Origin of the sequence: Herbidospora mongoliensis, assembly GCF_001570545.1 — a bacterium.
GTDB classification, from domain to species: Bacteria; Actinomycetota; Actinomycetes; order Streptosporangiales; family Streptosporangiaceae; genus Herbidospora; species Herbidospora mongoliensis.
Map to the genome: position 1 here is coordinate 230,687 of NZ_BBXD01000014.1, position 57,671 is coordinate 288,357.

Genomic DNA, 57,671 nt, shown 5'->3' on the forward strand with positions numbered 1-57,671 from the left:
CTACTACGAGGACCCGCGTCTGAAGTTCCGCCGGGTGCTGGCCACCTTCGCGGGGGCGGCCCCGACCGCCTTCCCGTTCTTCCGCGACGCCTTCCCCTCCTGGCTGGCGAGGAACGGGAAGCGGCACACCGACAGGACCGTACGCCGGGAGCTCCAGAAGCTCGGGCGGGGGCGGGTTCCCGTCGTCTCGGTCCGCCGTCACCACGAGTCGCACGCCGCCTCGGCGTTCTTCCCCAGCCCGTACGAGTCGGCCGCCGTGCTCTGCGTCGACGGGGTGGGGGAGTGGGCGACCACCACCCTGTGGCACGGTCGCGGCACCGAGCTGACGCCCCTGGCGGAGCTCCGGTTCCCGCACTCGCTGGGCATGTTGTACTCCGCGTTCACCTACTTCTGCGGGTTCAAGGTCGACTCGGGCGAGTACAAGCTGATGGGCCTGGCCCCGTACGGGAGGCCGCGCTACGCCGACCTCATCCGCGACGCGCTCATCGACATCAAGCCCGACGGCACCTTCCGCCTCGACCTGCGCCGCTTCGAGTATCTGCGCGGCCAGACCATGACCGGGAGCGCCTTCGAGAAGCTCTTCGACGGTCCCCGGCGCGACCCCGAGGGCGACCTGACCGAGCGGGAGTTCGACCTCGCGGCCTCCGTGCAGCAGGTCACCGAGGAGGTGATGCTCAGGCTGGCCCGCACGGCGCGCGACCGCACCGGGGAGTCCACGCTCTGCCTCGCCGGCGGGGTGGCGCTCAACTGCGTGGCCAACGGCAAGATCATCGACGCGGGGATCTTCGACGAGGTCTGGGTCCAGCCCGCCGCGGGCGACGCGGGCGGCGCGCTGGGAGCCGCGCAGGCCGTCGCCATGGAACGCGGCGCCTCGCGCGACCACCTCGGGACCGGCCGGGACGCGATGTCCGGGTCACTGCTGGGCCCCGCCTACGACGACGACGAGATCGGCGCGTACCTGACGGCCAACGGCATCCCGCACCGGCGGCTGGACAACGGGCAGCTGGCCGAACAGGTGGCGGAGCGGCTGGCCGACGGCAAGATCGTCGGCTGGTTCCAGGGGCGCATGGAGTTCGGGCCGCGCGCGCTCGGCGCCCGCTCCATCCTCGGCGATCCCCGTGACCCCCGGATGCAGTCGGCGATGAACCTGAAGATCAAATTCCGGGAGTCGTTCCGTCCCTTCGCGCCGGCCGTGCTGGCCGAGGACGCCAAGGACTACTTCGACCTCCGCCAGGAGAGCCCGTACATGCTGGTGGTGGCGCGGGTGGCGGCGGCGCAGCAGCTGGAGATCCCCGAGTCCGGCGCCACGGGGCTGGACCTGCTCCGGGTGCGGCGTTCGACCATCCCCGCGGTCACCCACGTCGACCAGTCGGCGCGGGTCCAGACCGTCGACGGGAGGAGCAACCCCCCGTATCACCGCCTGCTCGCCGCCTTCAAGGCGCGGACGGGCTGCCCGGTCCTGGTCAACACCTCCTTCAACGTCCGCGGCGAACCGATCGTGCGGTCACCCGAGGAGGCCTACGTCTGCTTCATGCGGACCGATATCGACGTGCTCGCGATCGGCGGTTTCCTGCTGGAGAAGAGCGAGCAACCGGCCTGGTCGGAGCAGTCCGACTGGCGTACGGAAATCCCCCTGGACTGAACGGAACGCCATGCGCACCTTCCTGCTCTTCCTCCTGTACCACCTGGTGGTCACACCCGCCGGACTGCTCGCCCGGCTGGTGCGCGACCCCCTGTCGCGCCGCGCGGACGCGAACGCGACGACCTACTGGATCCCATCGGACCGGAGGCATCGATGACCAATTTCCGGCGAATCCTCAGCTACCAGATCGAAGACGGAGTCCGGGACATCCTGGGCAAGGAGATCACCGAGCGGGTCTCCAAGAGCTCCCTCGACGTCGACATCGACGACACCATCCTGGCGGGCATCGGCGCCCACGCCCTGCGCCGCTACCTGCCCGGTGAGGTCCTGCACGGGATCGACCTGTTCACCGACTCGGGCAGCCACGCGCTGGTGGTGGCCAACCTGCCCACGCAGGAGAACCTGCCCGCGACCCCGGTGAGCGGGTTCGGCGACGAACCCGGACTCGCCGTGATCAACGCCCTGCACCTGGGGCTGATCAGGCTGCTGCGCACCACGCCGTTCGCGGTCAGCTTCGAGAACGACGGGCGCCTCATCCGCAACGTGGTGCCCAACCCGGCCGCGGCGGGGCTGACCAGTTCCTGGGGCGCCGACTCGGAGTTCTTCTGGCACTCCGACAACCCGCACCAGCCGTTCGGCATCCCCGGCTCGGACCCGCGCCCCTTCATACCGCAGTACCTGACCTTCATGGCGCTGCGCAACGAGGAGCGGGTGCCGACCGAGCTCACCGCGGTCGAGGACGTGGTCATCCGGCTCGACCCGGAGACCATCGACCGGCTGACGGCGCCCGAGTTCGAGATCAGGGCCCCCGCCTCCAACGACGGCGACCGGACCGAGCCGCTCAAGAACGCCCCCGTGCTGAGCTTCGACCCCGGTGGCCGGTATCGGGTGCGCTACGACCGGGGCTCGACCACCGGCCTCACCGCGGCCGCCGTCGAGGCGCTCGACCGCTGGCACACGGTGCTCCAGACGGTGCCGGCCGAGGAGCTGGTGCTGGAGTCGGGGGTGTTCATGGCGTTCGACAACTACCGGGTGCTGCACCGCAGGCGCAAGTTCGTGCCGGGACCCGCCTCGGCGGCGCGCTGGCTGCGCCGCTGCTACGTCGCCTGAGACCCACCGACCAAAGACTGACCGAAGGAGAGAGAAGATGCCGGGAACGTACCGGGTGGCAGTGATCGGCGGAAGGCCGGCTCCCGTGGCGGGCGCCAAGGAGCTGGGCATCGACGTGGTGCTCTTCCACGAGAAGGGCGCGTACGAGGAGTCGGTCCTCCAGCACTGCGAGCAGGTGGTGCACGTCTCCATCACCGACGGCCAGGCCATCCTCGACGTGCTGAAGCCGATGCACGAGGAGCGCCCCTTCGACCGGGTGCTCACCACGACCGAGCCCGCGGGCGAATCCACCGGATTCGTGGTGGACGCGCTGGGGCTCCCCGGCGTCAGCGAGGCGACGGCCCGCGCGCTCAAGAACAAGGTGCTCACCAGGGAGCTCCTGGACCGTCACGACCTGAGCCCGGTGCGGTACCTGCACGTCACCGGCGTGGAGGAGGTCGTGCGGTTCCAGGCCGAGATCGGCGACCGCGTCATCGTCAAGCCGGCCGACGGCGTGGCCAGCCTGCACATCCACCCGGTGGCCGGCCCGGAGGACGCCGAACGGGCCTGGCAGGCGCTGAAGGACGCGGGGGTCACCGTGGTGATCGCCGAAGAGTACCTGGAGGGCCCCGTCGTCAGCGTGGACTCCTTCTCCTACGGCGGGCGGCACCTGCCGATCGGCTACTCCGAGTACCGGATGAACGACCGGTACGTCGAATGGGAGGTGAGCACCCCGAGCCGGGTCGCCGCCCCGCACCGGGAGGAGCTGTTCGAGCTGACCCGCAGGCTGCTGGACGCGGTCGGGCTGACCGAGGGCCCCTCGCACAGCGAGTTCGTGCTGACCGAGAAGGGGCCGAGGGTGCTGGAGTCGCACGCCCGGCTGGCCGGCAGCGGCGCGCCCGAACTGGTCCGCCGCGCCTTCGGGCTCGACCTGAACCGGATGTTCCTCACCGTCCCGCTCGGGATCGAGCCGCTCCCGGAGACCTCGCCGGAACCGCTCGGCGGCGCCGCCGTCCGCTTCTTCACCCCGGAGCCCGGCACGATCACCGCCGTCGAGGTGGAGCACGACGCGGCGGACGCGATCAGGACGGTGCCGCGCGGCGAGGTGCCGCTGGTCTTCCTGCCCTACCTGGACGAGTTCACCGACGTCGAGGTGGCCGCGGTGATCGGCAAGAACGCCGGCGACACCGTGCCGCCGCTGCTGACCGTGGCCGACTGCGTCTCCGGCTACGTGATCGCCTCCGGCGCCGACGCCGTGGACGCCGTGGCCCGGTGCGACCGGGCCAACGACAAGATCCACTTCCGGACGAGCTGATCCCGCTCCTCATGAAAGGGAACCGCCCGTGACCATGATCAGTTCCGCCGAGATGGCCGACTCCGTCACCCAGCTGCGGGCCGCCCGCCGGCTCGTCGCCGAACGTTCGACCGCGGACCAGCCGCTCACCCAGGCGGCCCTGCACCTGATCGACTGCGCCGCCGACGTGGTCAGCCGGTTGCCGGCCGGGGACCTGGAGTCGGCCCGCGAGGCACTCGGATCGGCACGGGCGGCCGTGGTCTCCGCCACCTATGCCGTACGGCGCATCCACGACCTGTCCAGGACGGAGGACGCATGAACGAGCACATCCTGATCATCCACCGCTGGCGCGACCGGCAGGCGCTCTACCAGGACTACATCGACCACGGGACCCACCGGGTCAGCTACGTGACCACGGAGCTGGGGGTGGCCTCCGTGCCGCGCGGCGCGGCCGCGGTCCAGGTCGTCCCGGCCACCGACCGCGTCCCCGACGTGCTGGGCGCGGTCGGCGAACTGACCGCCCTGTACGGCCCGCCGAACCGGATCGTCGCCCTCAACGAGGGCGATCTGGACATCGCGGCACTGCTCAGGGAACGGCTCGGGTGCGGCGGGCAGGACACCCGGCGGCTGGCCCGCTTCCGCGACAAACTGGTGATGGCCGACGTGATCGCCGCAGCCGGCGTCCCGGCGCCCGCGTACGCCGACGCGCCCGACGAGGCCGCCGTCCTGGCCTTCGCCGGGGAACACGGCTGGCCGCTGATCGTCAAGCCGAGGAAGGGGACGGCCAGCAGGGACGTCGTCCGGCTCGGCTCGGCGGCCGACCTGCCAGCGCTGCGGCGCCTGCCCGCCGAACCCCGGCTGGTCCAGGAGTTCTGCGACGACGCCGTCTACCACGTCGACGGGCTGTGGACCGGCGACCGGCTGGGGCCCTGGCGGGCCTCCCGTTACGTCAACACCTGTGTCGGCTTCACCAAGGGCGACGCGCTGGGTTCCGTCGAGGTCGACGACGCCGGCCTCCTGCCGGCGCTGGGCGAGTTCACCGCCGCCGTGGCGGGCGCGCTCAGCGACGAGCCCTGGGTCTTCCACCACGAGGTGTTCGTCGGCACCGCCCCCGGCGGCGGTCCCCGGCTGACCTTCCTGGAGTCCGGCTACCGGGTCGGCGGCGCGGAGATCCCGTTCCTGTGGCGCGAGGTCCACGGCATCGACCTGATGCGCGCCGCCGTGGACATCCAGCTCGGACGGCGGCCCGACCTGCCGGTGCCCGCCGAGTGGCGGACCGGCGGATGGCTGCTGGTGCCGACGCCGGTGCCCGCTCCGTGCCGGGTCCTCGACTGGCATCTGCCCGAACCGCCCACGCCGGGCGAGGGACCGTACGCGCAGGTGATCGCGCCGGTGGGCGACGTGATTCCGCAGGTCGGCGGCTACGAGCACGTCGGGGCCCGTTTCCGGTTCCGGGGCGACTCCAGCGGCGACGTCGAGCGGGCCGTGGTCCGGACGGCCGAACGGTTCCGCCTGGAGTGCGCGCCGCTGACCACGGCCGCCGTCCGCTACCAGGCGTGTGTACGGTGAAGGCGGCCGTGCTCGTGCTGGAGGACGGCCGCGTGTTCCGGGGCCGCGCCTTCGGAGCCGTGGGGGAGACCTTCGGCGAGGCGGTGTTCTCGACGGGCATGACCGGATACCAGGAGGTCCTGACCGACCCCTCCTACCATCGCCAGGTCGTGGTGATGACGGCGCCGCACGTCGGCAACACCGGGATGAACGACGAGGACGCCGAGTCGGGCCGGATCTGGGTCGCCGGGTACGTCGTGCGCGACCCGGCCCGCGTCCCGTCCAACTGGCGTTCCCGGCGGAGCCTGGAGGACGACCTGACGGCCCAGGGCGTCGTGGGCATCAGCGGCGTCGACACCCGGGCGCTCACCCGGCACCTCCGCGAGCGCGGCGCGATGCGGGCAGGCGTCTTCTCCGGCACGGCGATCGCCGATGACACGGCGATGCTCGGCCGGGTCCGCGCCACCCCGGAGATGCTCGGCGCCGACCTGGCGAGGGAGGTCTCGACCGCCGGACCGTATGTGGTCCCGGCGCTGGGCACCACGCGGTTCCGGGTGGCCGCCGTCGACCTGGGCGTCAAGTCGATGACCCCCCACCGGCTCGCCCAGCGCGGCGTCGAGGTGCACGTGCTGCCGTCGGCCGCGACGGTCGAGGACGTCTACGCGTTGGAACCGGACGGCGTCTTCCTGTCCAACGGTCCCGGGGACCCCGACACCGCCGACCTGGGCGTGGTCCACGCGGCGCTGCGGCGGGGCACGCCCCTGTTCGGCATCTGCTTCGGTCACGAACTGCTCGGCCGCGCGCTCGGCTTCGCCACCTACAAGCTCAAATATGGCCATCGCGGAATCAACCAGCCCGTCCAGGACCGGATCACCCGCAAAGTCGAGATCACCGCGCACAACCACGGCTTCGCCGTGGACGCGCCGCTCGACGGCGCGACGACCACGCCGTACGGGCGGGTCGAGGTCTCCCACGTCTGCCTCAACGACGGCGTCGTGGAGGGACTCGTGCTGCTCGACCGGCCGGCCCTGAGCGTCCAGTACCACCCCGAGGCGGCGGCGGGCCCGCACGACGCGGGTCACCTGTTCGACCACTTCGTCGCGATGATGGGGAGACACCGTGCCGAGGCGCACTGACATCCGGTCGGTCCTGGTCGTCGGCTCGGGGCCGATCGTCATCGGGCAGGCCGCGGAGTTCGACTACTCGGGCACCCAGGCGTGCCGGGTCCTCAAGGCCGAGGGGCTGAGGGTGATCCTGGTCAACTCCAACCCGGCCACGATCATGACCGATCCCGAGATGGCCGACGCCACCTACGTCGAGCCGGTGACCCCCGAGTTCGTCGAGAAGATCATCGCGAGGGAGCGTCCGGACGCGCTGCTCCCCACCATGGGCGGCCAGACCGGGCTGAACACGGCCATCACCCTGCACGAGAGGGGAGTGCTGGAGAAGTACGGCGTCGAGCTGATCGGCGCCGACGCCGACGCCATCCGCAAGGGCGAGAACCGGGAGCAGTTCAAGGCGGTCGTCGAGGCCGTCCGCGCGAAGATCGGCCACGGTGAGTCCGCCCGCTCGGTGATCTGCCGCTCCATGGGGGAGGTGACGGCGGGCGCGGCCCGGCTGGGCGGCTACCCGGTCGTGGTCCGTCCGTCGTTCACCATGGGCGGGGCCGGCTCCGGCATCGCCTACGACGAGGCGGAACTGCGGCGCATCGCCGACGTCGCGCTGTCGCTGTCTCCCACCACCGAGGTGCTGCTGGAGGAGTCGGTCCTCGGCTGGAAGGAGTACGAGCTGGAGCTGATGCGCGACCGGAACGACAACGTGGTCGTCGTCTGCTCGATCGAGAACCTCGACCCGATGGGCGTGCACACCGGCGACTCCATCACCGTGGCGCCGGCGATGACGCTGACCGACCGCGAATACCAGCTCCTGCGCGACATCGGGATCGCCGTCATCCGCGAGGTCGGGGTGGACACCGGCGGCTGCAACATCCAGTTCGCGGTCGACCCGGCGACCGGCCGGATCATCGTCATCGAGATGAACCCGCGCGTCTCCCGGTCGAGCGCGCTGGCCTCCAAGGCCACCGGCTTCCCGATCGCCAAGATCGCGGCCCGGCTCGCGATCGGCTACACCCTCGACGAGATTCCCAACGACATCACCGGGCAGACCCCCGCGTCGTTCGAGCCGGCCCTCGACTACGTGGTGGTGAAGGTGCCCCGGTTCGCCTTCGAGAAGTTCCCGCAGGCCGACCCGGTCCTCACCACCACGATGAAGTCGGTCGGGGAGGTCATGGCGATCGGGCGCAACTTCCCGGAGGCGCTGCAGAAGGCGCTGCGGTCGCTGGAGAAGAAGGGCAGCCAGTTCACCTTCGCCGACGAGACCGACAACGGACTTCTCGACACCGTGCGGCGGCCCACCGAGGCCCGGCTCACCACCGTCATGCGGGCCATCCGCGCGGGCGCGGACCGGGAGGAGATCGCCGGGGCGACCCGGATCGACCCCTGGTTCGTCGACCAGCTGTTCCTGATCAACGAGATCGCCGACGACCTGGCGGCCGCGCCCGGCCTCGATCCCGGACTGCTCCGCCACGCCAAACGGCACGGGTTCTCCGACGCCCAGATCGCCGCCGTCCGGGGGCTGGGCGAGCACGACGTGCGGCGGATCCGCCACGACCTCGGCGTCCGTCCCGTCTACAAGACCGTCGACACCTGCGCGGCCGAGTTCGCGGCCAGGACGCCGTACTTCTACTCCTCCTACGACGAGGAGAGCGAGGTCGTGCCGCGCGACCGGCCCGCGGTGATCATCCTCGGCTCGGGTCCCAACCGCATCGGCCAGGGCGTCGAGTTCGACTACTCCTGCGTGCACGCCTCCTTCGCGCTGCACGACGCCGGCTACGACACCGTGATGATCAACTGCAATCCGGAGACGGTGTCCACGGACTACGACACCTCCGACCGGCTCTACTTCGAGCCGCTCACGCTGGAGGACGTGCTCGAAGTCGTCCACGCGGAGGAGCGGGCCGGGCCGATCGCGGGCGTCCTGGTGCAGCTGGGCGGGCAGACCCCGCTGGGCCTCGCGCAGGCGCTGAAGGACAACGGCGTCCCGGTGGCCGGCACCCCGCCGGAGGCGATCCATCTCGCCGAGGACCGCGGCGCGTTCGGCCGGGTCCTGGCCCGCGCCGGGCTGCCCGGCACCGAGCACGGCACCGCCACCTCCTTCCCGGAGGCCAAGGCGATCGCCGACGAGGTCGGCTACCCGATCCTGGTCCGCCCGTCCTACGTCCTCGGCGGGCGCGGCATGGAGATCGTGTACGACGAGGTCAGGCTCGCCGCCTACATCGCCGAGTCCACCGAGATCGGCCCGGACCGCCCGGTGCTGCTCGACCGTTTCCTGGACGACGCGATCGAGGTCGACGTGGACGCCCTGTACGACGGCGCGGAACTCTACCTCGGTGGCGTCATGGAACACATCGAGGAGGCCGGGATCCACTCCGGCGACTCGGCCTGCGTCCTGCCGCCGATGACCATCGGCGGCGAGGTCGAGCGGCTCCGGGCGTCGACGGAGGCCATCGCCCGCGAGATCGGCGTCCGCGGACTGATCAACATCCAGTTCGCCCTGGCCGGTTCCGTCCTGTACGTCCTGGAGGCCAACCCCCGCGCCTCGCGCACGGTGCCGTTCGTCTCCAAGGCGACCGCCGTGCCCCTGGCCAAGGCCGCCGCCCGTATCTCGCTCGGCGCGACCATCGCCGAACTGCGCGAGGAGGGTCTGCTGCGCCCCCGGGGCGACGGCGGCACCCTGCCGTCGGACGCGCCGATCTCGGTCAAGGAGGCCGTGCTGCCCTGGACCCGGTTCCGCGACACCTCGGGACGGGGAACCGACACGGCGCTCGGCCCCGAGATGCGCTCCACCGGCGAGGTCATGGGCATCGACTCGATCTTCGGCATCGCCTACGCCAAATCGCAGAACGCCGCCTACGGCGCGCTGCCCACCAAGGGAAGCGTCTTCATCTCGGTCGCCGACCGCTACAAGCGGGCCATGGTCTTCCTGGCCGGGGCGCTCGCCGACCACGGCTTCACGCTGCTCGCCACCGAGGGCACGGCCGGGGTGCTGCGCGCCAACGGCGTCGAGGCGACCGTCGTGCGCAAGCACCGCGACGGCGCCGGTCCGCACGGCGAGCCGACGATCGTGCAGCTGATCCATGAGGGCGAGGTCGACCTGGTGGTGAACACCCCGTACGGCGCGGGGGGCCGCATGGACGGCTACGAGATCCGCACCGCCGCCGTCACCAGGGGCGTGCCCTGCCTGACCACCGTCCAGGCCCTGGCGGCGGCCATTCAGGGAATCGACGCGCTGACCTGCGGAGAGGTGGGGGTGCGCTCGTTGCAGGAGCACGCCCGCCTGCTCACGTCGCTCGGCTCACTCGGCGAGGAGATCCTCGGGCGAGGAGAGGGCGAGCCCGGCGAGGGTGGTCAGGGCGCGCTCCAGGGTTTCGGCCGGGGGTGAGGCGAGGCCGAGGCGGACGGCGTTGGGGGCCTTGTAGGTGCCGACGGCGAAGGCCGCCGCCGGGGTGACGGCGATGCCGTAGCGCGCGGCGGCGGCCACGAATGTGTCGGCCCGCCAGGGGGGCGGGAGTTCCCACCAGCAGTAATACGACCGAGGGTCGCTGTGGAGGGTGAACCCGCCCAGACAGCGGGTGACGATCTCCTGCCTGGCCACGGCCTCCCGCTGCTTGGCACGGGTCACCGACCGCACGACGCCGTCGGTCATCCACTTGGTCGCCGCCTCCAGCGCGAACCGCATCGGTGTCCAGCCGCCGGAGTGCAGCGCGGCGGTCACGCCGGCGACGGCGGCCTCGGGGACGACGGCGAAGCCGACGGTCAGGCCGGGAGCGAGCCGCTTGGAGAGACTGTCGATGACGATCACGTGGTCGGGCGCCAGCGCGGCCAGCGGCGGCAGGTCGTCGTTGAGGAAGGCCCAGATGGTGTCCTCGATCGCGCGGACACCCAGCCGCACGAGCAGTTCCGCGAGCTCGGCCCGGCGCTCGGCGGGCATGCTGACCGACAGCGGGTTGTGCAGCGTCGGCTGGAGATAGATCGCCTTCAGCGGGGCCTTGCGGGCGGCGGCCGCCACGGCGCCGGGGACCAGTCCGTCGCGGTCGACGGCCAGCGGGACGAGGGTGACCCCGAGCCGGGCGGCGATCGTCTTGACGACGGGATAGGTGAGCTCCTCGACCCCCAGCCGCCCGCCCGGCGGCACCAGCGCGGCGATGGCGGCCGCGACCGCCTGCCTGCCGTTGCCGGCGAAGAGCACGCGCGCCGGATCGGGACGCCAGTCCTGGTGGGCCAGCAACTCCGCGACGGCGTCCCGGGCCTGCGGCGTCCCGGCCGCGCCCACCGGCCGCATGGACGAGAGCAGGACGTCCGGGCGCAGCAGCGACCTGATGCCGTCGGCGAGCAGGCGGGACTGCTCGGGGACGACGGGATAGTTGAGTTCGAGGTCGACCCTGGAGTCGCCGGGCTCGGTGAAGGCGGGCCCGGAATGCCGGACGGAGGCCCGGACGAAGGTGCCCCGGCCGACCTCGCCGACCGTCAGGCCCCGGCGGTTCAGTTCCGAGTAGACGCGGGCGACGGTGGAGTTGGCGATGCCGCGCTGCCGGGCGAAGTCGCGCTGCGGAGGCAGCCGGTCTCCCGGCCGCAGCCGCCCGGCGGCGATCTCCGCGGTCACCTCGTCGGCCACTCTCCGGTAGCTCTCCATCCTTCTCCTCTCAGAGCCTCCCGTGGACCGTGCGCGGCAGGACAACCCGCGACTTAATACAAGCACAACATTGCACCGAGTGCAATCTTGAATATTGCACTCGAACAGATCTCATGGTTACGCTGAGAAAGCCCAGGTGAGATCTCGGGTCTCCTCAGGAAAGAAGGCGGCGTCGTGGTCGAACAGAGTGCGGTGCTGGGCGTCGTCTCCATCGCCCTCGGCATGGTGCTGTCTCCCGGGCCGAACATGATGTACCTGGTGTCGCGGAGCATCAGCCAGGGCCGCCGGGCCGGAATCATCTCGCTGTGCGGAGTGGTGGCCGGATTCCTCGTCTACCTGGTCGGCACCAACCTCGGCCTGGCCGTGCTCTTCGCCGCGGTTCCCGAGATCCTCACCGCGATCCGCCTGGCCGGGGCCGCCTACCTGCTCTGGCTGGCCTGGAAGACCATCAAGCCCGGCGGCGTGTCGGTGTTCACCGTGCAGGAGATACCGGACGACCCGCCGCGGCGGCTCTTCGCGATGGGCCTGATGACCAACCTGCTCAACCCGAAGATCGCCATCCTCTACATCTCCGTCATCCCGCAGTTCATCGACCTGGAGAAGGGCAATGTCCTCCTCCAGGGTCTCGTCCTCGGAGCATTCCAGATCGGGGTGGCGACCTCCGTGAACCTGTCGATCGTCCTGGTCGCCGGCGGCGTCGCGGGCTTCCTCGCCCGCCGGCCCTTCTGGCTGCAGGCCCAGCGGGTCGTCATGGGCGGCATGCTCGGCGTCCTGGCCGTCATGCTCGCCTTCGACCACAGCGCCGGCACGTCACGCATCGCCGGCTGCGCGGAGAAGCCCTGCCGGACCTGGTCGGTCCCGGTCTGACCCCCGACGGGCGCTAGCGGAGCCGTCCGTCCACCTCGGCCATGGTCGCCGCCCAGATCTCCGACGCCGGGTCGATCACCGCGAAGTGGTCGCCCGGCCGTTCGACATACGTGACGTCGTCGCCCGTCGCGTGGGCTCTGGCGGCGTAGCGGCGGTTGAAGTCGATCAGGTCGAGGTCGTCGTCCTCGCCCATGACGAGGAGTTGCGGCACACCCAGCGGCAGGCGGCTCATCGGGTCGGCGGCGGCGTACACCGCGGGGATCTCGGCGGAGGGACCGCCCAGGGCGTGCGGGACCGCGCCCGTTCCGACGCGGCGGCGCTCGCCCTCGGCGAGGTCGACGACGCCGGCCAGGGAGACGGCCAGGGCGATCCGGTTGTCGTCGGCGGCGGCGCGCAGGGCCAGCTGGCCGCCCGCCGAGTGGCCGAGGACCGCGACGCGATCGAGGTCCAGGGAGCCGATGCCGGCCAGGCGGTCGAGGCCCGCCGCGATGTCGGCGACGGTGGCCTGCCAGCCGTGCCGGTCGGGGCGGCGATATTCGAGGTTCCAGGCGGCGTAGCCGCGTTCGGCCAGGTCGATGGCCAGGGCGTCCATGAGGTCGGCCGCCCAGATCGAGCGCCAGTAGCCGCCGTGGATGAGCACCGCGACCGGCAAGGGGGTTCCGTCGTGGTGCGGCGGCAGGCGCAGGTCGCCCCACTGCTCGTCGCCGGGGCCGTAGGCGATGCGCTCGGCGGGGTGCCGCAGCCGGTGCACGGCGTGGCGGATCGCCCAGGCCAGGCCCCACAGGCCACGGCCGTACAGGTGGACGGAGCCGGGGGAGACCTCGACCGGGCCGGTGTCTGCGGGGTCGTACCAGACGATGGGGGCGGGGTGCGGCACCGGTTCTCCCAGCGCGACCACCGCCTCTCCTGTTTCGTCGAGGCCGGTCACCACACGGCCGTCGACTCCCAGGCGCCGGAACTCCGTCTCGGCGATGTGCCGGACCAGATCAGGGTCGGCGGTCAGGCCGGGGGTGAGTGCCACCAGGATCATCATGTTCTCCCGAGGAAGCGCAGGGCGTTGCCGGACAGCAGCTTGTCCCGCTGCTCCGTGCTCAGGAACCCGGCGTCGCGCACGACCTTGCCGACGGGGCGCTCGCCCAGCGGGTAGGGGTAGTCGCTGCCGACCATCACCCGGTCGTCGCCCATCGTGTCCACCAGCAGCCGCAGCGCCGCCGGTTCGAACACCACGCTGTCGACGGAGAACCGGTCGACGTAGTGGCTCGGCGGGTGGGCCGACCGGCCGCGCACCACGTCACCGCGGCGGTGCCAGGCGTTGTCGGCGCGGCCGAGCCAGAACGGGAAGCTGCCGCCGCCGTGGGCGAAGCACAGGCGCAGCGTCGGCGGCACCTCGTCGAAGACGCCGCCGAGGATGAGCGCCAGCACCGACAGATGCGTCTCGGCCGGCATGCCGGTCAGCCAGCGCGCCATCCAGCGGTCGAGCCTCGGGCCGCCGGGCATGTCCCACGGGTGGACGAAGACCGGCGCGCCGACCTCCGCGCAGTGCTTCAGGAACATCACGATGCCCGGATCGTCGAGGTCGCGGTCGCCGACGTGGTTGCCGATCTCGACGCCGACGTGGCCGTTGGCCAGGCAGCGGTCGAGTTCCTCGCACGCCGCCTCCGGATCCTGGAGCGGCACCTGGCAGAACGGAACGAACCGGTCGCTTTTCCCGGTCAGCTCCAGCGTGAGGTCGTTGAAGATGCGCGCCACCTTGACGGCCTGGCCGGCCGGGCGCTCGTAGGAGAAGAAGACCGGCGTGGGGGAGACGACCTGCACGTCGACGCCGTCGGCGTCCATGTCGGCCAGGCGGGTGCCGGCGTCCCAGGCCTGGGCGCCGATCGGGCGGAACTCGGTCTCGCCCACCATGATCATGGCGGCGCGTTCGGAGTCGACGCGGAGCCAGGGCCAGTCCGTGCCGCCGCACCGCGCGGCCAGGTCGGGCCACCCCTTCGGCACCAGGTGGGTGTGGGCGTCGACGACGGGCCCGGCCATCAGCCCTTGCCCGGGTGCAGCGCGCCGCAGTTTTCGCAGGTGCGGGCGGCCTCGTCGGCGTAGAACGCCTGGAAGACCGGCGGCAGGTCCTGGACGATGTCGCGGACCTGGAGTTCGACCTCGTGCAGCAGGGTCCCGCAGTCGAGGCAGTACCACTGGAACCTCTCCAGCGTGCCCTCCTCGCGCACCCGCTCGACCACCATGCCGATCGACCCGGCCTCCGGCCGCTGCGGCGAGTGGGGCACGTTCCCCGGCAGCATCCACATCTCGCCCTCGCGGATGTGCACGGTCCGCGGCCCGTCGGGCGTCATGAGGTTGACGTGCATGGTGCCCTTGACCTGGTAGAAGAACTCCTCGTACGGGTCGACGTGGAAGTCGGTGCGCTGGTTGGGCCCGCCCACGACCTGCACGATGAAGTCCGACCCGCCCGGGAACATCTCCTTGTTGCCGACCGGCGGCTTGAGCAGGTGCTTGTTGCCCTCGATCCAGCCGGGGAAGTTCACCGGCTCCGTGATGTCGGTCATTCGTCGACTCCTTCCGGCAGCAGCGCCATGGCCTGTATCTCGATCAGCAGATGGGGATGGGGAAGCTGGTGCACCGCCACGGTGGTGCGGGCGGGCCCGGTCTCGTCGAAGTACTCGGCGTAGACCTCGTTGTAGCCGCCGAAGTCGTTCATGTTCACCAGGTACGTGGTCACCTGCACCAGGTCCGACAGGCCCGCCCCGGCGGAGGCGAGGATGTCCCCGATGTTCTCGATCACCGCCCGGGTCTGCACCCGGATGTCCAGCGACGTGGTGCCCATCGCGTCGGCCTCGGCCCCGGCGATGGTGTTGTCGGGACGGCGGCTGGAGGTGCCCGAGACGAAGGCGAACCCTCCGGCGATCTTCAGATGAGGGAAGCGCCCACGAGGAGTGGCCTTCCCCGGCACGATCATGACGACGCCTTGAACGACGCCGTGCCGAGCTTCTCGACCACCGCGCGCACATGGTCGCCGGGGTTCAACGGAACCGCCGCCGTGGCCGCGCCCGCCAGGACGATCCATCCGTCACGCAACTCCACGCCACTGCCACCGGCCAGGCGGACCGCCGCGTCGAAGGCGCGACGGGGGTCGCCGAGGATGGCGGCCGTCGAGCCGGTCTGGACGACCCGGCCGTTCACCTCCAGCAGCACGCCGAGATTGTCCAGCCCTTCGGGCACCGGCCGCCACGGGCCGACGACGAAACCGGCCGCCGAGGTGTTGTCGGCGATCACGTCGGGGAGCGAGAAGTCGAAGCCCTCGAACCGCGAGTCGATCACCTCCAGCGCCGGGGCGACCGCCCGGACGACCGGTTCGGGGTCGTGGGAGAGCAGGAAGGCGACCTCGGGCTCGGCCCGCGCGTGGATCAACCGCGTCAGGTCGAGCACGCCGCCGTCGTCGATCCGCATGCCGTCGGTGAGGTGGCCCCAGATGACCTCGTCCACGCCGACCTGGGCCATCTTGGCGCGGCTGGTCAGGCCCATCTTCACGCCCGCCATCCGTTCGCCCCGGGCCAGCCGCCGTTCGACGAGGGCGCGCTGCACGTCGTAGGCCCCGGCAGGGTCGAGTCCGGCCGCCGCCGCGAGGCGTGGAATGGCCGTTGCCGACAGCGCGGCCCGGTCGAGGCGGTCTGCGAGCTCACTGATCATCGGGTTCCTCCGAGGTCGAGCGCCACGTCGACGATCATGTCCTCCTGGCCGCCGACCATGCGACGGCGGCCCAGTTCGACCAGGATGGCGCGGACATCCACGCCGTAGCGGTCGGCGGCGCGTTCGGCGTGCCGCAGGAAGCTGGAGTAGACCCCGGCGTAGCCGAGCGAGAGCGTCTCCCTGTCGACCCGCACGGGCCGGTCCTGGAGCGGCCGGACGAGGTCGTCGGCGGCGTCCATCAGCGCGAACACGTCGCAGCCGTGCGGCCATCCGTGGAGTTCGGCGACGGCGGCGAAGACCTCCAGCGGGGCGTTGCCCGCTCCCGCGCCCATCCCGGCCAGCGACGCGTCGACCCGGGTGGTGCCGTGCTCGACGGCGACGACGCTGTTGGCGACGCCGAGCGACAGGTTGTGGTGGGCGTGGATGCCGATCTCGGTGCCCTCGTCGAGCAGTTGCCGGTAGGCGTCGACCCGTTCGGCGACGTCGCGCATGAGCAACCGGCCGCCCGAGTCGGTGACGTAGACGCAGTGCGCGCCGTACGACTCCATGAGCTTGGCCTGCCCGGCGAGCGTCGCCGGGTCGGCCATGTGGGACATCATCAGGAAACCGGCCACGTCCATGCCGTTGTCCCTGGCCCAGGCGATGTGCTGGGCGGCGATGTCGGCCTCGGTGCAGTGGGTGGCGATGCGCACGCTGGTGACGCCGAGGTCGCGGGCGGCCTTCAGGTCGGCGATGGTGCCGATGCCCGGCAGGAGCAGCGTGGTGAGCCGGGCCTTCGTCATCACCTCCGCCGCAGCGGTGATCCATTCGGCGTCCCCGGCCGCGCCGTGGCCGTAGTTGACGCTGGAGCCCGCCAGGCCGTCGCCGTGGGCGACCTCGATGGCGTCGACCCCGGCCGTGTCGAGCGCGGCGGCGATCCGGGCGACCTGGGCCGGGGTGTAACGGTGGGCGATGGCGTGCATGCCGTCGCGCAGGGTCACGTCCTGGATGTAGAGGCGGTTCACCGGGCCACCATCCGTTCGGCCGTGCGCAGCGCCGCCGAGGTCATGATGTCGAGGTTCCCGGCGTATTCGGGCAGGTAGTGCCCGGCGCCGGAGACCTCCAGGAACACCGACACCTGGAGGCCGGTGAACCTGCGGCCCAGTGCCGGGACGTAGGCGTCCACGGGATCGAACTGCACCTCCTGCTTGAGGCGGTAGCCGGGCACGTACTCCCGCACCGAGGCCACCATCTCGGTCACCGAGCGTGCGATCGCGTCGTGATCGGCGTCGAGGCACAGGCAGTAGACGGTGTCGCGCATGAGCAGCGGGGGCTCGGCCGGATTGAGCACGATGATCGCCTTGCCGCGCTCGGCCCCGCCGACCACCTCGATCGCCCGGGACGTCGTCTCGGTGAACTCGTCGATGTTGGCCCGGGTGCCCGGCCCGGCCGACCGTGAGGCGATGGAGGCGACGATCTCCCCGTACACGATCGGAGTGACCCTGCCGACGGCGGCCACGATCGGCACGGTGGCCTGGCCGCCGCAGGTGACCATGTTGACGTTGCGCTCGCCGAGGTGCTCGTCGAGATTGACCGGCGGCACGACGTAGGGGCCGACGGCGGCCGGGGTGAGGTCGACGACGACCTTGCCGTGGGCGCGCAGCACCTCGTCGTTGTGCCTGTGGGCTCCGGCGGAGGTGGCGTCGAAGACCACCTCGACGTCGGCGAACTCCGGCATCGCGACCAGGCCCTCGACGCCCTTGTCCGTGGTGGCCACGCCCAGGCGCCGGGCCCGCGCGAGGCCGTCGGAGGCGGGGTCGATCCCGGCCATGGCCACCATGCGCAGCGTCGTCGACACGCGCAGCACCTTGATCATCAGATCGGTGCCGATGTTGCCGGAACCGATCACCGCCACTCCGGTGTTCACGCGGCCTCCTTGCCGAAACAGATCCTGACCGAGCCGAGGCCCGAGATGCGCGCCTCGTAGGCCGCGCCCGGCGTCACCGGGACCATCGGCCCGAGCGCGCCGGAGAGCACCACGTCACCGGCCCGCAGCGGGCGGCCGGCGCGGGCGAGCGTCCCGGCCAGCCACGCAACGGCGTGCGCCGGGTTGCCCAGGCAGGCCGCGCCCGCGCCGACGGAGACGGGCTCGCCGTCGTGTTCGAGCACCGCCCCGCAGAGCCGGAGGTCCACGTCGGCGACGCGGCGGGGGCTGGTGCCGAGCACGAACAGGCCGCTGGAGGCGTTGTCGGCGACGGTGTCCACGATGGAGATGTCCCAGTTCGCCACCCGCGACCCGACGATCTCGATGGCCGGCAGCAGGTGGTCGGTCGCGCGGATCACGTCCACCACCGTCACCTGCTCGTGCGGCAGGTCGGCGCCGAGCACGAACGCGATCTCCGCCTCCACCCGGGGCTGGAGCACCCGGCCGGGGGCGACTTCAGCGCCGTCGGGCACCGCCATGTCGGCGAACAGCACGCCGAAGTCCGGCTGGTAGACGCCCAGGGCCTTCTGCACGACGGGGTTGGTCAGCCCGATCTTCGCGCCGACCGGCCGCCGCCCTTCGGCGGTCCACCGCTCCACCTGCGCCTGCTGGACGGCGTACGCCGTGGCCACGTCCCCCTCGGGCAGCAGGTCGCCGCGCAGGGGAGGGCACGGCGTGCCGGTGTCGTAGGCGTCGCGCAGGATCGTTGCGGCGCGCTGGATGTCGGTCATGAGAGGTCCACGCAGACGTTGGTGAGCTCCGAATAGAAGGCGAGCGAGTGCACGCCGCCCTCGCGGCCGACACCCGAGGCCTTGACCCCGCCGAACGGGGTGCGCAGGTCGCGCAGGAACCAGGTGTTGACCCAGACGATCCCGGCGTCGAGGCGGGCGCCCGCCCGGTGGGCCCGGCCGACGTCGCGGGTCCAGACGGTCGCGGCCAGGCCGTAGACGCTGTCGTTGGCCAGCGCGAACGCCTCCTCCTCATCGTCGAAGGGGGCGACGTGGCAGACCGGGCCGAAGATCTCCTCCCGGTTGGTCCTGGCGTCCTGCCCCAGACCGGTGAGCACGGTCGGCCGCACGTACGCGCCGCCGTCCCTGGCGTCGCCGAAGACCGGCACGTCACCTCCGGCGAGCACGGTCGCGCCCTCGGCGCGGGCCAGGTCGTAGTAGCCGAGCACCTTGTCGCGGTGGCCCCGGGAGATCAGCGGCATCGTGCCGGTCGCCGGGTCGGACGGCCAGCCGAAGCCCTGCGCGGCGGCCCGCCGGGCCAGCCGTTCGGTGAACTCCTCGAAGACCGGCCGCTGCACGTAGAGGCGTTCGGTGCACAGGCACACCTGGCCGCCGTTGGTGAAGCTGGAGCGCACCGAGCCCTCCACGGCGGCGTCCAGATCGGCGTCGGCGAAGATCAGCCCGGCGTTCTTGCCGCCGAGCTCGAACGAGACCGCCTTCACCCCGTCGGACGCCGCCCGCATGATCGCGCTGCCGGTGGCCGACTCACCGGTGAAGGTGATCGCGTCGACCCCCGGGTGCGTGGTGAGGAACTCGCCCGCCGAACCGGGGCCGAAGCCGTGCACCAGGTTGAACACCCCGTCGGGCACGCCGACCGCCGCCATCACCTCGGCCAGCAGGGTGGCGGAGGCGGGCGTCTCCTCCGACGGCTTGACGATCACCGCGTTCCCGCACGCCAGCGCGGGGGCGACCTTCCAGGTCAGCAGTAGCAACGGCAGGTTCCACGGCACGATGACCGCGACCACGCCGACCGGCTTGCGCACCGCGTAGTTGAGCGCCCGCCCGCCGGTGACGAACGACTCCGTGGGGGTCGTGACGGCGATCTCGGCGAAGGCCCGGAAGTTGGCCGCGCCGCGCGGGATGTCCAGGGTTCTGGCCTGCGAGATCGGTTTGCCGGTGTCGGCGACCTCGGCGGTGACCAGGTCGTCGAACCGCCGGTCCAGCTCATCGGCGATGGCGTTCAGGATCGCCGCGCGCTGGCGCTCGTCCATCCGGCCCCACGGCCCGCGCATCGCCCGGCGGGCCGCCTCGACCGCCGCGTCGACGGTGCCGGCGTCGGCCTCCGCGACCTCGAACACCGTCTCGCCGGTGACCGGGCTGACCTTGGCGAACCGCTTCCCCTCCGCGACGAACCGGCCGTCGACGAAGTTGCGCAGCAGGCCCGGCTCGCCGACCGGCCGTCCGGCCATCAGGTCGGGCTTCCACAGTGTCATGGGCTCTGTCATGCGCTCCGCCTTCCTCTCAGGATCGCGCCGCCGATGAGCAGCGCCCCCGCGCCGACGGCCGCGCCGAGCACCCGGTGCTGGCGGCGCACCCGCCGCCGCACCTGCGCGTAGGGCACGGTCGAGAAGGAGACCAGCTCGTAGCGGGACACGTAGCGGCCGGGCAGGGCCCGCTCCAGCGCGTGTTCCACCTTCTTCTGGAGCTGGAAGACGGGGGAGGCCACCTTGTCGCGCATCTCGACGAAGTTGGCCAGGGCCATCCGGGCGATGGCCTCGGTGTTGTCCCTGCGCCGCTCCTCGTAGAGGGGCAGCGCGCGGGTCCAGTCGCCGGCGGTCTCGTCGAGGCAGCGGTCGAGTTCGACGACGTCCTCGAAGGCGCAGTTGGCGCCCTGTCCGTAGAAGGGCACGATCGCGTGGGCGGCGTCGCCGATCAGCGCGGCCTTCCCACCGACGTGCCAGGGGGTGCAGCGCACGGTGCCGAGCAGGCCGACGGGGTTGTGCCGGTAGTCCTCGACGAGGGTGGGGGCGAGCTCGATCAGGTCGGGGTAGTGCTCGGCGAAGTGGCGTTCGACGGCGGCGGGGCTGCCGATCGAGGCGAAGCTGCTGGTGCCGCTGTTGGGCCAGAACAGGGTGCAGGTGAACGAGCGGTCGGGGTTGGGCAGCGCGATCATCATGGAGGTGCCGCGCGGCCAGATGTGCAGCGCGTCCGGGGAGAGGGCGAACTCGCCGTCGCGCGGCGGGATGCGCAGCTCCTTGTAGCCGTAGTCGAGGAAGTCGAGGCTCTCCGTCAGCCCGGCGTGCGCCAGCAGCTGGGCCCGCACCGCCGAACCCGCGCCGTCGGCGCCGAGCACCACGGCCGCTCTGGCTTTCACGACGCCGTCCGGGGTCTCGTACGTCATCTCGCCCGTCCGCGGGTCGAGATCGGTCAGCCGGTGGTCGAAGACGATGCGCACGCCGGGCTGTTCGGCCGCCGCGGTGAGCAGGGCGTTGTTGAGGGTCGAGCGGCTGATCGAGTTGATCGCCCGCTGCCCGTCGTGGCTGTAGGGCTGGAAGTCCAGTTCACCTTTCACCGGGTGGATGACACGCCCGCGCATCGGCAGCGCGTCGGCCATGACCTGCTTGTCGAGGCCGATGCGGCGCAGCGCGTCGAGGCCGCGCTCCGAGAGGGCGAGGTTGATCGAGCGGCCCCGCTCGACGGTGCCGGTCCTGGGGTCGGGGCGGCGTTCGTACAGGGCGACGGGCAGGCCGCGCCTGGCCAGGAAACAGGCGAGCAGGCAACCGGCCAGGCCGGCGCCGACCACCGCTATCTCGTCGCTCATCGGACCTCCTCGATGACGTGGGCGAGGGCGTCGGCCAGCCGCCAGCAGTCGTGGTAGGTGCAGTACAGGGGCACCGGCGCGGCCCGGACGATGTCCGGCTCCCGGGCGTCGGTGATCACGCCGAACTCGAAACGCAGCCGTTTGGCCAGCTCGTGGGCGCTGCCGGTGCCGATGCGCAGCGAGAGCTGGCTGCCCCTCCGGTCGGGATCGCGCGGGGTCACCAGGGTGAGCGGGAGCTCGTCGAGCAGCGATTCCAGGTAGCCGGTGAGGCGCTCACTGCGGGCCCGGAGGTCGGTCATGCCGTACCGGTCGAAGATCTCCAGGGAGGTGCGGACCGGACCCATCGCGTAGATCGGCGGGTTGGAGATCTGCCAGGCGTCGGCCGTCGCCGGAGGCCGGGAGACCGGCGTCATCTCGAAGCGGGTGGCCGGTTCGGTGCTCCACCAGCCCTCGAACCGCTGGACCGCCGGGTCGCCGAGGTGCCGTTCGTGGACGAACACGCCGCCGAGCGCCCCAGGCCCCGCGTTCAGGTACTTGTAGGAGCACCAGGCCGCGAAGTCGGGGCCCCAGGCGTGCAGCTCCAGCGGGACGTTCCCGGCGGCGTGCGCCAGGTCCCAGCCGACCAGCGCACCGGCCTCGTGCCCCGCGCGGGTGATCGCGGGGATGTCCATCAGTTCGCCGGTGAGGTAGTTGACCCCGCCGAGCAGCACCAGCGCGACCTCGTGGCCCTCCCGGGCCAGGTAGCCGAGCACGTCGGCGGGGTCGAGCCGGACCACCGTCTCGTCGGGGTCGAGGCCGTGGAAACGGGCCTGGCTGCGCACCGCGTAGCTGTCGGAGGGGAAGGCGGTGTCCTCGATGACGATCTTCGTCCGGGTGCCGGCGGGCCGGTAGAAGGACACCATCAGCAGGTGCAGGTTGACCGTCAGTGAGTTCATCACCACGGTCTCCTCCGGCAGCGCGCCGACCAGCCGGGCTGCGGTGTCGGTCAGGAACCCGTGGTAGGGCAACCACGGGCGGGCCGCGTCGAGATGGCCCTCGACGCCGAGTCGCGCCCAGGAGTCCAGGTCGTCGAGCAGGTCGCCCCTGGTGGCCTTGGGCTGCAGCCCCAGCGAGTTCCCGGCCAGGTAGGCGGCTTCGGCGTAACGGCCGCCGTCCGCCGGGGGGACGTGGAAGAGATCGCGGTGGCCGGGGTCGGCCGTGTCGCGTTCGAGGGCGTCGGCCTCGGTGAACATCGTCGTCGCGCTCCGCTCAGACCAGGGTCCTGGCGGACCAGATTTCGGGGAAGACCACTCGGGCCAGGCTGCGGCGCAGCCAGTTGGCCCCGGCGGAGCCGCCGCTGCCGGACTTCTCGCCCATGGTGCGCTGCACCGCCTTGAGGTGCTGCCAGCGCCAGTCGCCGAAGCCGTCGGCGAGTTCGGTGAGCGCCTCGCCGAGCGACCAGAGGTGGTTGCCGGGGGTGTTCTCCCGGTAGATCTCGACCCAGGCGGCCTCGACGGCGGGGTGGCCCTCGTGCTCGATGGTCACGTCGCGTTCCAGCAGGTCGCGGGGAATGGCGAAGCCCTGGCGGGCGAGCGTGGCGATCACGTCGTCCCACAGGCTGGGCGCGCGCAGGGTGTCCTGGAGCGAGGCGTACACCTCGGGCTGGCGCTGGAAGGGCCGCAGCAGCGTCGCGCTGCGCAGGCCCAGCAGGAATTCCAGGTGCCGGTACATGGCGGACTGGAAGCCCGAGGCCTCACCCAGCAGGTCGCGGAAGCGGTTGAAATCGGCCGGTGTCATCCAGTCGAGCCCGCGCCAGGCGGCGTTGAGGCCCTCGATGTCCAGGGCGGCGCGCTTCAGCGGGGCGAGCGCGCCCCAGACGTCGTCGTCGCGCAAGAACCGCTGGGCCTCGCGCAGTTCGAAGCAGGTCAGGCCGAAATACAACTCCATGATCTGGCTGACCATGAGGAAGGACATCTCACCGGGGTCCTTGCTGATGGTCTGCTGCAGCGAGTGCAGGGTCTCGGCGTGCACGTAGACGTCGTACGGCAGGCCGTCGGCGAACTCCAAAGTGGGGTTCCCGCCGTTGGCGGCGGCCTTGGCCGCGCGCGTGCTGTTCGTGCTCTCCACAAACCTCATGCTCCTCCAAACGGTCATATGTTTAGAAGGAGCACTTAACGGTACGATGCGCGCTTGGCCTGTGGTTTCATGGCCAAACCGCTCAATCGCTTAACGAACCGAAGGTCGCCATGGACGATATGGATTGGGCGCTGCTGCGCGAGTTGCAGGTCGACGCGCGGCTGTCCTTCAGCGAACTGTCCCGCCGGGTGCACCTGTCGCCGCCCGCCGTGGCCGAGCGGGTGCGGCGGCTGGAGGAGACCGGCGTCATCTCCGGCTACCACGCCCGGGTCGACCTGACCCGGACCGGCTGGCCGGTGATGGCGATCATCCGGATGTCCTGTTACGGCCCCCGCTGCATGTTGCGCGACCCGTCGGTGGCGAAGTGGCCGGAGGTGCTGGAGATCCACCGCATCACCGGCGACGCCTGCTGCATCCTCAAGGTGGCCGCCGAGACCATGGACGCCTTCGAGCACGTCATCGACCGGCTCGCGCCCTACGGCCAGCCGTCGAGCACGATGGTGCTGTCGACCCCGCTCCCGTGGCAATCGGTCACCCCGCCCCGTACCTCACCGGCTTAGGGCCGCCGCAGCGACGGAAGCACCGCCGACCCCAGGAGTTCCACGCCGCGCCGGTCGCTCAGCCCGTGGGGGGTGCCGAACTCGACCCGGCGCACCCCCGCGTCGATGAGCGCCTGCGCCTGCGCCGCGACGTGGTCGGGGGTGCCCGCGAAGGCGAACAGGTCGAGCAGGTCACCGGGGATGAGCCGGCCCGCCTCCTCGTGCCGCCCCGCGTCGACCAGCTCCTTCACCCGGGCCACCAGGTCGGCCGGGATCTCCAGGGTCGGGTCGAGCTCGGCCACGACCGCGAGGTACATGGCCACCTCCGCCCGCGCCCGCGCCCGCGCCGCCGCGCCGTCGGTGTCGACGACGGTGACCGCGCCGAGCACGATCCCGACGTCGTCGGCGTCGCGCCCGGCGGCCTCCGCGCCCGGCCGCAGCCGCTCGCGGATCACCTTCACCATCGCCGGGTTGGCGCTGCCGCCCACCTTGATCTCGTCGGCGATGCGCCCGGCGAGCGCCGCCCCCTTGGCGCCCCACGCGCCGAGCAGCAGCGGCGGATCGGGGCGGTGCACCGGGTAACGCAGCGTGGTGCCCGGGGCCAGCCGGAACACCCTGCCCTCGTAGCCGTCGGCGTCGCCGCGCAGCAGCCGGTAGACGACCTGCGCCGACTCCTCCAGGGTGGTCAGCGGGCGCTGCTGGTCGATGCCGACCGCGCCCAGCCAGGTTCCCCGCGCCAGGCCCAGGTAGGCCCGGCCGCGCGAGGCCAGGTCGAGCGCGGCGATCTGGCCCGCGATCTCGTAGGGAGCCAGGGAGTAGGGGTTGAGGCAGGCCACGCCCAGGCGTACGCGTTCGGTGGCGGCGGCCATCTCCAGCAGGGGGAAGATCGGCGGCTGGTACATGAGGTCGCCGAAGACGGTCAGCACGTCGAAGCCGTGCTCCTCGGCGCTGCGGGCCAGCCGGGCGTAGTCGCCCGCGCCCTTGTCGCTCTGGAGGCCCAAGCCGATCTCTACGTGGGTCACGTCAGATCCGCCGAGTTCATCCGCCGCCGGCAGGTGCGGGAGACCTGCATGATCAGGCGCTCCTCCGGGTCGGGGCAGGCGAACAGGGTGTCCTGGGCCAGCCAGTCGCCGGAGGCCAGGTCGCGCTGCTTGGCGGCCAGGAACGGGAGCACGGAGGCCAGCGCGTACACGCAGAAGTGCTGCCCGTCGGGCAGCTTCAGGTGGGCGCTGTTCGTCAGGTCGAAGTGGTCGCCGACGCTCATGCCGCAGACCGACCGGCCCTCGATGCGCTCGACGGTGACCCGGAGGTCGTAGATGTCCATGTCGCCGGACGTGTCGCCGGAGGTGTCGTCCACCCTGTGGGTCCTTTCGCTCAGGGTGTCGGGGGGTTTATCGCCAGAACGATCTCCGCCACGGTGTCGGAGGTGTTCAGGTAGCGGTGCGGCCGGTTGGAGTCGAGGGTCAGGCTCTCGCCCGCCGTGACCGTGTAGGTCGATCGCTCGACCTGGACGGTCAGCGTGCCCGCCACCACGTAGACGCACTCCATGGACGGGTGGCTCCACAGCTCGTCGCTGGAGACCTCGCCGGGCGCCAGCACCGCGTGCAGCACCTCGAGCTGCCCGTTGCCGGGGGTCAGCCGCTCGTAGCGGATCTGGCCGTTGGGCGCGCCGAGGGTGCTGCGCTCACCGGGCCGGCTGATCCACACCGACGGTGCGGCGGGGTCTTCGAACAGCGAGGCGATGGAGGCGCCGAACACCCCGGCCAGGCGGCGCAGGGTCGACAGGCTGGGCTCGGTGACGCCCCGCTCGATCTGGCTGAGCAACGTCGGGGAGACCCCGGCCTGCTCGGCCAAAGCTCGCAGGCTCATCCCCCGTTCGGTGCGCAACTCGTGCAAGCGATCTCCGATCACCCACGCCGTCCTTTCCTACCATCGCTCTGTCACGTGCAGGTTAACTACACGCGTGGGCAGCACCGTATGGGTGCGGGTGTTCGCCGTCAACAGACAGTTGTGGCCAGGTGATCAGCGGTGACGGGTCTTGACGCGATCCCTGCCAACGCCCTAGCGTGCCCGGTCAACGTGCAGTAAGGCTGCACGTCGGGTCGCGGCCACGTGTCGCTGCCGCACAGGAGAGTCATGACATCGCCCCATATGCCCAAGTGGGCCCCCGTACCCGCTCTCGGATCCCTTTCGTAGTCCGGCCTTGGAGACCCTCATGAAGATCCGCCGGTCTGCCGGTGCGCTCGCCGCCGCAGTGGCGCTGAGCCTGCTCGCCGCCTGTGGCGGCGGTAACGCCGCCGCCCCGTCCTCGCCCGGCGGGCAGGGCGGGAAGACCCTCGTCATCGACACCGCGTTCCAGCTCAAGACCACCGACCCGGCCCGCATGTTCGAGCCCTCGGGACTGCTGATCGATCAGACGATCTACGACACGCTGCTCACCTTCAAGGGTGGCGACGTGACCAAGCCGGTCCCGGCGCTCGCGGAGTCGTTCACCGCCTCCGACGACGCCAAGACGTTCACGTTCAAGCTGCGCCCCGAAGCGAAGTTCTCCGACGGCACCCCGGTCACCTCGGCCGACGTCGTCTTCTCGCTCAACCGCGTGAAGAACGTCAAGGGCAACCCGTCGTTCCTGATGGCGGGCCTCACGGTCACCGCTCCCGACCCGGCCACCGTCGTGGTCGCCAGCGAGGAGCCGAACACCGCCATCCCGTTCATCCTGCCGAACCCGGCGCTGGGCGTCGTCAACTCGGCCGTGGCCAAGAAGAACGGCGCCAGCGACGCCGAGGGCGCCGACAAGACCGACACGGCCGAGGCGTTCTTCAACAAGACGTCGCTGGGCAGTGGCCCGTACGTCCTGGAGAGCTACAGCACCACCTCGCAGGTCGTGCTGAAGCTGAACGAGAACTACTGGGGCACCAAGCCCGTCTACTCGAAGGTCGTCGTGCGCAACACGCAGGCCAACGTGCAGCGGCTCAACGTCCAGAAGGGCGAGTCGCAGATCGCGGTGGACCTGTCGCCCGAGCAGGCCAAGAACATGGGCGACCTCCAGGTCGTCAACGGCGCCTCGCCGAACGTGTTCTTCCTGTTCACCAACAACAACCCGGAGATCTCCAAGATCTCCTCCAACCCGAAGTTCCAGGAGGCGGTGCGCTACGGCATCGACTACCAGGGACTGGTCGACCTGGCCGGTGAGGGCGCCGTGCAGACGGCGGGCATCGTCCCCTCGGTCTTCCTCGGCGCGCTCCCCGGGACCGACGGCGTCAAGCGCGACGTGGCCAAGGCCAAGGCCGCGCTGGCCGAGTCGGGCCTGCAGAACCCGACCGTCAAGCTGAACTACCCGAGCGACGTGCAGGTCAACGGGCTCAACTTCGGCGACCTCGCCGCCCGCGTGCAGGCCAACCTCAAGGAGGTCGGCATCAACGTGGAGCTGGCTCCCGCGTCGGTGCAGACCGCGCTGGAGTCCTACCGCGGCGGCACCGAGGAGCTCGGCCTGTGGCAGTGGGGCCCCGACTTCCCCGACCCCAGCAACTACCTCAACTTCCTGCCGGGCCAGCTCGTGGGCCTGCGCGCCGGATGGGCCAAGGGCGCCGCCCCCGACCTGGAGGAGCTGGGCGACAAGGCCCGCAGCACCGTCGACGACACCGCCCGCTCGGCGCTGTACGTCGACATCCAGCACAAGATGAACGAGGCGGGCCCGATCATGCCGCTGATCCAGCCGGCGCAGATCCTGGTCGCCGCGAAGTCGGTGACCAACCTGCAGTCGAACGCCCTCTGGCAGGTCAACGTCCGTGAGCTCGGCTAAGCCGAAAAGCGGTACCTCCGGGGCGGGCCGGCGTTCGGCCCGCCCCGGCGGGGTGCTGCTGCGGTTCCTCGCCCGGCGGCTGGCGGCCGCCCTGTTGCTGTGCGTCGGCATCACCCTCGTCGCGTTCACCCTGACCCAGCTGGTCCCGGGCGATCCCGCCGCCGCCAACCTGGGGCAGCAGGCGATCGGCGACCCGGCCGCGGTGGCCGCGTTCCGCGCCAAATACGGGCTCGACCAGCCCCTTCCGGTGCAGTACCTGACGTACATCGGCAACGTGGCCCAGGGGAACCTGGGCATGTCGCAGCAGAGCCACCGGCCGGTGGCCGAGGATCTGGCCGAGTTCGTGCCGGCCACGATCGAGCTCGCGCTGTTCGCGATCGTGGTGTCGCTGGTGGTCGGCGTCGCCCTCGGCGTGGTGGCCGCCGTCAACCGCGACCGCTGGCCCGACCAGGTGCTGCGGGTGGTGAGCCTGGGCGGGGTGTCCATGCCCACCTTCTGGGTCGCGCTCGTCGCGTTCTACCTGCTGTCGTTCAAGTTCGACCTGCTGCCGGGCACCGGGCGGCTCGATCCGGTGATGAGCCCGCCGCCGTACACGACCGGCTTCTACTCGGTGGACGCGGCGCTGGCCGGCCAGTGGGACGTCATGTGGTCGGCGCTCGGGCACCTGGTGCTGCCGTCGATGGTCCTGGCCGTCTACACGGTCGGCATGCTGATGCGCTTCAGCCGGGCCTCCGTGCTGGAGATCCTGGGCAACGACTACGTGCGCGCGGCCAGGGCCAAGGGCCTGCCCGAGCGGGTGGTCATCGTGCGGCACGTGCTGCGCCCCGCGATGGTCGCGATCATCACCGTGGCCGGGGTCGCCTTCGGCAGCCTGCTGTCGGGCGCGGTGCTGGTGGAGAAGATCTTCTCCTGGCCCGGGGTCGGCCAGTACGCCTACCGCAGCGCGGTCAACCTCGACCTGCCCGGCATCATGGGCGTCAGCATCGTCGTCGCCGCCGTGTACATCATCATCAACCTGGTCGTGGACCTGCTGTACGGGGTCATCGACCCGAGGATCAGGCTGTCATGACGACTGGATCCCGCTCTCCGTGGCGGCAACCCCTGGCTCTGATCGGCGCAGCCTTCGTCGTGCTGTGGGTGCTGGTGGCGGTGCTCGCGCCCGTGCTCGCCCCTTATGGCCCGCTCGACCAGATCGCCGACAAGCTGCTCGAACCGTCGGCCCAGCACCTGTTCGGCACCGACCAGCTCGGCCGCGACGTGCTCAGCCGCGTCATCTACGGCGCGCAGGTGTCGCTGCCGCTGGCGTTCCTGCTCGTGGCGCTCTCGGCGGTGATCGGCTCGGTCGTCGGCGCGGTGGCCGGGTTCTTCGGCGGCTGGGTCGACGGCACGCTCATGCGGCTGGCCGACCTGGTGTTCGCCTTCCCCGGCATCATCCTGGCGATGGCGGTCGCCGCCGCGCTCGGGCCCGAACTGCGCAACGCCGTGCTGGCGGTCGTCGTGGTGTCGTGGCCGTCGTACGCCCGGCTGGTCCGTGGCCTGGTCATGTCGGCCCGCAACTCCGAATACGTCGCCGCCGGGCGGCTGCTCGGCTCCTCGTCCATCCGCACGATGGTCGTCGACCTGCGGCCGAACGTCGCCGGGCCGGTGCTGGTCATGACGGCGCTTGACGTGGGCAACGCCGTGCTGCTGCTGTCGGGCCTGTCGTTCCTCGGGCTCGGCGCGCAGCCGCCGATGGCCGAGTGGGGCTCCATGGTGGTGTCAGGCATGGACTACTTCGACCTGTGGTGGCTGTGGCTGTATCCGGGCCTGTCCATCCTGACCGTCGTGCTCGCCTTCAACTTCGTCGGAGACACGCTGCGGGACGCCCTCGATCCGCGCACCGCGCGTGCACTAAGGGGGTGACCGTGGGAACGCTACTCGAGGTCGAGGACCTCACCGTGTGGCTCGCCACCAGGAACGGCCCGCGCAAGGCCGTCGACGGCCTGTCGTTCCGGGTCGACTCCGGCGAGGTCTTCGGCATCGCGGGGGAGAGCGGCAGCGGCAAGACGATGACCGCGATGGCGCTGCTCGGCCTGCTCCCGCACGCCGCCCGTACCACCGGCCGGGCCGTCTTCGAGGGCCGCGACCTGCTCTCCATGCGGCCCCGCGAACTGCGCGACGTGCGCGGGCGCAGCATCGCCATGGTGTCGCAGGACCCGTCGACGAGCCTGCACCCGATGCTCAGCATCGAGACCCAGGTGACCGAGCACATGCGCCACCACCTGGGGATCGGCAAGTCGGAGGCGCGCGGCCGGGCGGTCGAACTGCTGTCGACCGTGCGCATCCCCGATCCGGAGCGGGCGCTGCGCGCGCACCCGGCCCAGTTCTCCGGCGGCATGCGGCAGCGCATCGCCATCGCCGTGGCGCTGGCCTGCGAACCCCGCCTGCTGCTGGCCGACGAGCCGACGACCGCGCTCGACGTCACCGTGCAGGCGGGCATCCTGCGGCTGCTGCACCGGCTGCGCCTGGAGCGCGATCTCGCGGTCGTCGTGATCACCCACGACCTGGGCGTGATGTCGGCGGTGGCCGACCGCATCTGCGTCATGTACGGAGGCCGCACCGCCGAGGTCGGCCCGCGCGAGACCGTGCTGACCCACCCACGGCACCCCTACACCCGGGGCCTGCTCGACGCGCTGCCGCACCCGGAGGGCGGGGCGGCGACGCTGCGCCCGATCCCGGGCAGCCCGCCGTCGCTCGGCGCGGTGCCCGAAGGGTGCCCGTTCCACCCCCGTTGCGCGTTCGCCGTCGACTCCTGCCGGGAGGAACGCCCGGAACCGGCGCTCGTCGGATCCGATCACCGGGTGGCCTGCCCGCCCGACCCGCTGGGAGACACACTGGGAGACACCGCGTGAGCGCACTGCTGGAGGCGACCGGGGTCGCCGTCGAATACCACCGGACGGGCGCGCCGCCGCTGCGCGCCGTCGACCTCGCCGACCTGACCCTCGCCCGCGGCGAGATCCTCGGGCTGGTCGGCGAGTCCGGGTGCGGCAAGTCCACGCTGGGCCGCGCGGTCGTCGGGCTCCAGCCCACCGTCGCCGGCGAGATCCGCTTCGACGGCCGCCCGGTCGCGCCGCTGGGGCTGCGCCGCCGTCCGGCCGACATGCGCGGGCTGCAGATGGTCTTCCAGGACCCGTACGCCTCGCTCAACCCCCGCCGCCTGGTGGGCGACCAGGTCGGCGACGGGTACCTGCTCGGCGGGACCTCCAAGGCGGAAGCCCGGCGCCGGGCCGCTGAGCTGCTGGAACGCGTCGGCCTCCCGGCCGATGCGGTGAAGCGCTACCCGCACGAGTTCAGCGGCGGCCAGCGCCAGCGCATCGCGATCGCCAGGACCCTGGCCGCCGAGCCGAGCTGCATTATCGCCGACGAGCCGATCAGCGCGCTCGACGCCTCGGCGCAGGCGTCGGTCGCCAACCTGCTGGTGGAGCTGGTCCGCGAACTCGACATGGGCCTGGTGTTCATCTCGCACGACCTGTCGGTGGTGCGGCAGATCGCCGACCGCACGGCGGTCATGTACCTGGGCCGCGTCGTCGAGGTCGGCCCGACCCTGCAGGTGTGGTCGGAGCCCGCCCACCCGTACACCAAGGCCCTCATCTCGGCGGTGCCCCGGGCCGACGGCGCGGGAGTGCTGCCCGTCGAGCTGCCGGGGGACGTGCCCGACCCCTCCCGGCCGCCCGGCGGCTGCCGGTTCCACCCGCGCTGCCCGGTGGCCCTGCCCTCGTGCGCGCAGGACGACCCGCCCCTGCGGATCCTGCGGGACGGCCGGTCGGCCGCCTGCGTCCTGGCGAAGTGATTCATGGAAGGACACGACGTGCTCGCGGAGTTGACCGAGCGTTTCTGGGCCTGGCGGCTGGCCACCACCCCGCGTAGCCGCGACGACATCCCCCGGGTGGTCCGGCCCGCCGGGTGGCGTCCGGAGTGGGACGCGGTCACCGTCGAGGAGGACCTGCGCTTCCTGGCCGCGATCGAGAGCGACCTGGCGGCCGTCGCGCCGTCGGCGGATCCCGCCGTCGAGGTGCCGCGCCGGCTGCTCGGCTCGGCGACCGCGCGGGCACGCTGGGAACTCGATGTTCTACGGAGCTGGCGGCGCGACCCCTGGTTCTACCTCGACCAGACCGTCGGCCACATCTACGACGCGCTGCTCCAGCCGGGTCCCTTCGGCCCGGCCCGCAGCGCCGACCTGGTGGAGCGGCTGCGCTGGATCCCCGGCACCCTCGACACCGCCAGGGACAACCTCGACGGCACCGCGACCCGCGAGTTCACCCAGCTCGCCCTGTCCGACAGTGTTGAGGTGCCCGACCAGCTCCGGACCGCCGTCGCCCTGCTGCTGCCGCACCTCGACCCGGCCGTACGCGACGACGCCACCGCGGCGGCCGAGGAGGCGGCGGTGGCGCTCGCCGGCTGGCGGGCCTGGCTGACCGAGCGGCTGCCGGGCTTCGCCCCCCACCAGCCGGTCGGCGCGGAGGCGTTCGGCTTCTTCCTGCACCAGGTCGCCCTGCTGCCCTGGTCGGCCGACGAGATCCTCGCCCTCGCCGCCCAGGAACGCGACCGCGCCGAGGCGTTCGAGCTGTTCGAGCGGGCCAGATCGGGCCCGCCCGAGTGGCCGCCGCCCCCGGCGAGCGCGGCGGAGCAGAGCGCGGCCGAACGGGCCGCCGAGCTGGAGGTGCGCGCCTTCTACGAGGAGCGCGGCCTGCTGTCCCAGCCGCCGGAGCTGCGGCACTACCGCAACCTGCCGCGCCCGGACTACCTGGAGCCGCTGCACTGGCTGGGCGTCAGCGACGACCTCACCGACGAACACCGGCTCGACCAGGACGGCATCGCCTACGTCCCGGTGCCGGGCCCCGACCTGCCCTACTTCTACCGGGCCAACGCCGCCGACCCCCGCGCCGGGATCATCCACGAGGGCGCGCACTACCAGCAGCTCGCGCTGACCTGGCGGCATCCCGACCCGGCCCACCGGCGCTTCTACGACTCCGTGCCCAACGAGGGCATCGCCTTCTACAACGAGGAGATGATGCTCCAGACCGGCCTGTTCGAGGACGCGCCGCTCACCCGGGCCATCGTCTACAACTTCATGCGGCTGCGCGCGATCCGGGTCGAGGTGGACGTGCGCCTGGCACTCGGCGAGATCGACATCGACGGCGCGGCCCGCATGCTGCACGAACTCGTGCCGGTCGACCTCGCCACCGCCAGGGAGGAGGCCGCCTTCTTCGCGTCGGCCCCGGGCCTGGGTCTGTCCTACCAGGTCGGCAAGGTCCAGGTGACCCGCCTGCTGGCCGACGCCGCCCGGCGCGACCGCGACGGCTTCGACCTGCGCGCCTTCCACGACGCCCTCTGGTCCGACGGCAACATCCCGCTGTCGGTGCAGCGTCTGCGACTGCTCGGCGACGCGGGGGAGCTGCGGAGGGCCGACGCCCTGGCGGGTGACGTCCGCGCCTTCGCGGCCGAGCTCCTGGACGCCATCACCTCCGGCGACGTCGCCCGCCTCGACCGCCTGTACGCCGACGACATCCGCATCTGGCACAACTACGACGGCGTCGAGCGGGACAAGGCCGAGAGCCTCGACGCGATCCGCCGCTTCGACGCGGAGATCGAGGACTTCCGCGCCACCGACGTGCGCGTCGACCCGGTCCCCGGCGGCTACGTGCAGCGCTGCGTCTACCGGGGCCGTGAGCGGGGCGCCGAGATCGCCGTCGACGCGATGATGCGCGTCGAGGTGCGGAACGGCCAGGTCACCCGGATCGAGGAGTACACCGACCCCGCCCAGGGCTCGGTCCCCCCGGGCGCCCGGTTCAAGGACGGCTCCGGCTGGGAGGAGCAGGCCGGCTACTCCCGTGCCGCCCGCGAGGGCGACCTCATCGCCGTGAGCGGCACGACGGCCGAGGGCCCCGGCACCCACGCCCAGACCCTCGAAGCCCTGCGCCGCGGCGTGGCGGCGGTGGAGGCCCTGGGCGGTTCGCGCACCACCGTGTTCCGCACCCGGCTGCTGCTCACCCCCGGCGCCGACTGGGAGGAGGCCGCGCGCGCCCACGCCGAGGTGTTCGGCGACGTGGCCCCCGCCAACAGCACCTACGTGGTCGCTGCCCTCATCGGCGAAGGTTTCCTGGTCGAAGTCGAGATCGACGCGAAGGCGGTCGGCGCATGACGTACTCCCTGCGGGTCAACAACGACCTGGACATCGCGACCCTGGTCGACCTGGCGCAGCGGGCCGAACGGCACGGCTTCGACCAGCTCTGGGTCTCCAACGACCTGTTCCTGCGCTCGGCGCCGGTACTGCTCGGCATCCTGGCCGCCAGGACCGAGCGCATCAAACTCGGCGTCGGCATCATGAACCCCTACTCCGTGCACGTGTCGGAGATCGCGATGACGGCCGCGACCATGCGGGAGGCCACCGGCGGCCGGTTCCTGCTCGGCGTCGCCGCCGGGTCGGCCGAGTTCCTCGGCTGGGCCGGGATCGAACGCCCGCGCCCGCTGTCCAAGACGGCCGAGGCGGTCACCGTGCTGCGGGCCCTGCTGGGCGCGCAGGACGTCAGGGGCGAACTGCCCGCGTGGTACGGCCCGCTGTCGGAGCTGCGCCTGCCGCCGGGCGATCCGGTGCCGGTGTACGTCGGCGCGATGAGCCCCAAGATGCTCCAGATGGCCGGGCGGCTGGCCGACGGCGTGCTGCCGCTGCTCTATCCGCCGGAGCACTTCACCACCGCCAGGGGCGAGGTGGCGAAGGGGGCGGCGGAGGCCGGGCGATCGCTCGGCGAACTCGACATCCCCGCCTGCTTCTGGGTGTCGACCGGCGACGACGACGAGCAGGCCCGGCTCGCCATGGCCGCCAAGATCGCCTACTACGGGCCGTCGTTCGCGCCGTACCTGCTCAGCCGGGCCGGGCTCGCGGTCGAGGACTTCGCCCCGATCACGGCCGTGCTGGAGCGCGACGGCCTGGACGCCGCCGCACGGCTGGTCGACGAGCGCATGCTGTCGCTCGGCATCACCGGCAGCGCGGCCGACGTGGTCGACCGCTGCCGGTCGCTGCGGGCGGCGGGCGCCACCCACCTGTCGTTCGGGCCGCCGCTCGGCCCGGACCTGCGGGAGGCGGTGGAGAAGCTCGGCAGCGAGGTGCTGCCCGCCCTCCGTGCCGATGTATTGTCCGACTGAACATCGGTGAACACATCTATTGAGACCGGATCGATAAGATTCGCAGGTCAAAGACGATCGACCATGGATGTGTTTACTCAGATGAAACAGCCTTCCCCCTTGTTCACTGAAGTTTCGCCTTGGTAGAACGGTGGTGGTGCGGGCGATCCCCAGCCCGCACACACCTGTTCGTGGAAGGCGAGCTATGGCTGGTTCTCCCGCTTTCTCTCGTCGGTCGGTGCTTCAGCTCGGCGGCGGCGTCGCCCTGCTGCTGGCCACCGGCTGCGCCGCCGGCTCGAAGCCCCAGGGCGCGAGCGCCCCTTCCGGCACCGCCCCCGCCGCGGCGTCGTCACTGCGGATCGCCGTCTCCAGCTACCTCAGCAGCTGGGACCAGGACTTCGTCGGTTTCGACCTCACCGCGCTCATGCTCTACAAGAACGTCTACCCCTACCTGATCGACTACGGCGTGACCGACGTGAACGGGGCCCAGATCCTCGACACCACGAACATCACGCCCACGTTCGCCGAGTCCTTCACCCCGAGCGCCGACCAGAAGGTCTGGACCCTCAAGCTGCGCAAGGGGGTGAAGTTCGCCAGCGGCAACGAGATGAAGGCCGCCGACGTCAAGTGGTCCAAGGACCGCGCCTTCGCCGCCCAGGCCAACGTGGCCGGCATCTACCGCGTCATCGGCCTCACCGAGCCTGACCAGGTGAAGGTCGTCGACGACTACACCGTCGAGTTCACCCAGGCCTTCCCGAGCGCGCTCACCCCGCAGATCCAGGCCATCTCCCTGTACGTCTTCGACTCCGCCGAGGCCAAGAAGCACGCCACCGACGCCGACCCCTGGGCCAAGGAGTGGTTCGCCAAGAACCCGCCCACCGGCGGCTACTTCAACGTCGAGAAGGCCACCCAGGGTCAGGAGATCGTCCTGGCGGCCAACACCGGATACACCGGGCCCGACCCCGCCAAGACCCCGACCATCCGCATCTCGGTCGTGCCCGCCGCCTCCAACCAGCGGCTCCAACTCCAGAACGGCGACATCGACATCGCCCTGGGCGTCAGCAAGCGCGACGTCGCCGACCTCAAGAAGGCCGCGGGCGTGAAGGTCATCTCCGCGCCGAGCAACCAGCAGGTCACCCTCCAGATGTCGGTGACCACCGCCCCGTTCGACGACGTGAACGTCCGCAAGGCGCTGGCGTACGCGGTGCCGTACGAGCAGATCATCGCCAACATCTACGGCGGCGACGCGCGCCCGGCCAAGAGCCCGGTGCCGCTCGACATGCCCGGCTACGACGAGCGCGGCTACCCCTACGCCTACGACCTGGAGAAGGCCAAAGCGGCGCTGGCCGCCGCGGGCAAGCCCTCGGTCACCTCCGAGCTGGTCTTCGAGGCCGACAACGAGGAGCAGCAGCAGCTCGCCGTGCTCGTGCAGAGCGAGGCACGCAAGGCCGGCATCGAGCTCACGCTCGCCCCGCTCGACCCGGCCACGCTCGCCGAGCGCCGCCAGAAGCGCACCATCCCGCTCCAGATCACCTCGGGCCAGCTGTGGGTCAACGACGTCGAGTACATGCTCGCCACCAGCCTGGTGAAGGGCGCCAACCTCAACTACGCCAACTACTCCAACCCGGAGATCGAGAAGATCTACGAGGAGTCGCACACCACGGTCGACGCCGCCGCCCGCGACGAGCTGTGGGTGAAGGTGCAGGAGATCCTCGCCGCCGACGTCCCCTGGGTGGTCGTCTGCCAGCCCAACTTCAACCTGCCCGTGCGGGAGGACGTGGCCGGGTGGGTGCAGCCCATGGACGGCCTGGCCCGGCTCCGCTTCCTGGCCTGACATGCGCATCGTCCGATTCGTCGGCAGGCGGCTGCTCCAGCTCGTCCCGGTGCTGCTCGGAGTGGTCGTGCTGACCTTCCTGCTGGTCCGGGTGCTGCCGGGCGACCCCATCCGGACCATCCTCGGCCCGAACGCCACACCGGAAGACGCCGCCGCCGCGCGGGCCCGCTACGGGCTCGACCAGCCCATCGTCAAGCAGTTCCTCGACTACCTCGGCGGGCTGGTCACCGGCGACCTCGGCACCTCCATCCAGAGCGGCACCCCGGTCGGCTCGGAGATCGGGCTGCGCGTCGGCCCCACCTTCGAGCTGGTCGTGCTGGCGCTCGCGGTGGCGCTGGTGGTCGCCGTGCTGCTCGGTGTCTGGTCGGCGCGGCACGCCGACCGGGCGGGTGACCACGGGGTGCGGCTGATGGCCCTGGTCGGCAACTCCATGCCGGAGTTCTGGCTGGGGCTGGTGCTGATCCTGGTCGGCTACAGCGTGCTCGGCTGGTTCCCCGCGCCCAGCGGCCGGGTCGACCCGGACACGAACCTGACCCCGCTCACCGGGGCCGACCTGCTCGACGCGGCGCTGACGCTCAACGGCCCGGCGTTCGGGTCGGCGCTGGCGCACCTGATCCTGCCGGTGGCGACGCTGTCGATCGTCGTCGTCGCGCCGTTGCTGCGCAGCGTGCGGGCCTCCGCGCTGGAGGTGCTGCACTCCGAGCCGTACACGGCGGCCAAGGCCCACGGCCTGCGCGGGCGCACGCTGCTGCGCGGCTACCTGCTGCGGGCCACGCTGGCGCGGCTGCCGTCCCTGGCCGCGCTGGTGTTCGGCACCTCGATCGGCTCGACCGTGCTGGTCGAGTACGTGTTCTCGTGGCAGGGCTTCGGCCAGTGGGCGCTGCGCGGGCTGCTCTACCGGGACTACCCGGTCGTCCAGGCGTCGGTGCTGGTGATCGCGTTCTGCTACGTCGTGGTGTTCCTCATCGCCGACGTGGTGCAGGCCGTCCTCGACCCGCGCGTGCAGATCTAGGAGCCGCGTCATGTCCGAAACCGTCGTCGTGGACGGGGCCCGCGCGGGCCGCTTCGCGAAAGTCCTCATCGTCACCGGCTCGGTGATCCTGGCCGTCGTCGCGCTGGCCGCGATCCTCGCCCCGCTGCTCACCGGCTGGGGGCCGACCGAGATCGATCCCCTCGGCACGCTCGTGCCGCCCGGTCCCGGCCATCCGCTCGGCACCGACGCCAACGGCATGGACGTCTGGAGCAGGCTCCTGCACGCCGGCCGCCTCGACCTCGGCATCGCGGTCGCCGGGGTGGCCGTGGCCGTCGTCGCCGGCACGACGCTCGGCCTGGTGGCCGGGTATCTCGGCGGCTGGGTCGACGACGTGCTGATGCGCGTGGTCGACGTCTTCCAGGCCTTCCCCACGTTCATCCTGGCCCTGGCGGTGGCGGCGCTGGTCGGCAACGGCACCGGCAACCTGATCGCGGTGATCGCGGCGGTGAACGCGCCCGCGTACGCCCGGCTGGTCCGGGCCGAGGTGCGCACCGTGCGCGAGTCGGCGTTCGTGGCCGCGTCGGTCACCTCGGGCGCGTCCACACTCGGGGTGCTGTGGCGGCACGTGCTGCCCAACAGCCTCACTCCGGTACGCGTGATCGCCCCCCTCAACGCGGGGTGGGCGATGCTCACCCTGGCCGGGCTGTCGTTCCTCGGGCTGGGCGTGACCGTCCCGGCCGCCGAGTGGGGCGCGATGATCAGCCTCGGCAGCCCCGACGTGGTGGCCGGGCGCTGGTGGACCTCGGTCCCGCCCGGTCTTGTCCTGCTCATCTGCGTGCTCGGCTTCAGCCTTCTCGGCGAAGGCCTCCAGGAGCGCGCCGAAGCGAAGCGGCGGTGAACCCCATGCTGTCCATCGAGGATCTGTCCGTCGTCATCCGGCGGCCAGGCCGCGAGGTGGCCGCGCTCAGCGACGTCTCGCTGCGGGTCGGCCGCGGCGAGGTGGTCGGCCTGGTGGGCGAGAGCGGCGGCGGCAAGAGCATGGTCGCGCGCTCGATCGTCGGCTTGCTGCCCGGCGGCTCGCACGCCACCGGCGCGGTGCTCTTCGAGGGCGACGACGTGCTGCGCATGGACCCGGCGGCGCTGCAACGCCATCGCGGCCACGGCGCGGCCATCTGCTTCCAGAACCCGCGCGGCGCGCTCAGCCCGACCAGGACCGTGGGCCGCCAGCTCGCCGACCGCCTGGTCACCCACCAGCGGCTGACCGAGGAGGAGGCCAGGCAGGCAGCGGAGGAGCAGTTCGCGGCGGTCGGCATCCGCTCGCCGCGACGGCGGCTGGCCGCCTACCCGCACGAACTGTCGGGCGGCATGGCCCAGCGGGTGATGATCTCGCTGGCCACCGGCTGCGCCCCCGGCCTGCTCATCGCCGACGAACCGACCACCGGCCTGGACGTGACGCTGACCAGGGAGATCCTGCGCCAGTTCCGGCACGCCGCCGACACCGACGGGCGGGGCGTGCTGCTCATCTCGCACGATCTCGCCTCCGTCGCCGACGTGTGCGACCGCGTCGTGGTGCTCTACGCGGGCACCGTGGTGGAGAGCGGCCCGGCCGCGCGGGTGCTGGGGCGTCCCGCCCACCCGTACACGCGGGCGTTGCTGCGGTCGGTCCCCGACGTCGACGGCCGCGCGGTCGTCGCCACCCCCGGCGCGATGCCCCTGCTGAAGGCGGCCCCGCACGACTGCCCGTTCGCGCGCCGCTGCGCGCACGCCACCGCCGAGTGCGTGGCGGAGCGACCGCCCGTCTCCCGGGTGCCCGGCGCCGCCGACGACTGGACGCTGGCCTGTTTCCACCCCCGTACCGACGAACTCGCCTCCGAGGAACCCGCCGAAGCTCCCGAGCGCGCGACGGCGGCGGAGCGGACCGTGCTGGAGGTCGACGACGCCCACGTGGTCTACCGCAGCCGGTTCGGCAAGGGCGGTCACGCCGCGCTGCGCGGGGTCAGCCTGCGGGTGGCGGCGGGCGAGACGCTCGGCGTGGTGGGGGAGAGCGGCTGCGGCAAGAGCACCCTCGCCAAACTGCTGCTCGGCCTGGTGCCCGCGGCGCGCGGCGACGTGCGGGTGGCCGGGTCGCGCATGTCCGACCTGCGGGGACGTGAGCTGCGCCGGTTGCGGACCCGGGTGCAGATGGTCTTCCAGGACCCGATCGGCTCGCTCAGCCCGCGCCGCACCGTCGGCGACGCCATCGCCGAACCGCTCCGGGCCCTCGGCCTGCCGGCGGCGCGACGGGCCGAGCGGGTCGACGCCGTGGTCGACCGGCTGGAACTCGACCGCTCGATGCTGACCAGGTACCCCCACGAACTGTCCGGCGGCCAGGCGCAGCGGGTCTGCATCGCCCGCGCGCTCGCCGGCGAACCCGAACTGCTCGTCTTCGACGAACCCACCTCGGCGCTCGACGTCACCGTGCAGGCCCAGATCCTCGAAGTGATCGCCGACGTGGTGCGCGACCCGACGCGCGGCTCGGTCTTCATCTCCCACGACCTGGCCACCGTGCGCGGCTTCGCCGACCGGGTGATCGTGCTCTACCTCGGCCGGATCGTCGAGGAGGGCCCGGTCGAGGAGGTCTTCGGCAACCCGCGCCACCCCTACACCCGGGCGCTGCTGTCGAGCGCGCCCAGTCTGGGCTCCGGTTTCTCCGGCCCGAAGGTGACGCTCACCGAGGACCTCGACGACACCGGGGCCGACGCCCCCGGCTGCCCGCTGGCCGCGCGCTGCCCGTTCGCGGCCGACCGCTGCCGTACCGAGGAGCAGGAACTCCGGCCCCACGGGCGCGCCCAGGCCGCCTGCTGGCGGGTGCCCGAGATCCCCGATCTGCTGAAAGGTAGTGACATCCGTGTCTGAACGCACCATCCGGCTGGCCGTCGACATCGGGGGCACCTTCGTCGACGCGATGGAGCTGGACTCGCGCACCAACCGGGTCAGGTTCCGGAAGGCGTCCACGACCCCGGCCCGGCCGTGGGAGGGCGTGCTCAACGCGATCGAGGCGCTGGGCACCGACCTGTCCCGGGTGGAGTTGTTCATCCACGGCACCACCCTCGGCCTGAACGCCGTGCTGGAGCGCAGGGGCGGCCCGACCGGCATCATCACCAACGAGGGCTTCCGGGACGTCTTCCTCATCGGCCGGGGCAACGTGCCGCCCGACCACATGTACGACTTCCAGTACGAACGCCCCGAGAGCCTGGTCCGCCGCCGCCACACGGCGGGCGTGAGAGGACGGCTCGACTACCGGGGCCGCGTGGTGGAGGACCTCGACCCCGACAGCGTGCGCGCGGCGGCCCGCACCCTGGTCGAGGAGCACGGCGTGCACGGCATCGCCGTCTGCTTCCTGCACTCCTACCTGAACCCGGCCCACGAGCGGGAAGCCGCGGCCATCATCCGGGAGGCGTACCCGCAGGTCAGCCTGTCGCTCTCCACCGACATCGTGCGCGAGTACCGCGAGTACGAACGCACCAGCACCACCGTGCTGGAGGCCTACATCCGGCCCATCTTCGAGAGCTACGTCGACGAACTGGAGGCCGGGCTGGCCGCGCGCGGCTTCGGCGGCCGGTTCCTCATCATGCGCTCGGGCGGCGGCTCGATGACCTCCTCGGTCGCCAAGACCTCGCCCACCCACACGGTGCTGTCCGGCCCGGCCGGCGGCATCGTCGGCGCGGCCTACCTGGCCGACGCACTCAAGCGCGACTACCTGCTCACCTTCGACATCGGCGGCACCTCGCTGGACGCCTGCGTGATCGAGCGCGGCTCGGCGGTGGCCGCCTACGAGGCCCAGCTCGAACACTTCCCGCTGCTCATCCCGACCTACGACATCCGCACCATCGGCGCGGGCGGCGGCTCGATCGCCCGGCTGGACCGGGGCCTGCTCAAGGTCGGCCCGGAGAGCGCCGGGGCCGACCCCGGCCCGGTCTCCTACGGCCGGGGCGGCACCCGCCCGACGGTCACCGACGCCGCCGTCGTCCTCGGCTACGTCGACCCCGACCGGTTCCTCGGCGGCGAGATGGGCCTGCACGCCGACGCCGCCCGCGCGGCGCTGGAGGAGCAGATCGCCGCACCGCTCGGGCTGCCGGTGGAGTCGGCCGCCGCCGGGGTGTTCGACGTGCTGCTGGCCAAGACGGTCGGCGCGGTCCGGCAGATCACCGTGGAGCGCGGCCACGACCCCCGGGTCTTCTCGCTGCTCGCCTTCGGCGGGGCCGGACCGCTGCTGGCCCCGCTGCTGGCCAGGGAGATGGGCATCCGCGAGGTGGTCGTGCCGTTCGCGCCCTCGGGCTTCTCGGCCTGGGGCATGCTGTCGGCCGACATCGTCGGCGACTTCTCCCGGACCGTCATGGCCACCCTCGACGACATCGACCTCGCCGAGCTGGAGGAACGCTTCGGCGAGGTGGAGACCGAGGCGGTGGCCTCGCTGAAGGAACAGGGCGTCCCCGCCGACCTGGCGATCCTGGAACGGCAGCTCGAACTGCGCTACCTGGGCCAGGAGCACACCCTGACCGTCCCGGTCGGCCGCCACGTCGACGCCGGCACCGTGCGCGTCACCTTCGAGGAACTGCACCGCGCCCGCTACGGCCACGCCATGGACAACCGCCTCCAGATCCTCAACCTGCGCGTACGCGGCATCGGCCGGGCCGAGAGACCCGAGCTGGTCCGCCCGCCCCGCCGCGAGAAGGACACGGTGCCGACCCATCGCCAGGCCTACGACTTCGGCACCCGCGCAATGACCTCCTTCGCGGTCTACGACCGGGCCGACCTCGCGCCCGGCGACACGTTCGCCGGACCGGCCCTGGTCGACGAGGGCACCTCCACGACCGTGGTGCCCAGCGGCCAGCGCGTCGAGGTCGACGAATACGGCCACCTGCTGGTCACTCTCGACGAGGAGGCGTAGATGACCACGCTCGACGGCGCGACCGTGGAGGTCGTGCGCAGCTACCTGCTGTCGGCGGCCGAGGAGATGCGGGCCACCCTGGTGCGCACCTCGTTCAACCCGGTCATCTACGAGGTGCACGACTTCGGCATGTCGATGTACGACGCCGGCCTGCGCCTGATCGCCGAGGCCACCGGCCTCACCTTCTTCCTCGGCGCCAACGACTTCGCCCTCCGCAAGGGCGTGGAGTACGTCGGCGTGGAGAACCTGCACCCCGGCGACGTGGTGCTGATGAACTATCCGTACTGGAACTCCGCCCACACCTACGACGCGACGTTGTTCGCGCCGGTCTTCGAGGGCGACGACCTGGTGGGATTCCTGTGCGTGCGGGCCCACTGGATGGACCTGGGCGCGAAGGATCCCGGTTACGTGCTCGACTCGACCGACATGCACCAGGAAGGCCTGATCTTCCCCGGCACCAAGGTCGTCTCCCGGGGCGTGCCGGTGCGCGAGATCCACGAGCTGATCAGGTTCAACTCGCGGATGCCGAACGAGGTGCTGGGCGACCTGCACGCCCAGATCGCCGCCCTGCGCACCGGCGAGCGCCGCTTCCTGGAGATCCTCGCCAAGTTCGGCCGCCCCACCGTCGAGGCCGCCGTCGACCGCATCATCGCCGACGGCGAGGCGCGCACGCGCGCGGCGCTGGCCGCCCTTCCGCAGGGCTCGTGGACGGCGGTCGACTGGGTCGACGACGACGGCATCACCGACGATCCGGTGAAGATGCAGGTCACCGTCACGATCGAAGACGGCGCGTTCACCGTCGACTTCGCCGGCTCCGCCCCGGCGGCGGCCGGGCCGATCAACATGCCCTACGGCGCGACCGAGGCGATCTGCAAGGTCGTGCTCAAGTCGCTCACCTCGGCCGACCAGCCCTCCAACGAGGGCACCGTCGCGCCGCTGGTGGTGAGGGCCGAGCCGGGCACGCTGTTCCACGCCGTCTACCCGCAGCCGACGTTCACCCTGTGGACCGGCATCGTCGCGGTGGAGCTGATCCTCAAGGCCCTCGCCCAGGGCATGCCCGACCGCCTGGCCGCCTCGTCGGGAGGTGACGTGCCGGGATTCATGATGGTCGGCGTCCACCCCGACACCGGCAAGCTGTTCGCGGTCAGCAACAACGACCCGGTCGGCTGGGGCGCCACCCCGCACCACGACGGCATGCACGCCGCCACCCACGTCTCCGGCAGCACCGGCCGCACCACCCCCATCGAGGTGCTGGAGGCCAAGACCGGGATGTTCTTCGAGCGGGTCGAGATCCGCACCGACTCCGGGGGAGCGGGCCGGTTCCGGGGCGGCGCGGGCCTGCACCGGGACATCAGGTTCGTCACCGAGGGGGAGTTCCTTTCGGTGATCAAGAAGACCCGCTCCCGCCCCTGGGCTCTGGACGGCGGCCAGGAACCCGAGCCGAACCAGGTGATCGTGTTCCCGGGCACCGACCGGGAGGAGCGGGTCAGCACCCGCCGCACCCCCGTGTCACCGGGCGACCGGGTGACGCTGCTGACGGCGGGCGGCGGCGGCCACGGCGATCCCCGCGACCGCGATCCGGCGGCCGTCCGCGACGACGTCGCCGAAGGCTACGTCTCCGCCGAGGCGGCCCGCGACCTGTACGGAGTGGACGTCGATGACTGACGGCACCACCGTCGAGGTCGTGCGCAGCCACCTGGTCTCGGTGGCCGAGGAGATGCGGGCTACCTTGGTGCGCACCTCGTTCAACCCGGTCATCTACGAGGTGCACGACTTCGGCATCTCGATCTACGACCCGCGGTTGCGCCTGGTCGCCGAGTCGACCGGCCTGAGCCGGTTCCTGGGCGCCAACGACTACTCCATCCGCAAGGGCGTGGAATACGTCGGCGTGGAGAACCTGCACCCCGGCGACGTGGTCCTGCTGAACTATCCGTACTGGAACGCCGCCCACTCCTACGACGCGACGTTGTTCGCGCCGGTCTTCGAGGGCGACGTGCTGATCGGCTTCGTCTGCGTCCGCGCGCACTGGATGGACCTGGGGGCGAAGGATCCCGGTTACGTGCTCGACTCGACCGACATGCACCAGGAAGGCCTGATCTTCCCCGGTACGAAGGTCGTCTCCCGGGGCGAGCCGGTGCGCGAGATCCATGAGCTGATCAGGTTCAATTCGCGGATGCCGAACGAGGTGCTGGGCGACCTGCACGCCCAGATCGCAGCCTTGCGCACGGGCGAGCGCCGCCTGGTCGAACTGAGCGCCCGCTACGGCCGCGACACCGTCGCCGCCGTGATCGACACCATGATCGAGGTGGCCGAGGCGTCCACCGCCGACGCCCTGGCCGCGCTGCCGCAGGGCTCGTGGACCGCCGAGGACTGGCTCGACGACGACGGCATCACCGACGACCCGGTGAAGATGCGGGTCACCGTCACCATCGGCGACGGAACCTGCGTGGTCGACTTCGCCGGTTCCTCGCCCGCCGTGGCGGGCCCGGTGAACCTGCCGCTCGGGGCGACCATCGCCACCGCCCGGGTCGCGTTCAAGGCGATCACCACCCCGGCCGAGGCCACCAACGCCGGTCACTTCACCGCCCTGACCGTCCGGGCCGAGCCCGGCACGCTCTTCCACGCGGTCTACCCGGCGGCGACCTTCACGCAGTGGACCGGCACGGTGGCGCTCGAACTCATCTTCAAGGCCCTCGCGCAGGGCATGCCGGAGCGGCTGGCCGCCTCCTCCGGCGGCGACGTGCCGGGCTTCATGATGGTCGGCGTCCACCCCGACACCGGCAGGCTGTTCGCGGTCAGCAACAACGAGCCGGTCGGCTGGGGCGCCACCCCGCGCCACGACGGCATCGGCCCGGCCAACCACCTGGCCCAGACCCAGGCCCGCAACACCCCGATCGAGGTGCTGGAGGCCAAGACGGGCATGTTCTTCGAGCGTCTGGAGATCCGCACCGACTCCGGGGGAGCGGGCCGGTTCCGGGGCGGCCCCGGCCTGCGCCGGGACATCAGGTTCGTCACCGAGGGCGAGTTCCTGTCGGTGATCAAGAAGACCCGCTCCCGCCCCTGGGCCCTGGACGGCGGCTGCGAACCCGAACCCAACCAGGTCATCGTCTTCCCCGGCACCGACCGCGAACACCGCGTCAGCACCCGCCGCACCGCCGTCTCGCCCGGCGACCGCGTCACCCTGCTCACCGCCGGGGGCGGCGGCCACGGCGACCCCCGCGACCGCGACCCACAGGCCGTCCGCGACGACGTCGCCGAAGGCTACGTCTCCGCCGAGGCGGCCCGTGACCTGTACGAAAGGAAGAACCCTTGATGAACTCGACCGTGCTGACCGGCTGCACGGTGGTCGACGCCCGCGTCCTGGACGGCGTCGCCCCCCTGCGCGACGCGGCCGTGTGGGTGCGCGGCGACCGCATCGCCGCCCTCGGCCCCGCCGACGAGGTCCTGGCCGAGGCCGGGGGAGACCACCGGCGCGTCGACCTGGGCGGCGCGTACCTGACGCCCGGCCTGGCCAACATGCACACTCACCTGTCCCTGTCGCTGCCCGGCCAGGGCGGCGACGCGGTCAAGGGCCTGAGCCCGCACGACCTGGCCCTCTACATGGCCGACGGCGCCCGCCGCACCCTGCTCTGCGGGGTGACCACGGTGCGCTGCGTCGCCGAGAAGGACCACGCCGACTTCGCGCTACGCCGCGCCGTCACCGCAGGACGGGCGGTCGGCCCGCGCATCTTCACCGCCGGACGCGCGCTCGTCTCCACCGGCGGCCACGGCCACGAGGGCACCGACACGCTGGAGTGCGACGGCGCCGACGGCTTCCGCCAGGGGGTGCGCAGCCAGGTCAAGGCCGGCGCCGACCTGATCAAGGTGATGATCTCCGGCGGCATCGCCGGCGAGCACGAGGACATCCACACCCGCCAGCTCTTCACCGACGAGCTGACTGCCGTCATCGAGACCGCGCACGCCTGGGGCCGCAAGGTCACCGCGCACGCGGGCCCCGCCCCGGTCATCGCCGAGGCCGTCGGACTCGGCCTCGACTGCGTCGAGCACGGCTACCAGCTCACCCCCGAGGTGGTCGCCGCGATGGCCGCGCAGGGCACCGCGCTGGTGCCGACCCTGCTGGTCACCCGCTGCAAGGCGTTCTTCGACGAACTCGGCGTACCCGAGTGGATGCAGCAACGCTCGCTCGGCGCGGGCCCCCGCCACCTGGAGAGCTACGCCCTGGCCCTGGCCGCCGGGGTGGAGGTGCTGCTCGGTAGCGACATGCCCCCGTTCTGGGACTTCGAGGGCACCAACGCCACGGTCCGCGAACTGGAGCACATGTCGGACTCCGGTCTCGGCCCCGCCCGCGCGCTCCACGCCGGAACCCTCGGCCCCGTCCGCTGGCTCGGCGCGGAGGCCGATTTGGGCACCGTCGAGACCGGCAAGTTCGCCGACCTCATCGCCATGGACGCCGACCCGCTGGAGTCGACGTCGGCCTTCCGGGGCGTGCGCTGGGTGATGTCCGGCGGGCGGATCGTCCGCGACGACCAGAACGGACGGGCCGCCCTGTGAGCACCTCCGCGGCCGATGTCGCGGCGGCCATCGACGACATGTACGACGCCTTCCTGACGGGGGACCGCACCCGTTTCGACAGCCACCTCCACCCCGAGGTGACCACCTGGGAGACCCACCTGCCCGGCCCGCTGCGCACCCGCGCGGAACTCGACGCCTACCGCGCCCAGCGGGACGCCGCCGGGGCGCGGCCCTCGCTGGACTCGCTGAGCGCCAGGGAGATGCGCGTCGACGTGTGGGAGGACACCGCCGTGGCCCGTTACGTGCTCGTCGCGGTCGCGCCGGGCGGCGAGCCCGAGTACACGCGGGTCACCGACGTGCTGCGCCGGTCGGCGGCGGGCTGGGCCATCGTGCACCATCACGCCGAGCTCGTCCAGAATGTTACGTGGGAGTGAACAGAGCCCTCGTCAGAACAGCCGGGGAGTGACTACCGACACCACCGTGGTCACTTCACCGGTGTCGTTGAACAGCCGGTGCGGCACGTTCGACCGCAGGTGCACGCTGTCGCCCGGCAGCAGCCGGTGCTCCACGCCGTCGACCTCGTAGAGCAGTTCGCCGTGCACGACATAGGCGAACTCCTCACCCCGGTGGCCGTAGGACTCCTCGCGCCGCCCGCCCGGCGCGATGTGCACCAGCATCGGCTCCAGCACCAGGTCAGGACCCCGGTCGGAGAGCATGCGGTAGGTGGTCTGGCCCGAGACGTACTGCGTCGCGCCGTCGTCGCGGCGGGTGAGCGTGAAGTGCGAGGGCGCGGCGGCGGCGGGCTCGGCGGGCGGCTCCGGCTCGTCGGCGTTGAAGAACTCCGGCACCGGCCGGTCGAGCGCCTTGGCCAGGCTGTTGAGCGCGGTCAGCCCGATGGAGGAGACACCCCGCTCGACCTGGGACAGGAACCCGATCGACAGCCCCGACTGGGCGGACAGGCCGCGCAGGGTGAGCCCCCGCTCGGTGCGGAACTGCCGCACCCGGGCCCCGACCAGCACCTGCTGACTGTCGCCGTCGTCGGTACGCCGGTCACTCCTGGCCACCTGATCTCCCCATCACTCCCGGCGGATTTGTTCGATGGTATCGAACATCGGGGAACGCGTCCCTCGCCGCAGGACCCCATAGAGCGTCACAAGGCTTGGTCAAGTTTTACATAACCGCAGGTAGGCGCAGATATTCTGACATTTCTGGCAGCGAACTCGTCCCCCACCGAAGACGGGGAAATGCATGAAAGCGGCTGACAGCCTCCTTGGCGGCGCGACCCCGGCGGTCGCTGTCGTCGACGGCGACGGCTCGGTGATCGGCTGGAGCCGGGCCGCGGAGGAGCTCACCGGATATCCCGCCGCCGGCATCTTCGGCCGCTCCATCGCCACCGTCCTCCCGCCCGACGACGCGCGACCCGACGTGCTCGTGCCACGTACGGGAATGATGGAGATGCGGCGGCAGGACGGTGAGGCCGTGATCGTCCGCGTCGATTCCGCCCTGCTCACTCTGGGCGACGACGCCGAAGGGCGGGGGGAGTCGTGGCTGGTGTCGGCGATCCCGGTCAGCATCGACCTGGCCACCGACACCGGCGCCCTGCTGGAGTCGCTCATCAGCAGCTTCCCCGTCGCCATGGGCATCTGGGACAGGAACCTGCGCTGCGTCTGGTTCAACGAGGCGGCCGAGCGGCTCCGTGACGGCTACCCCTACTACCGGATCGGCCGCTATCTGACCGAGGTCATCCCGGGGATCGACAACGATGCGGCGCGGGAGGCGATGCTCGAGGTGCTCGCCGACGGCCGGCCCATGATCGACCGTGAGGCCCACTGGTCCCACGGGACCGAGGAACGGGTGCTGTCCATCTCGCTGTTGCCCCTGACGGGCGTGGACGGCCGGACGCTGGGGGTGTGCTCGGTGGCCCTGGATTTCAGCAACAGCAAGGCGCGCGACCACCTCGACCTGCTGCGCGAGGCCGGCGTCCGGCTCGGCAGCACCCTGGACGTCATGGACACCGCCCAGGAGCTGGCCGAGCTGGCCATCCCGGTCCTCGCCGACTACGTGACCGTCGACCTGCCGGAGGCGATGCTGCCCGGCACCGCACCGCGGCGGCCGCCGCCCGCGACGGAGGCCGGCGGCCCCGTGTTCCGGCGGGCCGGCGTCGCCTCGGTGCACGACGGGGCGCCCGAGTCGCTGTGGGAGCGCGGGGAGACCGTGTTCGTACCACCGGGATCCCCGTTCATCGAGGTCCTGCGCTCGCGCCGATCGCACTTCGAACCCGTGCTGGACACCTCGCCCGGCACCTGGCTGGAGCTGGACCCCGACCGGGCGCGGATGATCCACGACACCGGCATGCACTCGCTGATCGTCGTTCCGCTGGAGGCGCGTGGCGACGTACTCGGCGTCGCGGTGTTCGTGCGCACCGCCAATCCGACGGCGTTCAGCAAGGACGACCTGCTGGTGGCCGAGGAACTGGCCACGCGGGCCGCGCTGAGCCTGGACAACGCGCGCCAGTACACCCGCGAGCGGCTGACCGCGCTCGTGCTCCAGCGCGACCTGCTGCCGCACGACCTGAGCGGCAGCGACACTGTCGAGGTGGCCTCGCGCTACCTGCCCTCCGACACGCGCGAGGGGGTGGGAGGCGACTGGTACGACGTCATCCACCTGCCCGGCCCCCGCATCGCCCTGGTCGTCGGCGACGTGACCGGGCACGGCGTCAACGCCGCGGCCACCATGGGCCGGCTGCGCACCGCCGTCCGCGCCCTGGCCTACCTGGACCTGGCCCCGGACGAGGTGCTCACCCACCTCGACCACCTGATGGCCGAGGACACCCTCGGCCTCGACACCATGGGCGCCACCTGCCTGTATGCGGTCTACGACCCTCGGACGGGCCACTGCACCATGGCCACCGCCGGGCATCCGCCGCCCGCGATCGTCTCCCCGCGCGGCGACGTGACGTTCCCGCCGCTGCCCCCCGGCACGCCGATCGGCGTGGGGCTGGGCACCTTCCGATCGCACGACCTGCACCTGTCGCCGGGAACCCTCCTGGCCCTCTACACCGACGGCCTGATCGAGACGCGGCAGGCCGACCTCGACGCGGGCATGGCCAGGCTCGGCGCCGCCCTCACTCGCGCGGCGCCGCGGTCGGCGACGCTTGAGTGCCTGTGCACGACCGTGATCGACTCCATGGTGGGCGACGCCCCCGCCGAGGACGACATCGCCCTGCTCATGGCCCGCATCCGGGACTGAGCGGGCCGGTCCCGCGCGAAAATTTCAGGGTCGCGGGCAGGAGTCCTGCGCCGATGCGGGCGGCTGTTGACAGAGTGGCGGGCCCGGGTTGCCATGGGGTCCGATGTTAGCGATAACAGAAGGAACTTCCGCATGCTCAGAAGAGTGCTGCTCCCCCTCCTCCTCATCGCCGCCCTCCTCCACCCCACCCCCGCCAACGCCGCGGGCCCGGCCCCGCACTACCTCATGACGGCGTTCACCAACGCCAGCGAGTCCAACATGTACGTCTACGACTCCGGCAACGCCACCAACTACAACCTGATCAGGGCCAACGCCTACACGCCCCCGTCCGGCCTGATCCGCGACCCGAGCGTCATCAAGCACAGCGACGGCTACTACCACCTCGTCTACACGACCGGCTGGACCGGCAACACGATCGGGTTCGCCCGCAGCGCGGACGCCGTGACCTGGACGTTCCAGCGCAACATCACCGTCGGTCTCAACGGCTCGACCGGCAGCACGTGGGCGCCCGAGTGGTTCCGCGACTCCGACGGCAGCGTGCACGTGATCTTCTCGGCGTCCACGACCGGGACGGCGGGGCAGTTCAGGCCCTACCGGATCACGGCCACCAACTCGGCGCTCTCGACGTGGTCGGCGGTGACACCGCTCGGCATTCCGGCCAACTACATCGACAGTTTCCTGGTCAAGGACGGCGGGATCTACCACAACTTCCTGAAGAACGAGACGACCAAGTACATCGAGCACGCCACCGCGACCAGCCTCAACGGGCCGTGGACGTTCGTCGGCACCGGGAACTGGGCCGGCTGGGGTTCCGGGCTCGAAGGGCCCGCGCTCGTCCGGCTTCCGGACAATCGGTGGCGGCTCTACTTCGACAACTATTCGGGGGGCCGTTACTACTACACCGACAGCTCCAACCTGACGAGCTTCTCCGCCAGGACCGAGCTGTCCGGGCTCTCCGGCACGGCCCGCCACTTCACCGTGCTCCGGGAGGACTCCGGTGACACGACCGCGCTGCCGACCGGCAACCGGTCCCTGCGGGCCGGGTCCCTGTACGTACGGCACCGCGACTACCAGGCCTACCTGGAGAACGTGACCACCTCCAGCCCGCTGCTGGCGCGTCAGGACGCGACCTTCACAGTTGGTGCGGGGCTGGCCCACTCCGGGTGCTACTCGTTCCAGGCGATCAACTTCCCCGGCTACTACCTGCGCCACTACAACATGCAGCTCGTCCTGCAGCGCAACGACAACTCCGCGATCTTCCGAGGCGACGCCACCTTCTGCGCGCGTGGGTCGCTGCTGGAGTCGTACAACCTGCCCGGGAAGTTCCTCAACGGCAGCCTGCGCCTCGACGCGACCGGCACGGCCTTCACCGTGACCACCCCGCTGGCCTGAGAGGACCCACGATGCGCCTGTTACGCCTCATCGTCGCCGTGGCGACGCTGCTTCTGCTGACACCACTGCCCGCGCAGGCCAGCCCGTCCGTGCAGTACACCAACCCCATCGCGGCGCAGCGCGCCGACCCGCACATCTTCCGGCACACCGACGGCTACTACTACTTCACCGCCACGGTGCCCGAATACGACCGCATCGTCCTGCGCCGCGCGACCACCATCCAGGGCCTGGCCACCGCCGCCGAGACGGTGATCTGGCGCAAGCACAGCTCGGGCGAGATGGGCGCGCACATCTGGGCGCCCGAGATCCACTTCATCAACGGCCGCTGGTACGTCTACTTCGCCGCCGGCCGCGCCGACGACGTGTGGCGCATCCGCATGTACGTCCTGGAGAGCACCGCGGCCAACCCCCTGACCGGCACGTGGACCGAGCGCGGGCGCATTTCCACCCCCTGGGACACCTTCTCGCTGGACGCCTCGACCTTCGTGAACAACGGCACCCGCTACCTGATCTGGGCGCAGTCGGAACCGGGCATCTCGACCAACTCCAACCTGTACATCGCCCGCATGGGCAGCAACCCCTGGCAGATCACCGGGGCCACCACCCGCCTGACGATCCCCACCCTGGCCTGGGAGACCAGGGGCTACAAGGTGGCCGAGGGGCCGTCGGTGATCCAGCGCAACGGGCGGTTGTTCATGACCTACTCGGCCAGTGCCACCGACGCCAACTACTGCCTCGGCCTGCTGACCGCCTCGGCGTCGGCCGATCCGCTCAACGCCGCTTCGTGGACCAAGAGCGCCAACCCGGTCTTCGTCTCCAACGCCGCGACCAGCCAGTATGGCCCCGGCCACAACTCCTTCACCGTCTCGGAGGACGGCCAGAGCGACCTGCTCGTCTACCACGACCGGTCGTACCAGAACATCTCCGGCGACCCGCTCAACGACCCGAACCGGCGCACCCGCGTCCAGAAGATCTACTGGCGCTCCGACGGCACGCCCGACTTCGGCATCCCCGTACCCGACGGTGCCACCCCGGTGCGGATCATGTCCGGAAATCTCGCCATACGTCACTGGGAGTACCGCGCCCGGCTCGAAGCCAACGTCACCCCTCTGGCCGACAGCCAGTTCCGGCAGGTCACCGGCCTGACCGGGTCGGGCACGGTGTCCCTGGAGTCGACCAACTTCCCCGGCTACTACCTCCGGCACCGCAACCACGAGGCCTGGGTCGAACGCAACGACAACACGGCCCTGTTCCGCTCCGACGCCACCTTCCACCGCCGCACCGGCCTGACCGGCAGCGGAGTCTCGTACGAGTCGGTCAACTTCCCCGGCTACTACCTGCGCCACCGATCCGGCCTGATCTGGGTCGAGCAGAACGACGGCACCACCGCCTTCCACGGCAGCGCCACGTTCACCCTGGAATAGCGTGAACGCCAGGTCCGGACTCCCGGCCCGGACCTGGCATGTCAGTGTCCGGCGGGCAGGGGAGTGCGGCGGTCGGCGACCACGCTGGTGATCGTCACGATGACCAGGATCGCCACGATGACCCCCAGCGAGAGCGGGGTGGGGATCTCCGGCACCCACGCCCAGACGCCATGGGCCCAGTGCAGGACGAGTTTGGCCCCGATGAACGCCAGGATGAGGCCGAGGCCGTGATTGAGGTGCCGCAGCCTCATCAGCACGTCCAGGAGCACGAAGTAGAGCGCGCGCAGGCCCAGCAGGGCGAAGGCGTTGGTGGCGAAGACGAGGAACGGATCCTGGGTCACCCCGTACACCGCGGGCACCGAGTCGACGGCGAAGACGATGTCGGTGGCGAAGACGGCCACCACGGCCAGCGCCAGCGGGGTCAGGGCACGGCGGCCGCCCTCACGGACGACCAGGTGGGTGCCCCGGTAGTCGTCGGTGACCGGCATCAGACGCCGCAGCAGCCGGACGGTGCGCATGGACGAGATGTCGACCTCGCGCGCGTGCCCGCCCCTCGCCTCCTTGACGATCTTCCCGGCCGCGACGATCAGGATCGCGCCGAACAGCAGGAACGCCCACGTGCCGCTCTGCAGGACGGCCGCCCCGAGCGCGATGAAGACCGCGCGCAGCGCCAGCGCCCCGATGATGCCGAACAGCAGCACCCGCTGGGCCAGTGCGTCGGGCACCGCGAAGGACGACAGCAGCAGCATGAACACGAACAGGTTGTCCACCGACAGCGACTTCTCCACCATGTAGCCGGTGTAGAACTCCACGGCCACACCCGACCCGAAGACCACCCACACATAGCCACCGAAGATCAACGGCAGCACCAGGTAGAAGACCGACCAGCCCACGGCCTCGCGCATCCTCACGTGGTGCGGGCGACGGGTCAGGATGAAGTCCACGGTCAGCAGCACCGCCAGTGCGGCGACGGTGATCGTCCACAGAGCCGGCGAACCGATCGTCTCAAGATCGGCCATGGACCCTCCTCGAACGTCTCGGCTGTTCGAGGTCTCCTTCACCCGCCGTGCGGGCGGCCGCCCGGGAACGTTCGGTACGTCCGTCCTGACCGGATCAGCTCTTGGGAAGTACTCCCCCCGTCACTTCAGGCTAGGCTCGCCCTCGCTGTCACTCCAGGCATTTGACCAGGTCTCTGCCTTGGACGGATAGTGAAAAGAGCACGGAGGGGAGTACCCGCCGTCCGACACCCCGATCGTCAGCACGGCTTCGTCACCAGGAGGCCCGGCGGGGTGGCCCCGCCGGAGACGACCGGAGGGGTGCGGGAAGACCTTCGTCCTCACAGCCGCTGGGCCACAGCGAGGCCGAGGAGGGGATCCTCATGTCGGACACCGTGTTTCTTGAGATCCTTCTGGGCGTCTTGGTGATCATCTGCGCGATCATCACCAATGCCGCCCTCTGGCCGACACCGCCGCGATCTCACGCCACCGTCAGCCATCGAACCGTCCGTTCCCTGCCTCCCTCTGGAGGGCCGGGACGAGGTCCCGGCCGTGGTATCGAGCGCGCGGCTGACCGGGTGCGCCTACCCGGCCGAAACCCGCGCTCCGACGGCGTGGCGCTGGGTGCGGGGGTCTCGTCGCGCGGTTTGAACGGGGGGCGAGGGGACGACAGCACCTGAAGCCGGTCGGTCACACCGTCACCAGGCCTCGGTTCTGTTCGATCCTCCGGTGGTCACCGGCCGGCGGTCGCGCGTGACGATCGCGGTCACCCGGCCCAGCCAGCGGCCGGGGCTCGGGCTTCCGGCAGGCCCCGTGACGGTCTGGTGGAACACCTCTCGCGTGGCCGGGACGGTGTTCCCGCACTGGGGGAGACGGAGCACGAACCGCGCGCCCCGGTCGCTGTCCTCGACGGTCAGGGTGCCTTCGTGCGCCTGGGCGATCTCTCTGGCGATGGCCAGTCCGAGCCCGGTCCCTCCGGCGTCCCGGTCGCGTGCCGCGTCCAGGCGGGTGAACCGCTCGAAGACCCGTTCGCGGTCCTCGGCGGCGAGGCCCGCGCCGTCGTCCAGGACCTCCAGGACGGCGATTCCGTTCTCGGCGCGTACGGTGACGGTGATCTGGGACGTGGCGTGCCGCTCGGCGTTGTCGAGCAGGTTGACCAGGACCCGGGAGATGCGCAGCCGGTCACAGTCGACGCACACGCCCTGCTGGAGACGCCTGACGATCTTCGCGCGATGGGGGCGCTGGTCCAGCTCGGCCCCGGCCAGAACGCCCAGGTCGGTCGGCTCGCCGCTGAGGGGCGCGCCCGCGTCCAGCCGGGCGAGGGCCAGCAGGTCGGTCACGATCGCCTGGAGCCGGTCCACCCCCTTCAGCACCGTGGCGGCCACCGTCGGCCAGTCGGCGTCCTGGGGGAACGCCAGCGCGTCGTCCAATTGGAGCCGCATGGCGGTGATCGGGCTGCGCAGGTCGTGGGAGGCGTCGGAGGTGAAGCGCCGTAGCCGTTCGTAGGCGCCCTCCAGCCGGTCCAGCGTGCCGTTCACCGTCTCGGCCAGGACCTTCACCTCGTCGTAGGTGTCGTAGGTGCCGGGTACCGGAACCCTGCGTTCGAGCTGGGCGGCGGTGATGTCGGCCAGCTGCCGCCGAATCGCGACGACCGGCTCCACGGCCTTGGAGATGTCCCGGAACACCCAGGCGGTGACCGCCGTGATGACCAGCAGGGACGTGCCGATCGCCAGCAGCACCGCGGTGGAGTTGCCGTACCAGGGGACCGTGGGAGTCGCCACGTACACCGACCAGATGCCATCAGGCTGGTAGACGTTGATCGACGTGACGGTCCTGCACCCCTCCATCCCCGCGGGGTGGCACAGGATCTGGGTGGTGCTCAGTTTGTCGGCGGTGGGGCGGAAGGTGGCCAGGGGCGGTTCGCCGGCCAGTTGGCTGCTCGCCGCGACCACTGTGCCGTGGGCGTTCAGGACCTGGACCGCCTCGTCGTCGGCCTGCGGCAACACCGAGGGCAGCTGCCCCCGCTGGATCAGCGATTCGACGGTGTTCCAGGCCGACAGGCCCTTCTGCAGCGCGTTGTCGCTTTCCTTACCTCCCACGTACATGAGGAAGAGGAAACTCAGCCCCAGGCACATCAGCACCATGAGAACGCCGGTGGCGAAGGTCCTTCGCGCCCGGAACGAGGGCGGTTGCCTGCCCATTGAACATCCCCCTTGACCTAACCCCTTCACTACGGTCAAGGAACCTCGGTGACCGGCTAAAACTTCCCACCCGCGTGCAAAGTTCCAGCAGTCTGGACGATTAGGTCAGGACCGATGGTCGAGATCATGACGATGGCGACCTTTGATTGATCATGTTCAGCCAGGTCACTCTGGAACCGGATCGTGCGACCGCCGAGGCGCGAGCCCGGCGCGATACCCGGCCACCGCCCCGGCGACGGTCACCACCACGAAGTCGGCCACCGCGAGCTTCTCGGCGTCGGCGGAGAAGCCGAGCCATCCCCGGCTCCAGGCCGCGAAAGGCGCCACGACGGCTCCCCAGGCCAGCCACGCACCCCGCCAGAGACGACAAGGGAGGCCGGGCCCCGACCAGGCCGTAGATCACGATCGCGACCCCCGGCACGACGAACACCACCTGGACCAGGCCGCCGATGAGCAGGCCGCCCGAGAGGGCCTGGCCCATCGCCACGCCCGCGCCCAGGACGAGGGTGCCGAAGATGAGCGCCGGGTCGAGGGTGAACATGAGCAGCACCAGATCGAGCAGCGCAGGCAGGACGACGAGCCCGGCCACGTCGCTGAGCTTGCCCGTGACAAACCCGGGAAAGGCCTCTTTGAGCACGTGGTCGTTGACGGCGAGCACGACCAGGGCCAGCACGGTCAGGGGCTGGGCGATCCATGTATGCCGCACACCTCAAAGGGAAACCGGCAGACCCCGGAAACCAAGCGCCGAGATCGACTTGGAACCGGATCGTGCGGTCGGCGAAAGGGTTCCGCCCACCGTCGTCGGGAGACAGTGGCGCACCCTGGGCGGGCGACCTGCCAAGAGAGACGGATCGGTCGACGATCAAGCTGCTCGGCCGGGGCGAGGCCGGTCCGCGGATCCCGCGCCTACCTGGCCGCGGTGCGTGGCGAGGCCGGTCCGTCGATCCCGCGCTTACCTGGCCGCGGTGCGTGGCGAGGCCGGTGCGCCGAACCCGCGCCTACCTCGCTGCGGTGCGTGGCGCGTCCGAGAACGCGGTGACGATCCAGACCGCGGCCTCCAAGCGCACACCGCCCGGCCCCGCGTGCCCCGTGAGTGCGGTCCGCATGTCAGCGAGCGCGGCGTCCCTGTCGGCGTCGGCCACGGC

At 71.4% G+C, this 57,671-nt stretch carries 50 protein-coding genes (2 of these 50 running past the window's edge); 29 read left to right on the forward strand and 21 right to left on the reverse strand.

The annotated features are described in order from the left end of the window. The 8 genes in view from AW272_RS20050 to carB are tightly spaced (at most 37 nt apart) and all read left to right on the forward strand, a layout consistent with a single transcriptional unit that may run on beyond the window. Positions 1-1,642, forward strand: partial view of a carbamoyltransferase family protein gene (locus AW272_RS20050; protein WP_066367342.1) — the 3' portion only. 197 nt of this gene lie to the left of the window's left edge; only the last 1,642 of its 1,839 coding nucleotides appear in the window; its start codon lies beyond the left edge, outside the window; its stop codon occupies positions 1,640-1,642. Between the two features lie 10 nt (positions 1,643-1,652). After that, positions 1,653-1,799, forward strand: a complete 147-nt coding sequence (locus AW272_RS43225; protein ID WP_169807579.1) for a hypothetical protein — start codon at positions 1,653-1,655, stop codon at positions 1,797-1,799. After that, on the forward strand, positions 1,796-2,752 hold the full coding sequence (locus AW272_RS20055) for a TauD/TfdA family dioxygenase (protein ID WP_066367343.1): 957 nt from the start codon (positions 1,796-1,798) through the stop codon (positions 2,750-2,752). Before AW272_RS43225 ends, AW272_RS20055 begins: the two co-directional genes overlap by 4 nt. A 37-nt stretch (positions 2,753-2,789) precedes the next feature. Next, on the forward strand, positions 2,790-4,046 hold the full coding sequence (locus AW272_RS20060) for an ATP-grasp domain-containing protein (RefSeq protein ID WP_066367345.1): 1,257 nt from the start codon (positions 2,790-2,792) through the stop codon (positions 4,044-4,046). Positions 4,047-4,074: 28 nt separating this feature from the next. Next, entirely contained in the window at positions 4,075-4,344 is a 270-nt protein-coding gene (locus AW272_RS20065; protein ID WP_218010966.1) for a hypothetical protein, read from the forward strand. After that, the gene (locus tag AW272_RS45115; protein ID WP_066367347.1) at positions 4,341-5,594 is read left to right on the forward strand and encodes an ATP-grasp domain-containing protein; all 1,254 of its coding nucleotides are present in this window, start codon (positions 4,341-4,343) and stop codon (positions 5,592-5,594) included. The genes AW272_RS20065 and AW272_RS45115 overlap by 4 nt, the downstream gene beginning before the upstream one ends. Continuing rightward, entirely contained in the window at positions 5,582-6,709 is a 1,128-nt protein-coding gene (gene carA, locus AW272_RS20075) for a glutamine-hydrolyzing carbamoyl-phosphate synthase small subunit (protein WP_066367882.1), read from the forward strand. The genes AW272_RS45115 and carA overlap by 13 nt, the downstream gene beginning before the upstream one ends. Further along, complete coding sequence (gene carB / locus AW272_RS20080) at positions 6,693-10,073, forward strand: carbamoyl-phosphate synthase large subunit (protein WP_083958488.1); 3,381 nt, start codon at positions 6,693-6,695, stop codon at positions 10,071-10,073. Before carA ends, carB begins: the two co-directional genes overlap by 17 nt. Here the strand turns inward: carB and AW272_RS20085 are convergent. Continuing rightward, positions 9,987-11,324, reverse strand: a complete 1,338-nt coding sequence (locus tag AW272_RS20085) for an aminotransferase-like domain-containing protein (protein ID WP_066367348.1) — start codon at positions 11,322-11,324, stop codon at positions 9,987-9,989. The genes carB and AW272_RS20085 overlap by 87 nt on opposite strands. Before the next feature lie 174 nt (positions 11,325-11,498). Here AW272_RS20085 and AW272_RS20090 point away from each other — a divergent pair, with 174 nt between their 5' ends. After that, complete coding sequence (locus AW272_RS20090) at positions 11,499-12,191, forward strand: LysE family translocator (RefSeq protein ID WP_066367349.1); 693 nt, start codon at positions 11,499-11,501, stop codon at positions 12,189-12,191. Between the two features lie 13 nt (positions 12,192-12,204). Here AW272_RS20090 and AW272_RS20095 read toward each other — a convergent pair whose 3' ends face one another. The 12 genes from AW272_RS20095 to AW272_RS20150 are packed head-to-tail and all read right to left on the reverse strand — an operon-like array spanning position 12,205 to position 23,514. Continuing rightward, complete coding sequence (locus AW272_RS20095) at positions 12,205-13,212, reverse strand: alpha/beta hydrolase family protein (RefSeq protein WP_218010968.1); 1,008 nt, start codon at positions 13,210-13,212, stop codon at positions 12,205-12,207. 8 nt (positions 13,213-13,220) lie between these two features. Further along, positions 13,221-14,222, reverse strand: coding sequence for an amidohydrolase family protein (locus AW272_RS20100; protein ID WP_066367352.1), 1,002 nt, complete (start codon positions 14,220-14,222; stop codon positions 13,221-13,223). Further along, positions 14,222-14,746, reverse strand: coding sequence for a 3-hydroxyanthranilate 3,4-dioxygenase (locus AW272_RS20105; RefSeq protein ID WP_066367355.1), 525 nt, complete (start codon positions 14,744-14,746; stop codon positions 14,222-14,224). Before AW272_RS20105 ends, AW272_RS20100 begins: the two co-directional genes overlap by 1 nt. Further along, the gene (locus tag AW272_RS20110) at positions 14,743-15,156 is read right to left on the reverse strand and encodes a RidA family protein (RefSeq protein ID WP_066367358.1); all 414 of its coding nucleotides are present in this window, start codon (positions 15,154-15,156) and stop codon (positions 14,743-14,745) included. Before AW272_RS20110 ends, AW272_RS20105 begins: the two co-directional genes overlap by 4 nt. Continuing rightward, positions 15,153-15,887: a 2-keto-4-pentenoate hydratase gene (locus tag AW272_RS20115; protein ID WP_066367361.1), complete on the reverse strand. Its 735-nt coding sequence runs from the start codon at positions 15,885-15,887 to the stop codon at positions 15,153-15,155. Before AW272_RS20115 ends, AW272_RS20110 begins: the two co-directional genes overlap by 4 nt. Next, the gene (gene dmpG, locus AW272_RS20120; RefSeq protein ID WP_066367363.1) at positions 15,884-16,891 is read right to left on the reverse strand and encodes a 4-hydroxy-2-oxovalerate aldolase; all 1,008 of its coding nucleotides are present in this window, start codon (positions 16,889-16,891) and stop codon (positions 15,884-15,886) included. The genes AW272_RS20115 and dmpG overlap by 4 nt, the downstream gene beginning before the upstream one ends. After that, positions 16,888-17,793 (reverse strand): acetaldehyde dehydrogenase (acetylating), encoded by a 906-nt coding sequence (locus AW272_RS20125; protein ID WP_066367365.1) that lies wholly within the window; start codon positions 17,791-17,793, stop codon positions 16,888-16,890. The genes dmpG and AW272_RS20125 overlap by 4 nt, the downstream gene beginning before the upstream one ends. Next, a complete protein-coding gene (locus AW272_RS20130) occupies positions 17,790-18,581 on the reverse strand; it encodes a 2-keto-4-pentenoate hydratase (protein WP_066367367.1) in 792 nt (263 codons plus the stop codon). Before AW272_RS20130 ends, AW272_RS20125 begins: the two co-directional genes overlap by 4 nt. Then, on the reverse strand, positions 18,578-20,083 hold the full coding sequence (locus AW272_RS20135; RefSeq protein WP_245657637.1) for a 2-hydroxymuconic semialdehyde dehydrogenase: 1,506 nt from the start codon (positions 20,081-20,083) through the stop codon (positions 18,578-18,580). The genes AW272_RS20130 and AW272_RS20135 overlap by 4 nt, the downstream gene beginning before the upstream one ends. Further along, positions 20,080-21,399: an FAD-dependent oxidoreductase gene (locus AW272_RS20140; RefSeq protein ID WP_066367369.1), complete on the reverse strand. Its 1,320-nt coding sequence runs from the start codon at positions 21,397-21,399 to the stop codon at positions 20,080-20,082. Before AW272_RS20140 ends, AW272_RS20135 begins: the two co-directional genes overlap by 4 nt. Then, complete coding sequence (kynU, locus tag AW272_RS20145) at positions 21,396-22,631, reverse strand: kynureninase (RefSeq protein WP_066367371.1); 1,236 nt, start codon at positions 22,629-22,631, stop codon at positions 21,396-21,398. Before kynU ends, AW272_RS20140 begins: the two co-directional genes overlap by 4 nt. 16 nt (positions 22,632-22,647) lie before the next feature. After that, positions 22,648-23,514, reverse strand: coding sequence for a tryptophan 2,3-dioxygenase (locus AW272_RS20150; protein ID WP_245657638.1), 867 nt, complete (start codon positions 23,512-23,514; stop codon positions 22,648-22,650). A gap of 110 nt (positions 23,515-23,624) precedes the next feature. Between AW272_RS20150 and AW272_RS20155 the strand changes: the two genes are divergently transcribed. Continuing rightward, positions 23,625-24,074 carry an Lrp/AsnC family transcriptional regulator gene (locus tag AW272_RS20155; RefSeq protein ID WP_066367377.1) on the forward strand — a complete coding sequence of 150 codons (450 nt, stop codon included), beginning with the start codon at positions 23,625-23,627 and terminating at the stop codon, positions 24,072-24,074. On the opposite strand, the gene AW272_RS20160 is transcribed toward AW272_RS20155, so the two are convergent. From AW272_RS20160 to AW272_RS20170, 3 genes are read right to left on the reverse strand one after another with little or no spacing between them, the layout of a single operon-like run. Continuing rightward, complete coding sequence (locus AW272_RS20160; protein WP_066367380.1) at positions 24,071-25,075, reverse strand: LLM class flavin-dependent oxidoreductase; 1,005 nt, start codon at positions 25,073-25,075, stop codon at positions 24,071-24,073. The genes AW272_RS20155 and AW272_RS20160 overlap by 4 nt on opposite strands. Next, positions 25,072-25,410, reverse strand: coding sequence for a TIGR04076 family protein (locus AW272_RS20165; protein WP_218010970.1), 339 nt, complete (start codon positions 25,408-25,410; stop codon positions 25,072-25,074). The genes AW272_RS20160 and AW272_RS20165 overlap by 4 nt, the downstream gene beginning before the upstream one ends. A gap of 17 nt (positions 25,411-25,427) precedes the next feature. After that, entirely contained in the window at positions 25,428-25,964 is a 537-nt protein-coding gene (locus tag AW272_RS20170) for a helix-turn-helix domain-containing protein (protein ID WP_066367382.1), read from the reverse strand. A gap of 304 nt (positions 25,965-26,268) precedes the next feature. Here AW272_RS20170 and AW272_RS20175 point away from each other — a divergent pair, with 304 nt between their 5' ends. The 16 genes from AW272_RS20175 (at position 26,269) to AW272_RS20250 (ending at position 47,699) form a co-directional block, all read left to right on the forward strand. Next, the gene (locus tag AW272_RS20175) at positions 26,269-27,855 is read left to right on the forward strand and encodes an ABC transporter substrate-binding protein (protein ID WP_066367385.1); all 1,587 of its coding nucleotides are present in this window, start codon (positions 26,269-26,271) and stop codon (positions 27,853-27,855) included. Continuing rightward, positions 27,842-28,924, forward strand: coding sequence for an ABC transporter permease (locus AW272_RS20180; protein ID WP_083958490.1), 1,083 nt, complete (start codon positions 27,842-27,844; stop codon positions 28,922-28,924). The genes AW272_RS20175 and AW272_RS20180 overlap by 14 nt, the downstream gene beginning before the upstream one ends. Then, the gene (locus tag AW272_RS20185) at positions 28,921-29,757 is read left to right on the forward strand and encodes an ABC transporter permease (protein WP_066367388.1); all 837 of its coding nucleotides are present in this window, start codon (positions 28,921-28,923) and stop codon (positions 29,755-29,757) included. Before AW272_RS20180 ends, AW272_RS20185 begins: the two co-directional genes overlap by 4 nt. Before the next feature lie 2 nt (positions 29,758-29,759). After that, positions 29,760-30,746, forward strand: a complete 987-nt coding sequence (locus AW272_RS20190; RefSeq protein ID WP_066367390.1) for an ABC transporter ATP-binding protein — start codon at positions 29,760-29,762, stop codon at positions 30,744-30,746. Further along, positions 30,743-31,684, forward strand: coding sequence for an ABC transporter ATP-binding protein (locus AW272_RS20195; protein WP_066367392.1), 942 nt, complete (start codon positions 30,743-30,745; stop codon positions 31,682-31,684). Before AW272_RS20190 ends, AW272_RS20195 begins: the two co-directional genes overlap by 4 nt. An 18-nt stretch (positions 31,685-31,702) precedes the next feature. After that, the gene (locus tag AW272_RS40715) at positions 31,703-34,036 is read left to right on the forward strand and encodes a DUF885 family protein (protein ID WP_218010971.1); all 2,334 of its coding nucleotides are present in this window, start codon (positions 31,703-31,705) and stop codon (positions 34,034-34,036) included. Next, positions 34,033-35,037 (forward strand): LLM class flavin-dependent oxidoreductase, encoded by a 1,005-nt coding sequence (locus AW272_RS20205; protein ID WP_066367394.1) that lies wholly within the window; start codon positions 34,033-34,035, stop codon positions 35,035-35,037. The genes AW272_RS40715 and AW272_RS20205 overlap by 4 nt, the downstream gene beginning before the upstream one ends. Before the next feature lie 217 nt (positions 35,038-35,254). Next, positions 35,255-36,850, forward strand: coding sequence for an ABC transporter substrate-binding protein (locus AW272_RS20210; protein ID WP_218010972.1), 1,596 nt, complete (start codon positions 35,255-35,257; stop codon positions 36,848-36,850). 1 nt (position 36,851) lies between these two features. Then, a complete protein-coding gene (locus AW272_RS20215; protein ID WP_066367398.1) occupies positions 36,852-37,862 on the forward strand; it encodes an ABC transporter permease in 1,011 nt (336 codons plus the stop codon). 10 nt (positions 37,863-37,872) lie between these two features. Next, positions 37,873-38,721 (forward strand): ABC transporter permease, encoded by an 849-nt coding sequence (locus AW272_RS20220; RefSeq protein ID WP_066367399.1) that lies wholly within the window; start codon positions 37,873-37,875, stop codon positions 38,719-38,721. A 5-nt stretch (positions 38,722-38,726) separates the two neighbouring features. Continuing rightward, positions 38,727-40,718, forward strand: coding sequence for a dipeptide ABC transporter ATP-binding protein (locus AW272_RS20225; protein WP_066367401.1), 1,992 nt, complete (start codon positions 38,727-38,729; stop codon positions 40,716-40,718). Next, positions 40,711-42,753 (forward strand): hydantoinase/oxoprolinase family protein, encoded by a 2,043-nt coding sequence (locus AW272_RS20230; protein ID WP_066367403.1) that lies wholly within the window; start codon positions 40,711-40,713, stop codon positions 42,751-42,753. The genes AW272_RS20225 and AW272_RS20230 overlap by 8 nt, the downstream gene beginning before the upstream one ends. After that, on the forward strand, positions 42,754-44,418 hold the full coding sequence (locus tag AW272_RS20235; RefSeq protein ID WP_066367406.1) for a hydantoinase B/oxoprolinase family protein: 1,665 nt from the start codon (positions 42,754-42,756) through the stop codon (positions 44,416-44,418). It abuts the gene before it with no gap. Next, entirely contained in the window at positions 44,411-46,066 is a 1,656-nt protein-coding gene (locus AW272_RS20240) for a hydantoinase B/oxoprolinase family protein (protein WP_066367413.1), read from the forward strand. The genes AW272_RS20235 and AW272_RS20240 overlap by 8 nt, the downstream gene beginning before the upstream one ends. Beyond that, positions 46,066-47,304 carry an amidohydrolase family protein gene (locus AW272_RS20245; protein ID WP_066367415.1) on the forward strand — a complete coding sequence of 413 codons (1,239 nt, stop codon included), beginning with the start codon at positions 46,066-46,068 and terminating at the stop codon, positions 47,302-47,304. The genes AW272_RS20240 and AW272_RS20245 overlap by 1 nt, the downstream gene beginning before the upstream one ends. After that, positions 47,301-47,699 (forward strand): nuclear transport factor 2 family protein, encoded by a 399-nt coding sequence (locus AW272_RS20250; protein ID WP_218010973.1) that lies wholly within the window; start codon positions 47,301-47,303, stop codon positions 47,697-47,699. The genes AW272_RS20245 and AW272_RS20250 overlap by 4 nt, the downstream gene beginning before the upstream one ends. A gap of 12 nt (positions 47,700-47,711) precedes the next feature. On the opposite strand, the gene AW272_RS20255 is transcribed toward AW272_RS20250, so the two are convergent. Next, a complete protein-coding gene (locus AW272_RS20255; protein WP_157518661.1) occupies positions 47,712-48,329 on the reverse strand; it encodes a helix-turn-helix domain-containing protein in 618 nt (205 codons plus the stop codon). 184 nt (positions 48,330-48,513) lie between these two features. Here AW272_RS20255 and AW272_RS20260 point away from each other — a divergent pair, with 184 nt between their 5' ends. The 3 genes from AW272_RS20260 (at position 48,514) to AW272_RS20270 (ending at position 53,330) form a co-directional block, all read left to right on the forward strand. Next, positions 48,514-50,514 (forward strand): SpoIIE family protein phosphatase, encoded by a 2,001-nt coding sequence (locus AW272_RS20260; RefSeq protein WP_083958491.1) that lies wholly within the window; start codon positions 48,514-48,516, stop codon positions 50,512-50,514. Between the two features lie 132 nt (positions 50,515-50,646). Beyond that, a complete protein-coding gene (locus tag AW272_RS20265) occupies positions 50,647-51,906 on the forward strand; it encodes an AbfB domain-containing protein (RefSeq protein WP_066367418.1) in 1,260 nt (419 codons plus the stop codon). A gap of 11 nt (positions 51,907-51,917) precedes the next feature. After that, on the forward strand, positions 51,918-53,330 hold the full coding sequence (locus AW272_RS20270) for a family 43 glycosylhydrolase (RefSeq protein ID WP_083958492.1): 1,413 nt from the start codon (positions 51,918-51,920) through the stop codon (positions 53,328-53,330). A 41-nt stretch (positions 53,331-53,371) separates the two neighbouring features. Here AW272_RS20270 and AW272_RS20275 read toward each other — a convergent pair whose 3' ends face one another. The 4 genes from AW272_RS20275 to AW272_RS20290 form a co-directional block, all read right to left on the reverse strand. Next, positions 53,372-54,349, reverse strand: coding sequence for a TerC/Alx family metal homeostasis membrane protein (locus AW272_RS20275; RefSeq protein WP_066367420.1), 978 nt, complete (start codon positions 54,347-54,349; stop codon positions 53,372-53,374). Between the two features lie 674 nt (positions 54,350-55,023). After that, positions 55,024-56,526, reverse strand: a complete 1,503-nt coding sequence (locus tag AW272_RS20280; RefSeq protein WP_157518662.1) for a sensor histidine kinase — start codon at positions 56,524-56,526, stop codon at positions 55,024-55,026. Between the two features lie 124 nt (positions 56,527-56,650). Beyond that, the gene (locus tag AW272_RS20285; RefSeq protein WP_157518663.1) at positions 56,651-57,232 is read right to left on the reverse strand and encodes a hypothetical protein; all 582 of its coding nucleotides are present in this window, start codon (positions 57,230-57,232) and stop codon (positions 56,651-56,653) included. Between the two features lie 292 nt (positions 57,233-57,524). Then, positions 57,525-57,671, reverse strand: the 3' end of a protein-coding gene (locus AW272_RS20290; protein WP_169807582.1) for a class I SAM-dependent methyltransferase. The gene runs 690 nt beyond the window's last position; the window shows 147 of its 837 coding nt (coding positions 691-837); its start codon lies beyond the right edge, outside the window; the stop codon is at positions 57,525-57,527.

Bases quoted from the DNA above. Each gene is read 5' to 3' on its own strand.
- AW272_RS20175 (WP_066367385.1), top strand. From the start codon at position 26,269: ATGAAGATCCGCCGGTCTGCCGGTGCGCTCGCCGCCGCAGTGGCGCTG.
- AW272_RS20055 (WP_066367343.1), top strand. From the start codon at position 1,796: ATGACCAATTTCCGGCGAATCCTCAGCTACCAGATCGAAGACGGAGTC.
- AW272_RS20225 (WP_066367401.1), top strand. From the start codon at position 38,727: ATGCTGTCCATCGAGGATCTGTCCGTCGTCATCCGGCGGCCAGGCCGC.
- AW272_RS20270 (WP_083958492.1), top strand. From the start codon at position 51,918: ATGCGCCTGTTACGCCTCATCGTCGCCGTGGCGACGCTGCTTCTGCTG.
- AW272_RS20135 (WP_245657637.1), bottom strand. From the start codon at position 20,083: ATGACAGAGCCCATGACACTGTGGAAGCCCGACCTGATGGCCGGACGG.
- AW272_RS20245 (WP_066367415.1), top strand. From the start codon at position 46,066: ATGAACTCGACCGTGCTGACCGGCTGCACGGTGGTCGACGCCCGCGTC.
- AW272_RS20235 (WP_066367406.1), top strand. From the start codon at position 42,754: ATGACCACGCTCGACGGCGCGACCGTGGAGGTCGTGCGCAGCTACCTG.
- AW272_RS20130 (WP_066367367.1), bottom strand. From the start codon at position 18,581: ATGACCGACATCCAGCGCGCCGCAACGATCCTGCGCGACGCCTACGAC.
- AW272_RS20215 (WP_066367398.1), top strand. From the start codon at position 36,852: ATGCGCATCGTCCGATTCGTCGGCAGGCGGCTGCTCCAGCTCGTCCCG.
- AW272_RS20185 (WP_066367388.1), top strand. From the start codon at position 28,921: ATGACGACTGGATCCCGCTCTCCGTGGCGGCAACCCCTGGCTCTGATC.
- AW272_RS20115 (WP_066367361.1), bottom strand. From the start codon at position 15,887: ATGATCAGTGAGCTCGCAGACCGCCTCGACCGGGCCGCGCTGTCGGCA.
- AW272_RS20275 (WP_066367420.1), bottom strand. From the start codon at position 54,349: ATGGCCGATCTTGAGACGATCGGTTCGCCGGCTCTGTGGACGATCACC.
- AW272_RS20260 (WP_083958491.1), top strand. From the start codon at position 48,514: ATGAAAGCGGCTGACAGCCTCCTTGGCGGCGCGACCCCGGCGGTCGCT.
- AW272_RS20155 (WP_066367377.1), top strand. From the start codon at position 23,625: ATGGACGATATGGATTGGGCGCTGCTGCGCGAGTTGCAGGTCGACGCG.
- AW272_RS20205 (WP_066367394.1), top strand. From the start codon at position 34,033: ATGACGTACTCCCTGCGGGTCAACAACGACCTGGACATCGCGACCCTG.
- AW272_RS20140 (WP_066367369.1), bottom strand. From the start codon at position 21,399: ATGAGCGACGAGATAGCGGTGGTCGGCGCCGGCCTGGCCGGTTGCCTG.
- AW272_RS20220 (WP_066367399.1), top strand. From the start codon at position 37,873: ATGTCCGAAACCGTCGTCGTGGACGGGGCCCGCGCGGGCCGCTTCGCG.
- AW272_RS20265 (WP_066367418.1), top strand. From the start codon at position 50,647: ATGCTCAGAAGAGTGCTGCTCCCCCTCCTCCTCATCGCCGCCCTCCTC.
- AW272_RS20150 (WP_245657638.1), bottom strand. From the start codon at position 23,514: ATGAGGTTTGTGGAGAGCACGAACAGCACGCGCGCGGCCAAGGCCGCC.
- AW272_RS20280 (WP_157518662.1), bottom strand. From the start codon at position 56,526: ATGGGCAGGCAACCGCCCTCGTTCCGGGCGCGAAGGACCTTCGCCACC.
- AW272_RS20100 (WP_066367352.1), bottom strand. From the start codon at position 14,222: ATGGCCGGGCCCGTCGTCGACGCCCACACCCACCTGGTGCCGAAGGGG.
- AW272_RS20240 (WP_066367413.1), top strand. From the start codon at position 44,411: ATGACTGACGGCACCACCGTCGAGGTCGTGCGCAGCCACCTGGTCTCG.
- AW272_RS20085 (WP_066367348.1), bottom strand. From the start codon at position 11,324: ATGGAGAGCTACCGGAGAGTGGCCGACGAGGTGACCGCGGAGATCGCC.
- AW272_RS45115 (WP_066367347.1), top strand. From the start codon at position 4,341: ATGAACGAGCACATCCTGATCATCCACCGCTGGCGCGACCGGCAGGCG.
- AW272_RS20105 (WP_066367355.1), bottom strand. From the start codon at position 14,746: ATGACCGACATCACGGAGCCGGTGAACTTCCCCGGCTGGATCGAGGGC.
- AW272_RS20110 (WP_066367358.1), bottom strand. From the start codon at position 15,156: ATGATCGTGCCGGGGAAGGCCACTCCTCGTGGGCGCTTCCCTCATCTG.
- kynU (WP_066367371.1), bottom strand. From the start codon at position 22,631: ATGTTCACCGAGGCCGACGCCCTCGAACGCGACACGGCCGACCCCGGC.
- AW272_RS43225 (WP_169807579.1), top strand. From the start codon at position 1,653: ATGCGCACCTTCCTGCTCTTCCTCCTGTACCACCTGGTGGTCACACCC.
- AW272_RS20060 (WP_066367345.1), top strand. From the start codon at position 2,790: ATGCCGGGAACGTACCGGGTGGCAGTGATCGGCGGAAGGCCGGCTCCC.